The organism is Streptomyces sp. NPDC031210 (genome assembly GCF_055570395.1).
The window spans coordinates 133,829-189,574 of the sequence record NZ_JBVIHH010000004.1; the positions used below are offsets into that span (position 1 = coordinate 133,829).

At 72.5% G+C, this 55,746-nt stretch carries 52 protein-coding genes; 22 read left to right on the forward strand and 30 right to left on the reverse strand.

From position 1 onward, the window contains the following. The first annotated feature begins 231 nt into the window (after positions 1–231). Entirely contained in the window at positions 232–522 is a 291-nt protein-coding gene (locus ACZ45Z_RS10085; protein WP_468359052.1) for a hypothetical protein, read from the forward strand. Positions 523–663: 141 nt separating this feature from the next. Here ACZ45Z_RS10085 and ACZ45Z_RS10090 read toward each other — a convergent pair whose 3' ends face one another. Then, positions 664–1,401 (reverse strand): ferritin-like fold-containing protein, encoded by a 738-nt coding sequence (locus ACZ45Z_RS10090; protein ID WP_468359055.1) that lies wholly within the window; start codon positions 1,399–1,401, stop codon positions 664–666. Positions 1,402–1,907: 506 nt separating this feature from the next. Here ACZ45Z_RS10090 and ACZ45Z_RS10095 point away from each other — a divergent pair. Beyond that, entirely contained in the window at positions 1,908–3,995 is a 2,088-nt protein-coding gene (locus ACZ45Z_RS10095; RefSeq protein WP_468359058.1) for a DEAD/DEAH box helicase, read from the forward strand. Between the two features lie 118 nt (positions 3,996–4,113). After that, positions 4,114–4,998: an alpha/beta fold hydrolase gene (locus ACZ45Z_RS10100; RefSeq protein WP_468359061.1), complete on the forward strand. Its 885-nt coding sequence runs from the start codon at positions 4,114–4,116 to the stop codon at positions 4,996–4,998. Here ACZ45Z_RS10100 and ACZ45Z_RS10105 read toward each other — a convergent pair. Then, on the reverse strand, positions 4,995–5,921 hold the full coding sequence (locus tag ACZ45Z_RS10105; RefSeq protein ID WP_468359064.1) for an NYN domain-containing protein: 927 nt from the start codon (positions 5,919–5,921) through the stop codon (positions 4,995–4,997). The two genes, ACZ45Z_RS10100 and ACZ45Z_RS10105, sit on opposite strands and share 4 nt — an antisense overlap. 228 nt (positions 5,922–6,149) lie before the next feature. Between ACZ45Z_RS10105 and ACZ45Z_RS10110 the strand changes: the two genes are divergently transcribed. Next, entirely contained in the window at positions 6,150–6,302 is a 153-nt protein-coding gene (locus tag ACZ45Z_RS10110) for a hypothetical protein (protein WP_468359067.1), read from the forward strand. A 127-nt stretch (positions 6,303–6,429) separates the two neighbouring features. On the opposite strand, the gene ACZ45Z_RS10115 is transcribed toward ACZ45Z_RS10110, so the two are convergent. The 4 genes from ACZ45Z_RS10115 to ACZ45Z_RS10130 form a co-directional block, all read right to left on the reverse strand. Then, positions 6,430–7,035 (reverse strand): MarC family protein, encoded by a 606-nt coding sequence (locus ACZ45Z_RS10115; RefSeq protein ID WP_468359069.1) that lies wholly within the window; start codon positions 7,033–7,035, stop codon positions 6,430–6,432. Positions 7,036–7,173: 138 nt separating this feature from the next. Beyond that, positions 7,174–8,028, reverse strand: coding sequence for a PHP domain-containing protein (locus tag ACZ45Z_RS10120; RefSeq protein ID WP_468359072.1), 855 nt, complete (start codon positions 8,026–8,028; stop codon positions 7,174–7,176). Positions 8,029–8,219: 191 nt separating this feature from the next. After that, entirely contained in the window at positions 8,220–8,858 is a 639-nt protein-coding gene (locus ACZ45Z_RS10125) for a DUF6758 family protein (RefSeq protein WP_468359075.1), read from the reverse strand. Positions 8,859–8,966: 108 nt separating this feature from the next. Next, positions 8,967–9,551: a suppressor of fused domain protein gene (locus ACZ45Z_RS10130; protein WP_468359078.1), complete on the reverse strand. Its 585-nt coding sequence runs from the start codon at positions 9,549–9,551 to the stop codon at positions 8,967–8,969. 444 nt (positions 9,552–9,995) lie between these two features. Here ACZ45Z_RS10130 and ACZ45Z_RS10135 point away from each other — a divergent pair, with 444 nt between their 5' ends. Then, the gene (locus ACZ45Z_RS10135) at positions 9,996–11,123 is read left to right on the forward strand and encodes a magnesium and cobalt transport protein CorA (RefSeq protein WP_468359081.1); all 1,128 of its coding nucleotides are present in this window, start codon (positions 9,996–9,998) and stop codon (positions 11,121–11,123) included. Positions 11,124–11,177: 54 nt separating this feature from the next. Beyond that, positions 11,178–11,717 carry a hypothetical protein gene (locus ACZ45Z_RS10140; protein ID WP_468359084.1) on the forward strand — a complete coding sequence of 180 codons (540 nt, stop codon included), beginning with the start codon at positions 11,178–11,180 and terminating at the stop codon, positions 11,715–11,717. A 47-nt stretch (positions 11,718–11,764) separates the two neighbouring features. Here ACZ45Z_RS10140 and ACZ45Z_RS10145 read toward each other — a convergent pair whose 3' ends face one another. Continuing rightward, positions 11,765–12,547 carry a hypothetical protein gene (locus ACZ45Z_RS10145; protein ID WP_468359086.1) on the reverse strand — a complete coding sequence of 261 codons (783 nt, stop codon included), beginning with the start codon at positions 12,545–12,547 and terminating at the stop codon, positions 11,765–11,767. A gap of 207 nt (positions 12,548–12,754) precedes the next feature. On the opposite strand from ACZ45Z_RS10145, the gene ACZ45Z_RS10150 reads away from it, so the two are divergent. Genes ACZ45Z_RS10150 through ACZ45Z_RS10160 form a run of 3 tightly spaced genes read left to right on the forward strand, consistent with a single transcriptional unit; the run spans position 12,755 to position 15,839 of the window. Then, positions 12,755–14,062: a magnesium transporter MgtE N-terminal domain-containing protein gene (locus ACZ45Z_RS10150; protein ID WP_468359088.1), complete on the forward strand. Its 1,308-nt coding sequence runs from the start codon at positions 12,755–12,757 to the stop codon at positions 14,060–14,062. Next, positions 14,052–14,636, forward strand: coding sequence for a DUF1003 domain-containing protein (locus tag ACZ45Z_RS10155; RefSeq protein WP_468359091.1), 585 nt, complete (start codon positions 14,052–14,054; stop codon positions 14,634–14,636). Before ACZ45Z_RS10150 ends, ACZ45Z_RS10155 begins: the two co-directional genes overlap by 11 nt. A gap of 42 nt (positions 14,637–14,678) precedes the next feature. Next, positions 14,679–15,839, forward strand: coding sequence for an Mrp/NBP35 family ATP-binding protein (locus ACZ45Z_RS10160; RefSeq protein ID WP_468359094.1), 1,161 nt, complete (start codon positions 14,679–14,681; stop codon positions 15,837–15,839). Positions 15,840–15,918: 79 nt separating this feature from the next. Here the strand turns inward: ACZ45Z_RS10160 and ACZ45Z_RS10165 are convergent, their stop codons facing one another. From ACZ45Z_RS10165 to sigE, 5 genes are all read right to left on the reverse strand, one after another. Beyond that, positions 15,919–16,569, reverse strand: a complete 651-nt coding sequence (locus tag ACZ45Z_RS10165; protein WP_468359097.1) for a hypothetical protein — start codon at positions 16,567–16,569, stop codon at positions 15,919–15,921. A gap of 117 nt (positions 16,570–16,686) precedes the next feature. Then, the gene (locus ACZ45Z_RS10170) at positions 16,687–17,181 is read right to left on the reverse strand and encodes a sec-independent translocase (protein ID WP_468359100.1); all 495 of its coding nucleotides are present in this window, start codon (positions 17,179–17,181) and stop codon (positions 16,687–16,689) included. A 107-nt stretch (positions 17,182–17,288) separates the two neighbouring features. Then, on the reverse strand, positions 17,289–19,271 hold the full coding sequence (locus tag ACZ45Z_RS10175; protein WP_468359777.1) for a S1C family serine protease: 1,983 nt from the start codon (positions 19,269–19,271) through the stop codon (positions 17,289–17,291). 701 nt (positions 19,272–19,972) lie between these two features. After that, the gene (locus ACZ45Z_RS10180) at positions 19,973–20,914 is read right to left on the reverse strand and encodes an anti-sigma factor family protein (protein WP_468359103.1); all 942 of its coding nucleotides are present in this window, start codon (positions 20,912–20,914) and stop codon (positions 19,973–19,975) included. After that, positions 20,911–21,681, reverse strand: coding sequence for an RNA polymerase sigma factor SigE (gene sigE, locus ACZ45Z_RS10185; RefSeq protein ID WP_468359106.1), 771 nt, complete (start codon positions 21,679–21,681; stop codon positions 20,911–20,913). The genes ACZ45Z_RS10180 and sigE overlap by 4 nt, the downstream gene beginning before the upstream one ends. A 165-nt stretch (positions 21,682–21,846) precedes the next feature. Here sigE and ACZ45Z_RS10190 point away from each other — a divergent pair, with 165 nt between their 5' ends. Next, positions 21,847–22,530: an O-methyltransferase gene (locus tag ACZ45Z_RS10190; protein WP_468359109.1), complete on the forward strand. Its 684-nt coding sequence runs from the start codon at positions 21,847–21,849 to the stop codon at positions 22,528–22,530. 198 nt (positions 22,531–22,728) lie between these two features. On the opposite strand, the gene ACZ45Z_RS10195 is transcribed toward ACZ45Z_RS10190, so the two are convergent. Continuing rightward, positions 22,729–22,896 carry a DUF3117 domain-containing protein gene (locus ACZ45Z_RS10195; RefSeq protein ID WP_003985072.1) on the reverse strand — a complete coding sequence of 56 codons (168 nt, stop codon included), beginning with the start codon at positions 22,894–22,896 and terminating at the stop codon, positions 22,729–22,731. Between the two features lie 325 nt (positions 22,897–23,221). Between ACZ45Z_RS10195 and chcB the strand changes: the two genes are divergently transcribed. Further along, complete coding sequence (gene chcB / locus ACZ45Z_RS10200) at positions 23,222–24,022, forward strand: 2-cyclohexenylcarbonyl CoA isomerase (RefSeq protein ID WP_468359112.1); 801 nt, start codon at positions 23,222–23,224, stop codon at positions 24,020–24,022. Between the two features lie 42 nt (positions 24,023–24,064). On the opposite strand, the gene ACZ45Z_RS10205 is transcribed toward chcB, so the two are convergent. After that, the gene (locus tag ACZ45Z_RS10205) at positions 24,065–24,673 is read right to left on the reverse strand and encodes a DNA-3-methyladenine glycosylase I (RefSeq protein WP_468359115.1); all 609 of its coding nucleotides are present in this window, start codon (positions 24,671–24,673) and stop codon (positions 24,065–24,067) included. After that, positions 24,670–25,260: a DivIVA domain-containing protein gene (locus ACZ45Z_RS10210; protein WP_468359117.1), complete on the reverse strand. Its 591-nt coding sequence runs from the start codon at positions 25,258–25,260 to the stop codon at positions 24,670–24,672. Before ACZ45Z_RS10210 ends, ACZ45Z_RS10205 begins: the two co-directional genes overlap by 4 nt. A gap of 92 nt (positions 25,261–25,352) precedes the next feature. Here ACZ45Z_RS10210 and folP point away from each other — a divergent pair, with 92 nt between their 5' ends. Continuing rightward, on the forward strand, positions 25,353–26,252 hold the full coding sequence (folP, locus tag ACZ45Z_RS10215; protein ID WP_468359120.1) for a dihydropteroate synthase: 900 nt from the start codon (positions 25,353–25,355) through the stop codon (positions 26,250–26,252). A 58-nt stretch (positions 26,253–26,310) separates the two neighbouring features. On the opposite strand, the gene ACZ45Z_RS10220 is transcribed toward folP, so the two are convergent. After that, positions 26,311–27,060: an LOG family protein gene (locus tag ACZ45Z_RS10220; RefSeq protein ID WP_468359123.1), complete on the reverse strand. Its 750-nt coding sequence runs from the start codon at positions 27,058–27,060 to the stop codon at positions 26,311–26,313. A gap of 106 nt (positions 27,061–27,166) precedes the next feature. Further along, positions 27,167–28,258: a succinyl-diaminopimelate desuccinylase gene (gene dapE, locus ACZ45Z_RS10225; RefSeq protein WP_468359126.1), complete on the reverse strand. Its 1,092-nt coding sequence runs from the start codon at positions 28,256–28,258 to the stop codon at positions 27,167–27,169. Between the two features lie 41 nt (positions 28,259–28,299). Between dapE and ACZ45Z_RS10230 the strand changes: the two genes are divergently transcribed. Continuing rightward, entirely contained in the window at positions 28,300–29,241 is a 942-nt protein-coding gene (locus ACZ45Z_RS10230) for a VldE C-terminal domain-containing protein (RefSeq protein ID WP_468359128.1), read from the forward strand. A 300-nt stretch (positions 29,242–29,541) separates the two neighbouring features. Further along, positions 29,542–29,994, forward strand: a complete 453-nt coding sequence (locus tag ACZ45Z_RS10235) for an ATP-binding protein (protein ID WP_468359131.1) — start codon at positions 29,542–29,544, stop codon at positions 29,992–29,994. A 95-nt stretch (positions 29,995–30,089) separates the two neighbouring features. On the opposite strand, the gene dapC is transcribed toward ACZ45Z_RS10235, so the two are convergent. Then, positions 30,090–31,166, reverse strand: coding sequence for a succinyldiaminopimelate transaminase (gene dapC, locus ACZ45Z_RS10240; RefSeq protein ID WP_468359782.1), 1,077 nt, complete (start codon positions 31,164–31,166; stop codon positions 30,090–30,092). 250 nt (positions 31,167–31,416) lie between these two features. Beyond that, complete coding sequence (gene fdxA, locus ACZ45Z_RS10245) at positions 31,417–31,737, reverse strand: ferredoxin (RefSeq protein WP_018089397.1); 321 nt, start codon at positions 31,735–31,737, stop codon at positions 31,417–31,419. A 140-nt stretch (positions 31,738–31,877) separates the two neighbouring features. Here fdxA and ACZ45Z_RS10250 point away from each other — a divergent pair, with 140 nt between their 5' ends. Both ACZ45Z_RS10250 and ACZ45Z_RS10255 read left to right on the forward strand, forming a co-directional pair. Beyond that, positions 31,878–32,888, forward strand: a complete 1,011-nt coding sequence (locus tag ACZ45Z_RS10250; RefSeq protein ID WP_468359134.1) for a GNAT family N-acetyltransferase — start codon at positions 31,878–31,880, stop codon at positions 32,886–32,888. Between the two features lie 12 nt (positions 32,889–32,900). Then, positions 32,901–33,803 carry a transglutaminase-like domain-containing protein gene (locus ACZ45Z_RS10255; RefSeq protein WP_468359137.1) on the forward strand — a complete coding sequence of 301 codons (903 nt, stop codon included), beginning with the start codon at positions 32,901–32,903 and terminating at the stop codon, positions 33,801–33,803. Here ACZ45Z_RS10255 and ACZ45Z_RS10260 read toward each other — a convergent pair. From ACZ45Z_RS10260 to ACZ45Z_RS10280, 5 genes are all read right to left on the reverse strand, one after another. After that, entirely contained in the window at positions 33,796–35,022 is a 1,227-nt protein-coding gene (locus ACZ45Z_RS10260; RefSeq protein WP_468359140.1) for a PP2C family protein-serine/threonine phosphatase, read from the reverse strand. The two genes, ACZ45Z_RS10255 and ACZ45Z_RS10260, sit on opposite strands and share 8 nt — an antisense overlap. Before the next feature lie 162 nt (positions 35,023–35,184). After that, a complete protein-coding gene (locus ACZ45Z_RS10265; protein WP_468359143.1) occupies positions 35,185–37,320 on the reverse strand; it encodes a hypothetical protein in 2,136 nt (711 codons plus the stop codon). A gap of 215 nt (positions 37,321–37,535) precedes the next feature. Then, complete coding sequence (locus ACZ45Z_RS10270) at positions 37,536–38,039, reverse strand: DUF6113 family protein (protein WP_468359146.1); 504 nt, start codon at positions 38,037–38,039, stop codon at positions 37,536–37,538. Next, positions 38,036–39,049: an N-acetyl-1-D-myo-inositol-2-amino-2-deoxy-alpha-D-glucopyranoside deacetylase gene (gene mshB / locus ACZ45Z_RS10275; protein ID WP_468359149.1), complete on the reverse strand. Its 1,014-nt coding sequence runs from the start codon at positions 39,047–39,049 to the stop codon at positions 38,036–38,038. Before mshB ends, ACZ45Z_RS10270 begins: the two co-directional genes overlap by 4 nt. A gap of 97 nt (positions 39,050–39,146) precedes the next feature. Further along, positions 39,147–39,341, reverse strand: a complete 195-nt coding sequence (locus tag ACZ45Z_RS10280; RefSeq protein WP_468359152.1) for a hypothetical protein — start codon at positions 39,339–39,341, stop codon at positions 39,147–39,149. Between the two features lie 276 nt (positions 39,342–39,617). Between ACZ45Z_RS10280 and ACZ45Z_RS10285 the strand changes: the two genes are divergently transcribed. Then, on the forward strand, positions 39,618–41,798 hold the full coding sequence (locus ACZ45Z_RS10285) for a S9 family peptidase (protein ID WP_468359154.1): 2,181 nt from the start codon (positions 39,618–39,620) through the stop codon (positions 41,796–41,798). A 79-nt stretch (positions 41,799–41,877) separates the two neighbouring features. Here the strand turns inward: ACZ45Z_RS10285 and ACZ45Z_RS10290 are convergent, their stop codons facing one another. Beyond that, on the reverse strand, positions 41,878–43,074 hold the full coding sequence (locus ACZ45Z_RS10290; RefSeq protein WP_468359157.1) for a hypothetical protein: 1,197 nt from the start codon (positions 43,072–43,074) through the stop codon (positions 41,878–41,880). A gap of 441 nt (positions 43,075–43,515) precedes the next feature. Here ACZ45Z_RS10290 and ACZ45Z_RS10295 point away from each other — a divergent pair, with 441 nt between their 5' ends. The 5 genes from ACZ45Z_RS10295 (at position 43,516) to ACZ45Z_RS10315 (ending at position 49,771) form a co-directional block, all read left to right on the forward strand. Next, positions 43,516–44,550 carry an ABC transporter permease gene (locus ACZ45Z_RS10295; protein WP_468359160.1) on the forward strand — a complete coding sequence of 345 codons (1,035 nt, stop codon included), beginning with the start codon at positions 43,516–43,518 and terminating at the stop codon, positions 44,548–44,550. A 103-nt stretch (positions 44,551–44,653) separates the two neighbouring features. Then, positions 44,654–46,453, forward strand: a complete 1,800-nt coding sequence (locus ACZ45Z_RS10300; protein ID WP_468359163.1) for an ABC transporter substrate-binding protein — start codon at positions 44,654–44,656, stop codon at positions 46,451–46,453. Between the two features lie 115 nt (positions 46,454–46,568). Further along, positions 46,569–47,540 carry an ABC transporter permease gene (locus tag ACZ45Z_RS10305; RefSeq protein ID WP_468359166.1) on the forward strand — a complete coding sequence of 324 codons (972 nt, stop codon included), beginning with the start codon at positions 46,569–46,571 and terminating at the stop codon, positions 47,538–47,540. Positions 47,541–47,551: 11 nt separating this feature from the next. Then, a complete protein-coding gene (locus tag ACZ45Z_RS10310) occupies positions 47,552–48,613 on the forward strand; it encodes an ABC transporter ATP-binding protein (protein WP_468359168.1) in 1,062 nt (353 codons plus the stop codon). A gap of 12 nt (positions 48,614–48,625) precedes the next feature. Continuing rightward, entirely contained in the window at positions 48,626–49,771 is a 1,146-nt protein-coding gene (locus ACZ45Z_RS10315) for an ABC transporter ATP-binding protein (protein WP_468359171.1), read from the forward strand. A 122-nt stretch (positions 49,772–49,893) separates the two neighbouring features. On the opposite strand, the gene ACZ45Z_RS10320 is transcribed toward ACZ45Z_RS10315, so the two are convergent. The 5 genes from ACZ45Z_RS10320 to ACZ45Z_RS10340 all read right to left on the reverse strand — a co-directional run bounded on the left by ACZ45Z_RS10320 (position 49,894) and on the right by ACZ45Z_RS10340 (position 55,694). After that, complete coding sequence (locus tag ACZ45Z_RS10320) at positions 49,894–50,952, reverse strand: ABC transporter ATP-binding protein (RefSeq protein ID WP_468359174.1); 1,059 nt, start codon at positions 50,950–50,952, stop codon at positions 49,894–49,896. After that, the gene (locus ACZ45Z_RS10325; RefSeq protein WP_468359786.1) at positions 50,939–51,979 is read right to left on the reverse strand and encodes an ABC transporter ATP-binding protein; all 1,041 of its coding nucleotides are present in this window, start codon (positions 51,977–51,979) and stop codon (positions 50,939–50,941) included. The genes ACZ45Z_RS10320 and ACZ45Z_RS10325 overlap by 14 nt, the downstream gene beginning before the upstream one ends. A gap of 125 nt (positions 51,980–52,104) precedes the next feature. Then, positions 52,105–53,079 (reverse strand): ABC transporter permease, encoded by a 975-nt coding sequence (locus tag ACZ45Z_RS10330; protein WP_468359176.1) that lies wholly within the window; start codon positions 53,077–53,079, stop codon positions 52,105–52,107. Further along, complete coding sequence (locus ACZ45Z_RS10335; RefSeq protein ID WP_468359179.1) at positions 53,072–53,995, reverse strand: ABC transporter permease; 924 nt, start codon at positions 53,993–53,995, stop codon at positions 53,072–53,074. The genes ACZ45Z_RS10330 and ACZ45Z_RS10335 overlap by 8 nt, the downstream gene beginning before the upstream one ends. 79 nt (positions 53,996–54,074) lie before the next feature. Further along, complete coding sequence (locus tag ACZ45Z_RS10340; RefSeq protein WP_468359182.1) at positions 54,075–55,694, reverse strand: peptide ABC transporter substrate-binding protein; 1,620 nt, start codon at positions 55,692–55,694, stop codon at positions 54,075–54,077. Between the last annotated feature and the right edge of the window lie 52 nt (positions 55,695–55,746).

The window sequence follows — 55,746 nt, forward strand, 5'->3', positions numbered from 1 at the left end:
CCCCCCCCCCCCCCTCCCCCCCCCCCCCCCCCCCCCCCCCCCCCCCCCCCCCCCCCCCACCACTCCCCCCCCCCCCCCCCCCCCCCCCCCCCCCCCCCGCTCGTGTGTCGCCGCCGCCCTACGGGGGCAGGGGATCCCCTACCGGAGGGTTGTGCCCGGTGCCCCTTGGGTACGACCCGCCTACGACCGATTTGTTCGACCGATCGGCCTCGTCACGCGGGAGGGAAGAGCATGATCTGGGAAGCGCTCGGCGCCGTGATCGTCGGATTCGTCATCGCCCTGTCCGCCACCCGCAGGTTCCCCGACCGCTTCCCCGCGCGCACCCTGACGCTGGCCACCGGCCCGGTCGCCGCGGTGCTCGGCGCACTGCTGACCCGCTCGATCCTGGGCCCCGGCCACCCCGCTGAGGTGCTGGGCGCCGCCCTCGGCCTGAGCGTGGCGCTGCTGTCGGTCCTGATCCGCCCGCCGCGCCGGCGGCTGCGGCGCCCGGCGGCGCCGCTGAAGGGCCACCGCACGGCCTGAGAGCCCGCCTGAGAGCCTGAGAGAAGGACCGGGGCGCCCCTCCGGGAGAAACGGCGACACCGGCGAGCGGCGGACACCGTCCCGCCCGCCCGCCGGTGCACCTCCACCGCGTCACCGTGGGGCCGCGGCCCCACGCGGGTGTCAGGCCGCCAGCCCCAGAGCCGCCATCCGCTTGGTGTGCGCCTCGGTGATCCGCGAGAACATCCGGCCGACCTCGGCCAGGTCGAAGCCGGCGGCCACCCCGCCGACCAGCATCGTCGAGAGCGCGTCGCGGTCCGCGACGACCCGCTGCGCCTGCGAGAGCGCCTCGCCCATCAGCCGCCGCGCCCACAGCGCGAGCCGCCCGCCGACCCGGGGCTCGGCCTCGATGGCGGCGCGGACCTTCTCCACGGCGAAGGAGGCGTGCCCGGTGTCGTCCAGCACGGCCAGCACCAGATCGCGGGTGTCGGAGTCGAGCCGGGCCGCGACCTCCCGGTAGAAGTCACTGGCGATCGAGTCGCCGACGTAGGCCTTGACCAGGCCCTCCAGCCAGTCCGACGGCGCGGTCTGGCGGTGGAACTCGTCCAGCGCGGCGGCGAACGGCTCCATGGCCTCGTTCGGCTCCGCCTCGATCTGCGCGAGCCGCTCCCGCAGCCGCTCGAAGTGGTGGAACTCCGCCGAGGCCATCTTGGCCAGCTCGGCCTTGTCGTCCATCGTCGGCGCGAGCTTGGCGTCCTCGGCGAGGCGCTCGAAGGCGGACAGCTCGCCGTACGCGAGCGCGCCGAGCAGATCGATCACGGCCGCGCGGTACTGCGGGTCGGTCGAGGCCCGCGCCCAGTCCTGGGCGGCGAACCCGGTGTGTTCTTGGGCGTCGTCAGCGGCGATGTCAGGCGTCTCCATGACGGGCACAATAGCCCGCCCGGCCGCACCGGGAAGGCCCTGGCCGGTCCCCCGCACGCGCACCGCGGGCGGCGGCGCCGCGCCGTGACTCACGCCTCACTCATACAAGCCTTCGGGTACCGCGCCACATCCGGGGTACAGTGGTATTGCACCCGCCGAGTATCGGTGGGTTGTTCCACGAATGCGGATGCCCGGTCGGTGGCCCGATCGGCTCCAAAACCGACCGCCCTCCCCAGCGGCGCGTACGAGACGTACGCACAGCAGGAGGGACACCGCTCGCGGCACGAGTGCCTGAGCGTTGGCAGTGGTCCCGCGCCATCCGGCTGTATCAAGCCGGCCCGCGTACGAACCCGTACGAAGGTGCGGTACGACCCCCTTCGCCGCCTCACGCCGCGTCTCACAGAAGAGGCAAGATTCTGTCTACGTTCCGAGACCTCGGGATTCTCCCCGAGACCGCCGAAGCCCTTGAGGCCGTCGGCATCGTTTCCCCCTTTCCCATCCAGGAGATGACGCTCCCCGTTGCCCTCTCCGGCAGCGACGTCATCGGCCAGGCCAAGACCGGCACCGGCAAGACCCTGGGCTTCGGCCTGCCGCTCCTGGAGCGCGTCACGGTCCCCGCCGACGTCGAGGCCGGGCGCTGCCGTCCGGAGCAGCTCACCGAGGCGCCGCAGGCCCTCGTCGTCGTCCCCACCCGCGAGCTGTGCCAGCAGGTCACCAACGACCTCCTCACCGCCGGCAAGGTGCGCAACGTCCGGGTGCTGGCCATCTACGGCGGCCGCGCCTACGAACCGCAGGTCGAAGCGCTGAAGAAGGGCGTCGACGTCGTCGTCGGCACCCCGGGCCGGCTGCTGGACCTGGCGGGCCAGAAGAAGCTCAACCTCTCCGAGGTCAAGAGCCTGGTGCTGGACGAGGCCGACGAGATGCTCGACCTGGGCTTCCTGCCCGACGTCGAGCGGATCATCCAGTTGCTGCCCGCCAAGCGCCAGACGATGCTGTTCTCGGCGACCATGCCGGGCGCGGTCATCGGGCTCGCCCGCCGCTACATGTCACAGCCCACGCACATCAGCGCCACCTCGCCGGACGACGCGGGTCAGACCGTCAAGAACACCACCCAGCACGTCTTCCGCGCCCACTCCATGGACAAGCCGGAACTGGTCTCCCGCATCCTCCAGGCCGACGGCCGGGGTCTGGCGATGGTGTTCTGCCGTACGAAGCGGACCGCCGCCGACATCGCCGACCAGCTCGCCCAGCGCGGTTTCGCCTCCGGCGCGGTGCACGGCGACCTCGGCCAGGGCGCCCGCGAGCAGGCGCTGCGCGCCTTCCGCAACGGCAAGGTCGACGTCCTGGTCTGCACCGACGTCGCCGCCCGCGGCATCGACGTCGAGGGTGTGACGCACGTCATCAACTACCAGTCCCCCGAGGACGAGAAGACCTACCTGCACCGCATCGGCCGGACGGGCCGCGCGGGCGCCAAGGGCACCGCCGTCACGCTCGTCGACTGGGACGACATCCCGCGCTGGAAGTTGATCAACAAGGCGCTCGACCTGCCCTTCGACGAGCCGGAGGAGACGTACTCCACCTCCGCGCACCTCTACGAACTGCTGAAGATCCCGCAGGGCACCAAGGGCGTGCTGCCGCGCGCCGAGCGCACCCGCGCCGGGCTCGCCGCCGAAGAGGTCGAGGACCTCGGCGAGACGGGCGGCCGCGGTCGCGGTCCCCGCAAGGCGGCCGCCGCCGTGGTGGAGGAGCGCCCGCAGCGCACGCGGACGCCCCGTCAGCGCCGTCGCACCCGCGGCGGTAGCTCGGCGGACGGCGCGGCCGCCCCCGAGGCGAAGACCACCGACTCCAGGGCCACCGACTCCAAGGCCACCGACTCGGTGGACACCGCCGAGGGCACCGCGCAGCCGGCCGAGACGCGCCAGCCCCGGCGTCGCCGCCGTACCCGCGGCGCGGCGCAGGGCGCAGCGGCCGAGCCGACCTTCCAGACCGCCGACTCGGTCGCCGCGGCCGCCGTGGTGGCCCCGGAGCCGAGTGCGGCGCCGGAGACCGACGCCGCGCCGGCGCCGGCCGCCAAGCCGCGCCGTCGCCGGACCCGTGCCGCGCGTCCCGAGGCCACCGAGGCCGTGGCCGAGACGGCGACCGCGAGCGTCGTGGAGGCGGCCGAGGTCGCCGAGGCCGCGCCCGCCAAGCCGAAGCGGACCCGCAAGAGCGTCGCCGCCAAGGCCGCCGAGGCCGCGCTGGACACCGCCGAGGGCACCGCGCCCGCGGTGGACGCCGAGCAGGCGCCGGCCAAGCCGAAGCGGACGCGTAAGGCCGCCGCGGCCAAGCCCGCCGCGGAGAGCGCCGTCGAGACCGCCGAGGGCACGGACGCCGCACCGGTCAAGCCGAAGCGGACCCGCAAGGCCGCCGTGAAGTCCGTGGCGGCCGAGCCCGCCGCCGAGGACGCGCCGGCCAAGCCCAAGCGCACCCGGAAGGCCGCCGCCAAGCCGGCCGCGGAGGCGGCCGACGCCCCCGTGGCGGACGCCGAGGCCAAGCCGGTCCGCCGCCGCACCCGCGCCAAGGCGCCGGCCACCGAGGCGACGCCCGAGAGCTGATCCGCACGCCCGATGGCCCGGTCCCGCACGACGCGGGGCCGGGCCGTCGGCGTACGCGGGCACGGTCGCGCCGACCGTCGTGCGCGCGCCGCCGGGGCGCCCCGATAGCCTCATCGGTATGAGCAGGCCGCCCACTCTCACGCTGCCCCCGTGCGCCCGCGCGTACCGACTCGACACCGAGCGCGGGGAGTTCGCCGTGCACGAGGCCGGACCTGAGGGCCCGCCGGTCGGGACCGCCCTGCTGGTGCCCGGCTTCACCGGCAGCAAGGAGGACTTCATCGGTCTGCTCGCGCCGCTCGCGGCGGCCGGCTTCCGGGTGGTCGCGGTGGACGGGCGCGGGCAGCACGAATCCCCCGGCCCGCGTGAGCGATCGGCGTACGCGCAGCGGGAGTTGGCGCTCGATGTGCTGGCACAGGCGCGGGCGGCGGGGGCCGGTGACGGCGGGCCGGTGCATCTGCTCGGGCATTCGCTGGGCGGTCTGATCGCCCGTGCCGCGGTGCTCGCTGACCCGGCTCCGTTCCGTTCGCTGACCGTGCTCAGCTCGGGGCCCGCCGCCCTGGACGGGGCCCAGCAGGCCCGGGTACGGATGCTGATCGACGCGCTGGGCGACCTGGACATGGAGGCGGTCTGGCAGGCGATGCGGCAGCTCGATCCGCCGGAGGCCGCGGACGCGGCGACCCCGCCGGAGATCGGCGCGTTCTTGCACCGACGTTGGCTGAACACCGTGCCCGAGCAGTTGATCGCGACCGGTCGGCAGATGCTGGAGGAGCCCGACCGGGTGGCGGAGCTGGCGGCCGTGCCGCTGCCCAAGCACGTCGTCTCGGGCGTGGTCGACTACGCCTGGCCGGTGCCGCTGCTGGACGCCATGGCCGGTCGGCTGTCGGCCCGCCGCACGGTCATCGAGGGCGCCGAGCACTCCCCGAACGCCGAACGCCCCGAGGCCACGAGCGCGGCCCTGGCCGGCTTCTGGAAGAGCCTGGACCAGGCCGGTGGCCCCGCCTAGAACTGCGCGTGGACGTGGTCCCAGAAGCCGTCGCGCAGGACGCGCCGCAGGTCGGCGTGGCCGCGCAGGGAATGCCGCAGCAGCGCCTCCGCGCCGGTGAGGAGTTCCTGGTCGACGGTGCCGGGCAGATAGGGGTGGCCGGGGAGCAGGTCGGCGGCCCAGGCGCGGCCGCGTTCGGCCATCCACTGGGCGGCGATCCGCGCGCCGACGAAGCGCACCTCCTCGCGGGCGGGCACGGGTCCTTCGCTCGCCGCCGGGTCGGTGTACTCCACGCCGCTGCGCCGGGTGACGTACGGCTTGCAGAACTCCAGGTCGAAGGTGCGCTGGCTGTCGACCTCCCACAGCAGCGGCTCGGCCTGGTTGCGGCCGCCGGGCGCCTCGATGCCCCACAGGTGGACCCGCGCGCCGTAGCCCTGGGCCGCCTCGACCGCGGAGACCAGGTCCTCGTCGCCGCCGATGAGCACCGCGTCACTGATCGCGCGGTGGCGGGCCAGCGACTCCAGGTCGCTGCGGATGAGGGAGTCGACGCCCTTTTGCTGGTTGTTGGCGTTGAGGTTGCCGAGCCTGACCTTGACGTCCGGCAGCTCGGCGATCCGCTGCTGTTCCTGGCTGTGGATACGGCGGCGGGCGCCGTCGTACCAGTAGACGCGTAGCAGCCGGCTGTCCGGGAAGATCATCCGCGCCTTTTCGATGAACGCGTCGATGATCCCCTCGGCGTCCAGGTCGAAGGCCCTGCGGTCCTCGGTGCCGGCGACCAGCCGGCCGGCCGCGGCGTAGACGTAGCCCGCGTCCACGAAGGCGGCGTGGGTGGACGGGGTGGTGGCGACCTCGGCGAGCACGCGGGTGAGCAGCTCGTTGGTGCGCTCGACGCCGGCGGCCAGCGCGGCGAGGTCTGTGGGGCCCGTGGGCTGGACATCGTTCATACCGGACCCATTGTCCGGGGCCTCACTCGGCCGGCACAACCGCTCTGACCAGGAGCCCTGCCGCGGTGCCTCACCTGCGGATACTTAGACCGTCGAAAAATTTCCTTAGCGTAGGGAATGATTGCAGGGAGCACGTCGTTATACCTCTCGGAACGCCCGGCAGCGAAGCCGGGCGCTCGCCACACCAAGAAGTTCTCCGCAGGAGGATCAGACGAAGGGAGAAGCCGTATGCGCTTCGAGATCATGCGCCTGGACGACGTCGACGGCACCGCCGTGGACAGCACCGTCGTGGACGCCGCCTCCGTCAACCGGATCGTGCGACAGGCCGCCGCTATCGGCCAGCGCATCTACATCCGCCCGGCCGACACGGCCGTTCGCTAACACCTTTTCCGCCGCCCGATGAGACGGCAGCCATGAGCTGCGGGTCCGGTCGGGCGGCCGGTCACGGACGCGACAGCGCCCCCGTACGAACACGTCGTACGGGGGCGTCTTGCGTTCCGGGCGCGGCTCAGGACCCCTGGATGACCTGGGTGACGCCGTTGATGATCTGCTGCACGGCCAGCGCGGAGAGCATCATGCCCGCCAGCCGCGTCACCAGCACGACCCCGCCGTCCTTGATCACGCGGATGATCACCAGCGAGAACCGCATCACCACGTAGAGCACCACATGGATCGCGACGATCGCCGTCCACACCGAGATCTGCGCGGCGAGGCCGTGCGCGTGCTGCACGGCGAGGATCACCGACACGATGGCGCCCGGCCCGGCCAGCAGCGGCATGCCCAGCGGCACCAGGGCGACATTGACGTCCTTGGTCTGCGTCGGCTCCTCGGACTTGCCCGTCAGCAGGTCCAGCGCCACCAGCAGGAGCAGCAGCCCGCCCGCGATCATCAGCGCGGGCGTGGAGATGTGCAGCCGCCCCAGGATCTGGCGGCCGAAGATCCCGAAGACGGCGATGACGCAGAAGGCGACGGCGGCCGCCTGCCACGCCATCCGGCGCTGCACCTTGGCCGGCCGGCCGGAGGTGAGGGCCAGGAAGATCGGGGTGATCCCCGGCGGGTCCATGATCACGAAAAGGGTGACGAAAAGGGTACTGAAGACGGCGACGTCGAACACGGTGATGGCCTTGCGGGAGGTGGTACGGGGACAAACGGGACACGGGTGCGGCGGGCGCGGGCCCGTAAGGGTGGGGACAGGTCGGTGCGCGGTGCCGGGCCGGCGGGACGGGCGGGCCCGGGAGGAGAGCCGGTGGGGTCAGCCGCCCGCGCCGGGGACGGGGAAGGCGCCGGTGGCGCGGCGCACGATCTCGCCGTAGATCTCGGGGTCGGTGGTGTGGTCACCGAGACGGCAGGTCTTGCGGCTGCCGTGGTAGTCGCTGGAGCCGGTGGTCAGCAGCCCGAGGTCGCCGGCCAGCCCGCGCAGCCGGGCGCGGGTCGGCGCGTCGTGGTCCATGTGGTCGACCTCGATCCCGTCGAGGCCGGCCGAGGCCAGGTCGGCTATCGCGCTCTCCGGTACGCAGCTCCCGCGCTTGACGGCCCGCGGATGCGCGAAGACGGTGACCCCGCCGGCGGCCTTCACCAGCCGGATCGCCTCGAACGGGTCGAGTTCGTGCTTCTCGACGTACGCGCGGCCGTCGTTGGCCAGCCACTGCGGGGTGAAGGCGTCGGAGACGGTCTCGACGACACCCAGCTCGACCAGGGCGCTCGCGATATGCGGCCGTCCGACGGCGCCGTCGCCGGCGATCCGCGCCACCCGCTCCCAGGTGAGCGGCACGCCCAGCTCGCGCAGCTTGGCGACCATGCCCCGCGCGCGCGGCACCCGGTCGTCGCGGACCAGTTCGCGCTCGCGGGCCAGCTCGCTCTCGTCGGGGTCGAAGAGGTAGGCGAGCATGTGCAGGCTCACCCCGTCGAGCCGACAGGAGAGCTCCGCTCCGGTGACGAGCGTCAGGCCCGCGGGCAGCGCGGCACGCGCCTCGGCGTGGCCGGCGACGGTGTCGTGGTCGGTCAGCGCGACGACGTCCAGGCCGCACGCGGCGGCGTTGCGCACCAGCTCGGCGGGGGTGTCCGTGCCGTCGGAGGCGGTGGAGTGGGTGTGCAGGTCGATGCGCACGACGCGGACTCCAGACTCGCTGCGGGACGGGCTGCGGACGCGGACGCGCCCGGGGACAAGGGACGGGGGACCTCAGAAGGATACCGGCCGGGCGGGCCTGGCAGGTCGGCGGCGGGTGGCGCCGGTCCGTCGGGCGGTCCGCGCCCCACCCGGCCGGGCCCGTCCGTGCCGCGCGGCGCCCGAAGATTCGCTCAGCTCAGGATCCGCGGCGAGAGCGCGCCGCACGGCAGCAGGTCCACCTCGGCGCCCGCCTCGCGCAGATCCGTCAGCACCAGCTCGTCGTACATCAGCAGCCCGGACTGCTCGGGCCAGGCGATCGCCCACAGCCACAGCCCGCGCGCCTCGCCCGCGAAGACCGCGCGGTCCGGTGGCGCGTCCTTGACGTTCCACATCGCCGTGGGGCGGCCGGCCGCCAGGACCTTGCTGTGCGCCGGCTGGTCCACGCACATGGAGGGGCCGGGATCGGGGCCGTCGATGCCGGCGTAGCGCGCGCCGAGTCCGACGCCCAGCTCCTCGGCGATCAGCAGCAGCTCACCGGGGCCGCCGAGCGGTCCGGGGCCCGAGCAGGCCACCGCTGTGGCGCGCCCGCCGCTGCGGTCGTCCCCGGCGCAGGCCACGCCCGTGAAGAGCCAGCCCACCGGCAGCGGCCACGGCATCCACACGGGTACCTGGGCGCGGTGGACGACGACGCCAAGCGCCTCGACGCTCGGCGGGACGACGGGCTGGAGTGGCTGCACGGTGCCGTGCACGGCGCACTGCCAGGAGTCGGAGAAGAGCCCGGGCGCCCGCACCCGGCCACCGCATTTCGGGCAACTGGGTTCGCCCCTCATAGGGACCAACGGTCCTCCAGGCCCGGCGCCGCGTCAAGGACGGCTCACCCTTACGGTGACGCCGGGCGGCCCCTTCGGGAGCGCCGGCAAGGCTCCTGCCGGCCCCGCTCACGCCAGCGGCACGCCGGCGCGCAGCGGATCGCGCAGGTCCGTGCCGTGCCGCAGCCAGCGCTCCTCCAGCGCCTCGGCGCCGTGAACGCGCTTCCAGGCGGCCTCGTTGGGTGTCATCGGCAGCAGCGGCAGGAAGCGCACCGGCTCCTTCGGCTCGTCCAGTTCGAGGTCCTCGACCAGCCCGCCGGGCGCGCCGACGAGCACGGAGGTGAACGCCGCCCCGGGCCACAGCGGCTCGCCGACGTCCAGCGACGCCCCCGGCGCCACGACCAGGCCCTCCACCTGCGGGGACGCGGCGAGGACGGCGAGCGGGCGCAGCACCTTGTCCGTGTCGGCGCGCCCGGCCCGTACCGACAGCAGGAGTTCGGCGCGCGGGCCCCTTTCGGGGTCGGCGAGGACCGCGGTGGGGTCGGCCATCGGCTGCGCGGACATCCCGAGGGTGGCGTAGCGCAGCACCTCGCCGTCCACGAAGCGCAGGACCTCGATGCGGTCGGTCCCGAGGAAGGTGACGGCGGCGCGGGCGTCCGGCTCGCCCAGGGTCGTACGCAGCCGGGCTTCCACCAGCTCAAGAACGTCAGACATGCCGCGAGCATAAGACGCGTGAGGAACGGGTAAAGCGGCGCCGTGGAGCTTCGGGTGACTGATAGCCTTGCCGTCTGGTCAGGGAATGACGTCGTCCCCCAACGGGGACCGGCCGGAGGAGGTGGGGCTGCGGTGGATCCGAGTCGACCGTGCAGTACCGATAGTTCTCCCGTCATCCCCCTCGCGCAGCGCGTCTCCTGATCGAGAGCTTCCGTACCCCGCCGTCCGGTGGGGAAACCCGTGAAGTGCCTTCGCGCCGGATGTAGATGACGGAAGAGCGCCTTCGACTCTTTGTTCCGTGTTTTCTGCGAACTGCCGTCAGTATCACCGCACGGAGCGCTGCCCGCTTTGCGGGCGTACGGCCGATGATGCCTCGTACGTCCACGTTCCCGGCAGCGTTACGCCCCGCGCAGTCTGACGGCCGGCCCGTGAAGGAGCCTGCCCATGTCGATGATCCGCGACCTGCGCGCCGCCGTCCGCCCGTCCCGGCGGCGCGACGACTCCCCGTACCGCTACGAAACGTCCGCCCCCGCCTGCCCCAACAGCGCCATCGTGGACTGCGGCGTCTACCGCGAGGGCCGCCGGGTGCGCGAGCACCTCGGTCCCGCCGAGGCGATGGCCAGCGTCCGCGCCGACGGCGGCTTCGCCTGGATCGGCCTGCACGAGCCGACCGAGGCGGAATTCGCCGGTATTGCCCAGGAGTTCGGGCTGCACCCGCTCGCCGTCGAGGACGCCGTGCACGCCCACCAGCGGCCCAAGCTGGAGCGTTACGACGACACGCTCTTCACCGTCTTCAAGACGATCCACTACGTCGAGCACGCCGAGCTGACCGCGACCAGCGAGGTCGTGGAGACCGGCGAGGTGATGTGCTTCACCGGACGGGACTTCATCGTCACGGTCCGGCACGGCGGCCAGGGCTCGCTGCGCGCCCTGCGCCACCGCCTCCAGGATGACCCCGAGCTGCTCGCCAAGGGCCCCTCCGCGGTGCTGCACGCCATCGCCGACCAGGTGGTGGACGGCTACATCGCGGTGGCGGGCGCGGTTCAGGACGACATCGACGAGGTGGAGATCGACGTCTTCAGCTCGGGCACCAACGGCAAGGGCTCCGGCGGCAAGGGCTCGGCCAAGGGCGGCGACGCCGGGCGGATCTACCAACTCAAGCGCGAGGTGCTGGAGTTCAAGCGCGCGGTGTCGCCCCTGCTGCGGCCCATGCAGTTGCTGAGTGAGCGTCCGATGCGGCTGGTGGACGCCGACATCCAGAAGTACTTCCGGGACGTCGCCGACCACCTGGCCCGGGTCAACGAGCAGGTGCTGTCCTTCGACGACCTGCTCAACTCCATCCTCCAGGCCAATCTCGCGCAGGCGACCGTCGCGCAGAACGAGGACATGCGCAAGATCACGTCCTGGGCGGCGATCTTCGCGGTGCCGACGATGATCGCCGGGATCTACGGCATGAACTTCACGTACATGCCGGAGCTGCACTGGAAATTCGGCTATCCGGCCGTCCTGCTGGCGACCGTCGCCATCTGCGTCGGCATCCACCGCGGGTTCAAGCGCAACGGGTGGCTCTGAGCGCCGCCCGGACCGCCCCGGGGCGCGCCGGCGGCTCCCATTAGGCTGAGCCGTATGACGGAGACCGTGTCGCAGGCCGTGCAGGATCGGGCGCTCATCGAAGAGGCCACGAAGAAGTCCGGCCTGATCTGGGTGCGGGGCGCGACGGGCCCGGCGCGGGCCCTGTGGCATGTCTGGCACGACGGCGCCGCCTGCCTGGTCGGCGACGGGGAGGGCGAGCAGCCGCTGGCCGACCTCGGGCTCGCCGACGGCGCCACGGCGGCCGTCACCGTCCGCAGCAAGGACAAGGGCGGCCGGCTGGTCGCCTGGCAGGCGAGGGTCGCCGAGCTGGCGCCCGACGGCGAGGCGTGGCGGGCCGTGGTCGACGAGCTGAAGGGCAAGCGGCTCAACGCGCCGGACGCGGAGACGATGACGGAGCGGTGGGCGCGCGAGTGCCGGGTGCTGCGGCTGGAGCCGGTCGGACCGGCCGCGCAGCGCCCGGGAGCCATGCCGGAGGAGTCCCAGGCCGCGCCTCCGCTGCCGACGCCCGCGATCACCCGGCGGCCGGCGCCGGCCGCGCTGCCGCGGCTGCTGCGCCGGGGCCGCAAGGGCTGAGGAGCCGCCGGGCCCGTCGCGCGGGCCCGGCCCGGCCGCCCGCCCCGTCAGCCGGTGCCGGAGATCCGCTTGCCGTAGTCGACGACCTGGTCCTTGGCCGGGGCCTTGAGATCGACGCGCTCGCCCCAGTCGCCGAGCCGGACGACCCCGGCGCCGCCCGCGCGGCGCAGCCGCAGCGGATACGGCGTGCCCTCCAGGGAGACGTCCAGGGTGCCGCCGGAGCCCGCGGCGGCGGCGAGGCGGATGGTGCGCACGCCGTCGACCTCCCCGCGGGCGCCGGTCGTCAGCTTGCCGTGCAGGCCGAGCAGGCTGCCGAGCAGCACGTCCTTGTCGGTGAAGCCGCTGAAGCGCTTGTAGACCGGGTCGGCGGCGGGCACCTTGACGTATTTGCCGCCGAGTTTGGCCGCGGCTGCGGTGTCGGGCCTACCGGACCGGCCGTTCTTCTCGCCGGCCCAGAAGGCGGCGTCGGCCTTCAGGAAGAGGGCGTCGCCGACCCGGAGAAGCTGGAACGCGGCCGCTTTGGTGGTCAGTTCGCCCTTGGCGCCGTTCTCGGCCAGCCGCATGTCGAGCTTGTAGGTGCGGCCCTGGCTGACGACGCTGCCCGACAGTCGGACGGTGTCGGCGCGCCCGGCCGCCGCCCGCGCCTTGGCCTCGATCTTCGCGGCCGGCAGCTTTCCCACGCCGTTGGTCCCGGCGTCCGGGTCCTCGCCGGCGCATCCCGCCAGCGCCGCGGCCAGGCCGGCGCACACCGCCCCCACGAGCACCGCCCGTCCCGCGCGACGGGGTCCGGCCAGGGATCGGGGGCTCGTCCCCGAGGGGCTTGCAGTCACGTCGGCTCTGCCTCCTGATGCGGGTGACCTCGACAGCAGTACGGCAGCGTACCTGGGCGGCGCGCGGTCTTCGGCGCCTCGCGCGACGGACGCCATACGGCCGTTCTCCCCGGGGCGGCGGCGAGCCGGGCGCGCTAGCCTGAACCCGCATCGATGCGTGCGGAGCGGGATGTAGGGGCGCAAATGGGAGGAAGGGAGGCACTCTGCATGGCGGTGGTGACTCCACGGATCTTCGTCTCCCACCTGTCCGGCGTCGCCGTCTTCGATCCCAACGGCGACATGGTCGGCCGGGTCCGGGACCTGGTCGCGATGCTCCGGGTCGGCAACCGCCCGCCCCGGCTGCTCGGCCTGGTCGTCGAGGTCGTCAGCAGGCGCCGCATCTTCCTGCCCATGACGCGGGTGACGGGGGTGGAGTCCGGCCAGGTCATCACCACCGGCGTGATCAATATGCGGCGCTTCGAGCAGCGCGCGTCCGAGACCCTGGTCCTGGGCGAACTGCTCGACCGGCGGGTGCGGCTGGTCGAGACCGGCGAGGAGGTCACCGTCCTCGACATCGGCATCACCCAGTTGCCGGCCCGCCGCGACTGGGAGATCGACAAGGTCTTCGTCCGCAAGGGCAAGGGCGGGGCGCTGCGCCGCAAGGGCGAGGTGCTGACCCTGGAGTGGTCGGCGGTCACCGGCTTCTCCCTGGAGGAGCACGGGCAGGGCGCGGAGAACCTGCTCGCCACCTTCGAACAGTTGCGGCCCGCCGACCTCGCGGGCGTCCTGCACCACCTCTCCCCCAAGCGGCGCGCCGAGGTCGCGGCGGCCCTCGCCGACGACCGGCTGGCGGACGTGCTGGAGGAGCTGCCGGAGGACGACCAGGTGGAGATCATCGGAAAGCTCCAGGACGAGCGGGCCGCCGACGTCCTGGAGGCGATGGACCCCGACGACGCCGCCGACCTGCTCTCGGAGCTGCCGGAGGAGGAGAAGGAGCGGCTGCTGACGCTGATGCGGCCCGAGGAGGCGGCGGACGTGCGGCGGCTGATGTCGTACGAGGAGCGGACGGCGGGCGGCCTGATGACCACCGAGCCGATCGTGCTGCGCCCGGACGCGACGGTGGCCGACGCGCTGGCCCGGGTGCGCGACCCCGACCTCTCCCCCGCGCTGGCCGCCCAGGTCTACGTGTGCCGGCCGCCGGACGAGACACCCACCGGCAAGTATCTGGGCCTGGTGCACTTCCAGCGGCTGCTGCGCGACCCGCCGTTCACTCTCGTCAGCTCGATCGCCGACACCGATCTGCCGGCCCTGCCGCCGGACACCCCGCTGCCCGAGGTCACCAGCTATCTGGCGACGTACAACATGGTCGCGGCGCCCGTCGTCGACGAGAGCGGTTCGCTGCTGGGCGCGGTCACCGTCGACGACGTGCTGGACCATCTCCTGCCCGACGACTGGCGCGAGACGGAGATGCACGGCCAGGGCGCCGCCGGTGTGGGCGGCACGGCCTACCTCGGGAAGGCCGCGGATGGGCGCTGAGGAGCGCGAGAGCGCCAAGGAGCGGCCGCGTCCGCACGGCGCCTCCGCGGTGCGGCGGGGCGCGGCCCCGGAGCGGCCCCGGGTGCGCCTGGACCAGCCGCGCGCGCCGCGCCGTACGTTCTGGCCGGAGTACGACCCGGAGGCGTTCGGGCGGCTGTCGGAGAAGATCGCCCGCTTCCTGGGGACCGGCCGGTTCATCGTCTGGATGACGGTGATCATCATCTTGTGGATCACCTGGAACATCGCCGCGCCCAGCGGGCTGAAATTCGACGAGTACCCGTTCATCTTCCTGACCCTGATGCTGTCGCTCCAGGCGTCGTACGCGGCGCCGCTGATCCTGCTGGCGCAGAACCGGCAGGACGACCGGGACCGGGTCACCCACGAACAGGACCGCAAGCAGAACGAGCGCTCCATCGCCGACACCGAGTATCTGACCCGGGAGATCGCGGCGCTCCGGCTGGGCCTGGGCGAGGTCGCCACCCGCGACTGGATCCGCTCCGAGCTGGCGGACATCATGCGGGACCTGGAGCTGCGGCAGATGGTCGACGCGGAGAGTGACGAACACGACCGCTGACAGCCTTTCCGGAGGCGCACTCCAGCGCCGTACCATCAGTGCATGGCTATCGACACGCCCAATGGCGCCGCACCGAGCGAGGACGCGATCCGCGACGCGCTCGCGACGGTGAACGACCCCGAGATCCACCGCCCCATCACCGAGCTGGGGATGGTCAAATCGGTGGACATCGCGGCGGACGGCGCGGTGGCTGTCGCGGTCTACCTCACCGTCTCCGGCTGTCCGATGCGCGAGACCATCACCAGCAACGTGCGCACGGCCGTCGAAGGGGTCGCCGGCGTCACCAGCGTCGCCGTCGAGCTCGACGTGATGAGCGACGAGCAGCGCCGGGAGCTGGCGTCGTCGCTGCGCGGCGGCACCGCCGAGCGGGAGGTCCCGTTCGCCCAGCCCGGCTCGCTGACCCGGGTCTACGCCGTCGCCTCCGGCAAGGGCGGCGTCGGCAAGTCGTCGGTGACGGTCAACCTCGCCGCGGCGATGGCGGCCGACGGCCTCAAGGTCGGTGTCGTCGACGCCGACATCTACGGCCACTCCGTGCCCCGGATGCTGGGCGCCGACGGCAAGCCCACCCAGGTCGAGAACATGATCATGCCGCCGTCGGCGCACGGCGTGAAGGTCATCTCGATCGGCATGTTCACCCCCGGCAACGCGCCCGTCGTCTGGCGCGGCCCGATGCTGCACCGCGCGCTCCAGCAGTTCCTCGCCGACGTCTACTGGGGCGACCTCGACGTGCTCCTGCTGGACCTGCCCCCGGGCACCGGCGACATCGCCATCTCCGTGGCGCAGCTCGTGCCGAACGCCGAGATCCTGGTGGTCACCACCCCGCAGCAGGCCGCGGCCGAGGTCGCCGAGCGGGCCGGTTCGATCGCCGTGCAGACCCACCAGAAGATCGTCGGTGTGGTCGAGAACATGTCCGGGCTGCCCTGCCCGCACTGCGACGAGATGGTAGACGTGTTCGGCAGCGGCGGCGGCGAGCGGGTCGCCGAGGGCCTGACGAAGACGACCGGCACGCAGGTGCCGGTGCTCGGCTCCATCCCGATCGACGTCCGGCTGCGCGAGGGCGGCGACGAGGGCAAGCCGGTCGTGCTGTCCGATCCGGACTCCCCCGCGGGCGCCGCGATCCGCTCCATCGCGGACAAGCTGGGCGGCCGCCAGCGCGGCCTGCAGGGCATGTCGCTGGGGATCACCCCGCGCAACAAGTTCTGACGCGGGCGGCCGGCGCTGCCGGCCGCTTTTCGGGGGCGGATCCGTGGCGGGTCCGCCCCCGCGGCATGTCGGGGGCCGGTCAGTCCTCGTAGGCCGACAGGTCCTTGACCACGGAAAACGCCATGCTGTACGCGCTCATCCCGCGCCCGTACGCGCCGAGGTGGACGCCGCCCTCGGGGCCCTGCTCCGGGGAGCCGGCCAGCACCCAGCCGTACTCGGACTCGCGGTAGCGGAACGGGGTCGGCACGCCGTCCACCGGCAGCATCAGCTCGGTCCAGCTCTCGCCGTCGAGGTCGTCCGCCAGCTCCCAGGCGATCATCGTCTGCTGGTCCAGCCAGTCCTGCCGCAGCGTGCGGTCCATCCGGGTCGGCCAGATCTGCGCGAGCAGCCCCGCGCCGGCGAGCCAGGCGGCCGTCGAGACCGAGGTGGCGTCCAGGACGCCGGTGCCGTCGGCGCTGCGCCTGACGGGGCGGCTGGCGACCGTGACCACGACCGCGAACCGGGCGGTGTCCTTGGCCGTCTCGACCTTTATCGTCGGCTCCTGGCCGTGCCCGGTCGCGCCGTGCTCGACGGTGCCGTCCGCCGCCGTGCCGACCTGCAACAGCCAGCGTGGTCCGGTGAACGCCTCATCGAGGCCGTACCACGGGAACGCGGCCAGCAGATAGCCGTCGACCTTCCGGCCGTCGTCGGCGGACACCGTTTGTACCACTGTCCGACTCGTCGTCTCCATCTGCGCGGAGCCTCCTTGTTGCCCTGCGTCGTGGGCGGCCCGCCCCCCTCAGGCGACCTCACCCCGGACACCGGGAGCATAGCCATACGGGTCAACACAGCCGGGCATACCGGAGTATCAGGTGGCGTCGGCGTCGAACGGCGGACGGTCGGCGGACGGGGCCCCTTCGCCCTTTTTGACCATGTCCACGGGGCCGGAGGCGGCGGCCGGGGACTCCTTGGAGAAATTCGGGCCTGCACCATTCGAGGGCGCGGCGGGCGCGGCGGCCGAACCGGCGGCGCCGCCGTGCACGGCGTCGGTGACCTCGGCCATCTCCTTCTTCAGGTCGAAGCCGTCGCGGATCTCCTGAAGGTCCTTCAGGCCGTACTCGTCCTTCTCCAGGACGTGTTTGCGCACGAAGTTCTTCGGCTTGAGGTCCTCGAACTCGAAGTCCTTGAACTCCGGGCCCAGCTCGCTGCGGATGTCCTCCTTGGCGCTGTCGGAGAACGCGCGCACCTTGCGGACGAAGCCCATGACGTCCTGGATCACCTTGGGGAGCTTGTCCGGCCCGAAGATGAGCACCGCAAGGATCACGAGCGCTACCAGCTCGAGGGGTCCTATGTCGAAGAACACCTTGCAGCTCCTTGGGGTATTCACGGCCTCAGGGGCCAGGCCGTCTCTCACGGTACCTGGCCCCGCGCGTCGGGCGGGAGTCACCCGCGCCAACGCCGTACAAACGATCAGCCGCCGCTGGAGGAGCCCAGCGTCAGCCGCAGGGTCCGCTCCTTGCCGTCCCGCTGGAGGGTCAGCACGAGGCTGTCGCCGGGCCGGTGGCTGCGGATCTTGACGATCAGCTCCTCGCCGCTGTGCACCGGCGCTCCGTCGACCTTGGTGATCACATCCCCCGCCTTGATCCCCGCCTTCGCGCCCGGTCCGCCGGCGGTCACCGGCGCCCGGCCGTCCTTGCCGCGCGCACTGACCCGGGCACCGTCGCCCGCGTACTCCATCTCCAGGGTGACGCCGATCACCGGATGGGTCGCCCGGCCCGTGTTGATCAGCTCCTCGGCGACCCGCTTGGCCTGGTTGATCGGTATGGCGAAGCCCAGCCCTATGCTGCCGCCCTGGCCGGCGCCGTCCGGTCCGCCGCCGCTGTCGGCTGCCCGGATCGCGCTGTTGATGCCGATCACCCGGGCCTTGCCGTCCACCAGCGGGCCGCCGGAGTTGCCGGGGTTGATGGGGGCGTCCGTCTGGAGCGCGTCGACGTACGACACGTCGCTGCCGTCGCCCTTCTCGCCGCCCGCGGTGATCGGGCGCTGCTTGGCGCTGATGATGCCGGCGGTGACGGTGTTGGCGAGGTCGTAGGGCGCTCCGATCGCCACGACCGGGTCGCCGACCCGCACGGAGTCGGAGTTGCCGAGCGTGAGCGGCCGCAGGCCGGTGACGCCCTCCACCTGGACGACGGCGAGGTCGTAGCCGCCGTCCCGGCCGATGACCTTGGCCTTGGCGGTCTGGCCGCCGCTGAACGTGACGGAGATCTCGCCGCCGGAGCCGGCCGGTTCGACGACGTGGTTGTTGGTCAGGATGCGGCCCTGGCGGTCGAGGACGAAGCCGGTGCCGGTGCCCTGTTCGGCGCTGCCGCGCACGTGCAGGGTGACGACGCCGGGCAGCGCCCGCTGCGCGATTCCGGCGACGCTGTCGGGGTTACGGCCCGACTGCTCGCCGGCGGCCTGCGGCAGTTCGATGTCGCTCAGGCCGCCGTTGCGCTCTATGTACGCGCCGATCCCGCCGCCGACGCCGCCCGCGAGCAGTGCGAGGACCACCGCGCCGATCACCAGCGGGGCGCGCCGGCCGCGCCGGGCACCGGGGGGCGGGGGCCCGGCGGGGCCGCCGTGCCGGGGCGCGCTCCAGGGGTCGTACTGCTGCCAGGCGCCGCTCGGGGGGAAGGGCGCGGGGGACGGGCCGGTGTGGCCGGCCGTCTCACCGGGGGCGGGGGAGCCGTGGGGGCCGTGTCCTTGGGCGGGCGGCTGCTCCTGGCCGGGACCGGGTCCGGGGCCGGCGGGCATGCCGGGGTGCGGCTGCGGCTGCGGGTGCGCGTGGCCGTGCTGCGGCTGCTGCTGCGCCGGGAAGGCGGTGGTGGCGGCGGACTGGTGGTGCGCGGGCGCGGAGCTGTGGGCGTACGGCTGCTCGGGCGGCAGGGGGTGGTCGCCGGCGGCCGGGTCGCGCTCCGCGGTGCGCGCGCCGGCGGCTCGGGGGCCGCCGTCACCGGGCCGGGGCACGAACCCGCCCTCTCCACCGGCGGGGGCCGCCTCGGCCGCGCCGCTCTGGCCGGCGTCGGGCGCGGCGGGCGCCTGCGCGGCGGCGTCCTGCGGGGCCGCGTGGGGCTGGTTCGGGTACGGCGCGGGGGGCACGGGGGCCTGCGGGGGCAGGGCGCCGGACGCGGCCGGGGCGGGCATGCCGTAGGCGGGCTGCGGGCCCGGGGGCGGCATCCTGGTGCCGTGCGCGGGGGTCGCCACCGGACGCTGGACGGGCGGCGCCGGAGCCCAGGGACCGGGGCCGCCGTACGGAGGCGTGCCGTAGGGGTCCTCCGGGTGCAGCGGCCGCTGCCGCTGCCCGACGTCACCGGCCTCGCCCGCGGACCCACCGGCCACAGGCTCACCGGGCGCCGACCGGGCGCTCGCCTCGTCGGCGGTCGGCCCGGCGTTCGCGGCGGACCCGCTCGCCATCGGCTCGCCACCGGACACCCCGGCCCGGGGATCGGCCTTCGCCTCCTCCCGTGCGCGCGCGGGCACCTGACCGAGCATCACGGTGGACGCGGCACGCCGCGCGCCACCGGGCGCCGTGGTCCCGGAGCCGGCCTCGGCGGACACCTCGCCGGTCGAGGCGGGGGTCGGCCGCCCGGAGCCCGCCGACGCGTACGGGACCTCCGCCGTGGTGTCGTGAGGCGCCCCGGCGGCGGCCTCGGCCACCGGGGCGGCGGGCGCCGCTTCGGTTGCGTCGGTCGCCTCGGGGACGCCGGAGGAACCGGCCGCCCCGGCCGTCCCCTGCGCCGCGTTCGCGCCCCGCTCCGGCGGAAGCACCGTCCAGTCCTCCGGCTCCCGGGCGTCCGGCTTCTGGAAGACCGGCTCCTGATCGTCCGGTCCCCGCCCGGCGGGCATGCCGGATGTCGGGCCGGCCGCCGGGGCCGGTGCGGGAGGCAGTGGTGTGTGCGGGCCCACCTCGGCGGACGGATCGCCGCCCGGGGTACGTCCCGGGCGGCTCCACCACTTCAGCTTCGGCCCGGCGGCCTTACCGTCGTCCATGCTCTCCCCACCATTTCGCCCGCGTCCTGCGCGAGCCACCGCCACCTCGCGGTTCGCGCCCCGGACAGGGGTGCGCCGCCCGACAGCGATTCAACCAGTTCCGCGCGGGCCCGCGCAGGGCCCGGTCAGCGCGGGCCGGGGGCGGTGCCGTGCGGGGCGGTGCCGGCGGAGCTCAGGACGCCGGCCGGCGGGCGCTTGGGCTCCAGGGGCGGCGACGCGGGCAGCGGCCCGCGCGGGGGTGCCTTGCCGGGCTCGGCGGCCACCGGCAGGAAGTGGTAGGCCGAAGCCGGACCGGTCGCGGCTATCAGCGGCGGCAGGCCGAACCGGCCCGTCATCGCCTCCGTGCCCGGACGGGACACCGGCGCCGTACCGGGCCCGAACAGTCCCATCGAGCTGGGAGCGGGGGCAGCCGTCGGCGCGCCGGCCCGCCGCCCGGCACCCGGCCAGGAGTCGCGGTCCGCGCGGAAGGGGCCGCCGCCTGCCATCGAGGCGCCGGCCGCCGGGGTGGCGCTGAGCGGGGTGACGGTCGCGCCGCTGCCCTCGGTCCGCCCGCCCGGTGTGTCGACGGCCGCTTCCAGAGGCAGCGCGCCGCCGAGCGCGAAGGCCGCGAGCGAGACCGCGCCGGCCGCCGCGAAGGCGAATCTTCGCCGCTGCGGGGCGGGCCGCTCGGTGTCGTGGACCCGGAATCCGCGCGGCCGTGGCTCCGGGGCCAGGGCGGACAGGGCATGGCGGTCGGAGGGGAGGAAGCCGAACGAGCCGCCGCCCGGGACGGCGTCGCCGCGCCCGAAGCCACCGCCGCCCAGCCTGCTGCCGGGGCCGTCCTGATCGCCGCCGGGCAGCCCCTGGAGGCGCGCCAGCAGCCCCGCGGAGGGCCCGGGGGGTGTCGTCTCGGCGAAGACGCTCTTCAGCCTGCGCTGGGCGTCGGCCTCGGCCTTGCACTTGTGGCACGTCGCCAGGTGCGCCAGCACCCGCTCGCGCGCGTCATGGCCCAACTCACCGTCGACCAGAGCCGCGAGGCGGTCGCCGAGATGCTGCTCGGCGGGGGACGCACCGCCTGTAGCGCTCACGCGATTCCGACCTCCCCGCCGGCCACCACGGCGAGCGCGCGCTGCTGCTCGCGCTCTTCGGCGCGCGCCGCCGGGGAGCGGTGCTTGAGCGCCTTGCGCAGGTGGGAGCGGCCCCGGTGGATCCGGCTGCGGACCGTGCCGAGCTTGACGCCGAGGGTCGCGGCGATCTCTTCGTAGGACAGGCCCTCGATGTCGCACAGCACGACGGCGGCCCGGAACTCCGGCGCGAGGGTGTCCAGCGCCTGCTGGACGTCGGCGTCGAAGTGGGTGTCGTTGAAGTGCTGCTGCGGGGAGGGCTCGCGGCTGGGCAGCCGCTCGGCGGCGTCGTCCCCGAGCGCGTCGAAGCGGATGCGCTGGCGGCGGCGGACCATGTCCAGGAAGAGGTTGGTCGTGATGCGGTGCAGCCAGCCCTCGAAGGTGCCCGGGGTGTACGTCGACAGCGAGCGGAAGACGCGGACGAAGACCTCCTGGGTGAGGTCCTCGGCGTCGTGCTGATTGCCGGTGAGGCGGTAGGCGAGGCGGTAGACCCGTGCACTGTGGGTGCTGACGATCTCCTCCCAGCTGGGCGGCGTCCACGCCTGCGCGTCCGCGTCTGCGGCGAAGGTCGCGGTAGGTGCGGAGTAGGTGGAGCGGAGACGGTCAGCGGTGTTTGTCACGGATTTCGGCTCGGCGAACGACCTGCGCAAGCGCCTCAGCACTCCTCGGTCACCCGCCGCAGCCGCACCTCCCCTGGTGGCTCTGGTGGTGTCCAGTCGAGCCCCTACCATATCCACCTCGCCCGTTAGCTCCGGATAAGCAGTTTTGACCTGCATTTGGTCCTGCTTCTCGTCTTGGTTCGGCTCTCGCGCGGTCTTCACCGGTGCATCCCCCCTGGCTTTTGTTAACGCCCGGTCCCATCTGCGGGTTCCCGCACGCAGCGGATACAGTCACGGTTGCGTCAACTACGGGGACAGGAGAGGGCCATTACCGGCAACCGGCAGACGAGCTTGGCTTTCGCCGAGGCGTACGGCGCCGGGACCATCGACGGCACCACCGAAGCCGCCCTGCGCTGGTCCCGTGACCGCGCACGGGAAGCGGGCATCCGCACGGTGACGACCGGCACCGGCGCGGCCCTGCGCATGCTCGCCGCCACCGCCGACGCCAAAGCGGTCGCCGAGATCGGCACCGGCACCGGCGTGTCGGGCATCTACCTCCTGCACGGCATGCGGCCCGACGGGGTGCTCACCACCGTCGATCTCGAACCGGAGCGGCAGACCTTCGCCAAGCAGGCGTTCCGCGAGGCGGGCTTCGCCGGCAACCGCGCCCGTTTCATCCCCGGCCGCGCCCTGGACGTGCTCCCCCGGCTCGCGGACGGCGGATACGACCTCGTCTTCTGCGACGGGGACCTGCTGGAGTACCTGGAATACCTCGCTGAATCGTTGCGGCTGCTGCGCCCCGGCGGCCTGGTGTGCTTCGAGGGCGTCTTCGCCGACGGCCGTACGGTCGACTCGGCGGTGCAGCCGGCGGAGGTCCTGCGGCTGCGCGAACTGCTGCGCGCCGTGCGGGAGAGCACCTCTTTGGTGCCGTCCCTGCTGCCGGTCGGCGACGGGCTGCTCTGCGCCGTCAAGCGCGGCTGACCCCACCACCCGTGCGGGTGTCCCCGCGTCCCACCACGCCCACCTCCCCGCATCGCGACCCGGCCTCGCCCGGCCCGGGGCAACGAAACGGCCCCGGCACACGGCGCGCATCTCTGCACGCCGCCTGCCGGGGCCGGGGTAATCGGCTGGGGGTATCCGGGGTCAGCCCCGGGAAACCGCAGCGATTGGGTCGCCCTCTCAGACGGTGACCTTCTCCAGGGCCTCACCCAGGGCCTTGGCTTCGTCAGGTGTCAGCTCGACGACGAGTCGCCCGCCGCCTTCGAGCGGAACGCGCATGACGATGCCCCGCCCCTCCTTGGTCACCTCGAGCGGGCCGTCGCCCGTCCGCGGCTTCATCGCCGCCATGCTCGTTCCCCTTCCTGAAACCAGCTCATCGTCAGCCGACGGCCCGAATAGGCGCGTGTCACCGGCATCGAACACATTGCTTCCAGGCCATTATCCCGCATCGAACGACCCGATGACCAACATCGGGCAGCATCCCTTCTGCAACCCGCTCGGCCAAAACCACTCAATTCGGCGATCCGGCTGCGATACTTCGCCACTCGCACATGCCTGACCCGCCCCCGGTCTTTGATGTTCGTCACATGCCGCAGGCCGCTGATCTCCGGCATCCTGAGCGCTGACTGCCACTGACGCGCAGTCCGATCCGCGACGGAGGGGACCCCCACAAATGGCCGACACCGTGCTCTACGAAGTTTCCGACGGACTCGCCACCATCACCCTCAACCGCCCCGACGCGATGAACGCGATGAACATCGAGGCGAAGGTCGCCCTGCGCGACAGCGTCCGGCAGGCGGCCGCCGACCCGGCCGTACGCGCCGTCCTGCTGACCGCCACCGGGCGCGCCTTCTGCGTCGGGCAGGACCTCAAGGAGCACATCGGGCTGCTGGCCGAGGACAAGGCCACCGGCTCGCGCGTCACGATGAACACCGTGCGCGAGCACTACAACCCCATCGTCACGGCGCTGGCGGAGATGCCCAAGCCCGTCGTCGCGGGCGTCAACGGTGTCGCCGCGGGCGCCGGCGCGGGCTTCGCCCTGGCCGCCGACTACCGGGTCGTCGCCGAGTCGGCGTCCTTCAACACCTCCTTCGCGGGGGTCGCGCTGACCGCCGACTCCGGGATGTCGTGGACGCTGCCCCGGCTGATCGGCCACGGCCGGGCCGCCGATCTGCTGCTCTTCCCGCGCAACGTCTCCGCCGCGGAGGCGTACGACCTGGGCATCGCGAACAGGGTCGTCCCGGCCCACGAGCTGGCCGCCGAGGCCGCGGCCGTCGCCCGCCGGCTGGCCCAGGGCCCGACCGCCGCCTATGCCGCGCTGAAGGAGTCGCTCGCTTACGGGGCGGGCCACTCGCTGGCCGAGACCCTCGGCAAGGAGGACGAGCTCCAGGTGCGGGCGGGGGCGTCCGAGGACCACCAGATCGCGGTCGAGGCGTTCGTGAAGAAGGAGAAGCCCCGCTTCCTGGGACGCTGAGGAACCGCCGGGCCCCTGGCGCGGCGGCGGCCGGGCGGGCACTCAGCCCGCCGCCGCGGCCTCCGTCGCCGCGCGCACGTGACAGTCCGCCAAGTGGTCGTTGACCAGGCCGCACGCCTGCATCATGGCGTACGCGGTGGTGGGGCCCACGAAGCGGAAGCCGCGCTTTTTGAGGTCCTTGGCGAGCGCCGTGGATTCCGCCGTGACCGGCTGGACGTCGACGAGGGTGTGCGGCGCCGGGCGGGCGGCCCGGTCGGGGGCGTAGGACCAGATGAGCTGATCCAGCTCGCCCGGGGCCAGCGCGGCGGCCACCTTGGCGTTGTTGAGCGTCGCGGCGATCTTGGCGCGGTTGCGGATGATGCCGGGGTCGGTGAGCAGCCGTTCGGCGTCCGCCTCCGTGAACGCGGCCACCTCGGCGATGCGGAAGCCGGCGAACGCGGCGCGGAAGCCGGGGCGGCGGCGCAGGATCGTGATCCAGGACAGGCCGGACTGGAACGCCTCCAGGCTCATCCGTTCGAAGAGGGCGTCGTCGCCGTGGACCGGCCGGCCCCACTCGGTGTCGTGGTAGAGCCGGTAGTCGGCCGTCTGCTCCGAGACCATCCCCCAAGGGCAGCGCGGAACGCCGTCGGGAGCCGTCACCACACCGCTCATGACCGGGCCTCGCCTTCGGTGCCGCCGGGGTTGGGGTTTCCGTGGGCCTGCGGGCCGCCACCCGGTCCGCCCGGGCCCTCCGGTCCGCCGGGGCCGCCCCGCCCGTCCGGCCCGTCAGTTCCGTCCGTTTCGTTCGGGTCTTTGTGACCGGCGGGATCCGACGGCGGCCGCGGCGGTCCGGATACCGGCTCGGTGGGCGCCACAGGGCCCTGTGCGGGCCGTGCGCCGGCCGTCGGCCCCGGGCCCTGTCCGGTGCCCCGCAGAAGGCTCCCGGCGCCGCCCATGGCCGCGGCGTGCGCGCCGGCCAGTGCCGCTTCCAGCTCGGCGATCCGGGAGTCGCGCTCCGCCAGCTCGGCGCCCAGGCGGTCCAGGACGTCGTCGACGTCGTTCATGCGGTACCCGCGGACGGTCACCGGAAGGCGGACGGCCTCCACATCGGCGCGGGCCACCGGGCGGTCGCCGGGCAGCGGGTCGTGCAGTTGGTCCGGTTCGGCGTCGCGCAGGCCGCCGCCGTCACCGCCTCCGACGACGACGAGCGTGACCACGGCCACGACCACGACCATCGCGATCAGCAAGAACCAGAACACGACCAACTCCCCGCACTATGCGCCTGCTCTGATCGTGCCATGCGGCGGTGACAGTTAGGGTCGCTGGCGGACCACGGAGAAGGAGTCAGGGAATGCTGCGGCTGGGGAATCGCGAGTTCGGTGCGCACGAGCCGGTGATCATGGCGATCGTGAACCGGACTCCGGACTCGTTCTACGACCGGGGCGCCACGTTCCGCGACGAGCCCGCGCTGGCCCGCGTCGAGCAGGCGGTGGCCGAGGGCGCCGCGATCATCGACATCGGCGGAGTCAAGGCCGGTCCCGGCGAGGAGGTGAGCGCGGCCGAGGAGGCGCGCCGCACGGTCGGGTTCGTCGCCGAGGTCCGCAAGCGCCACCCCGATGTGGTGATCAGCGTCGACACCTGGCGGCACGACGTGGGCGAGGCGGTCTGCGAGGCCGGCGCCGATGTGCTCAACGACGCCTGGGGCGGGGCCGATCCGCGGCTCGCCGAGGTCGCCGCGCGCCACGGCGTGGGGCTGGTGTGCACACACGCCGGCGGCGCCGAGCCGCGGACCCGTCCGCACCGGGTGACGTACGAGGACGTGATGGCCGACATCCTGCGGGTGACGCTCGGACTGGCGGAGCGGGCCGTGGAGTTGGGTGTCCGGCGCGACGGGATCATGATCGATCCGGGGCACGACTTCGGGAAGAACACCCGGCACAGCCTGGAGGCGACCCGGCGGCTGGAGGAGATGACGCGGGCCGTTCCCCGCGCTCTCGGCTTCGCTCGGGCAGGGGACACCCCGTTGCCGGTGCTGGTGTCGCTGTCCAACAAGGACTTCGTCGGCGAGACGCTGGACAAGCCGGTCAAGGAGCGGGTGCTGGGCACCCTGGCGACGACCGCGGTCTCGGCCTGGCTGGGCGCGCGGGTCTACCGCGTCCACGAGGTCGCCGAGACCCGGCAGGTGCTGGACATGGTGGCCTCGATCGCCGGCCACCGGCCCCCGGCGGTCGCCCGCCGGGGACTGGCCTGAGGCACGCGGCGAAAGAGGTCGTGCGCGCCGCCTGTGGCGGCGTGCCCCGGGCGCCCGGCTAGTACCCGGCCTCCTTGGTGACCAGCGCGACCGCCTCGTCCACGTCGTCGCTGAGGTGGAAGAGGTCCAGGTCGGACATCGACGCCTTGCCCTCGGCGATGAGGGTGTCGCGCAGCCAGTCGACCAGCCCGCTCCAGTAGGCGGTGCCGAAGAGCACGATCGGGAAGCGGGTGACCTTGCGGGTCTGCACGAGGGTGAGCGCCTCGAAGAGTTCGTCCAGGGTGCCCATCCCGCCGGGCAGGACGACGAAACCGCGGGCGTACTTCACAAAGCACGTTTTTCGGACGAAGAAGTAGCGGAAGTCGACGCCGAGGTTCACGTACTCGTTCAGGCCCTGCTCGAAGGGCAGCTCGATGCCGAGGCCGACGGAGATCCCGCCGGCCTCGTGGGCGCCCTTGTTGGCGGCCTCCATGGCGCCCGGTCCGCCGCCGGTGATCACGGCGAACCCGGCCTCGACCAGGCCGCGTCCGATGTTCACCCCGGCCTCGTACTCCGGCGATCCGGGCTTGGTGCGAGCCGATCCGAAGACGCTGACGGCCGCGCCGAGTTCGGCCAGGGCGCCGAAGCCCTCCACGAATTCCGCCTGGATGCGCATCACGCGCCAGGGGTCGGTGTGAACCCATTCGGAGGGACCCACGGTGTCCAGCAGGCGCTGGTCCGTGGTGCCGGCCTGCACCTGGGCGCGACGACGCAGTACGGGACCCAGCCGCTGCTCCTCCGGGGCCGGTTCACCCTCGAGGTTGGCCATGACGTGCTCCCTCCGCTGACAGATCGTTTGCCGCTTCAGCGTAGGTCCACGGAACACGGGCGCAGGGTAATTCCGCTGGTATGCGGGCGGTCGGCGGTCGCCGGGCTCAGGCCGTCAGCCAGGCGCGCAGTCGTTCCTCGCAGTGCGCGATGCGGGCGATCTCGACCCGTTCGTCCTTCTTGTGCGCCAGAAGGGAGTAGCCGGGGCCGTAGTTGACGGCGGGGACGCCCAGGGAACTGAAGCGGGAGACGTCGGTCCAGCCGAACTTGGGCATCGCGGTGCCGCCGACGGCCTCCATGAACGCCTTGGCCGCCGGGTGGGACAGGCCGGGCAGCGCGCCCGGGGAGTGGTCGTCGACGACGAACTCGTCGAGGGGGCAGTCCGCGAAGACCTCGCGCACGTGCGCCACCGCCTCCTCGGGGGTGCGGTCGGGCGCGTAGCGGAAGTTGACGGTGACCGTGCAGGCGTCCGGGATGACGTTGTTGGCGACGCCGGCCTCGACGCGGACGGCGTTGAGGCCCTCGCGGTATTCCAGGCCGTCGATCACCGGGCGGCGCGGTTCGTACGCGGCGAGCCGGGCCAGGATCGGGGCGGCGGCGTGGATGGCGTTGGCGCCCATCCAGGAGCGCGCGGAGTGGGCCCGCTCGCCGGTGGTGCGCAGCAGGACCCGCAGGGTGCCCTGGCAGCCGCCCTCGACCTGGCCGTCGGAGGGCTCCAGGAGGACGGCGAAGTCACCGGCGAGCCAGTCGGGGTGCGCCTCGGCGACGTGGCCGAGGCCGTTGAGGTGGGCGGCGACCTCTTCGTTGTCGTAGAAGACGAAGGTCAGGTCGCGGTTGGGCGCGGGGACGGTGGCGGCCATCCGCAGTTGGACGGCGACGCCGGACTTCATGTCGCAGGTGCCGCAGCCCCACAGGACGCCGTTCTCGTCCAGCCGGGAGGGGACGTTGCCGGCGATCGGCACGGTGTCGAGGTGTCCGGCGAGGATCACCCGCTCGTCGCGGCCCAGGTGGGTGCGGGCGACGACGTTGTTGCCGTACCGGTCGACGGTCAGGTGCCCCAGTCCGCGCAGGGCGTGCTCGACCGCGTCGGCGAGGTCCTTCTCGTTTCCGCTCTCGGAGGGGAAGTCGACCAGCCGCGCGGTGAGCGCGGCGGCGTCGAGCGTGAGGTCGAGGGCGGGGTGGTGTGCGGAGCGCTCCATGGGGCCGACCCTATCCGGCGGCCCTCCAGTACGGTGGGCTCGTGTCCGCCCAGCCCGCAGCCCCCGCCCGCCGCAAGCGCCTCTGGCGTATCGCCGCGGCCTTCGCCGTGCTCCTCGGACTCGCCGGCTACCTCCTCGTCCAGTACGTCACCGGTGGTCCGGGCGCGCCGCGCTGCACGGTGCGGGCGGAGGGCGACGCGGAGGCGTACGAGCTGTCGCCCGAGCAGGCGTCGAACGCCGCGACGATCTCGGCGGTGGCGTCCTCGCGCGGGCTGCCGGAGCGGGCGGTGACGATCGCGCTGGCGACCGCCATGCAGGAGTCGGGGCTGCGCAACATCGACTTCGGTGACCGGGATTCGGTCGGGCTGTTCCAGCAGCGGCCGTCCCAGGACTGGGGCACGGTCCCGCAGATCATGGATCCGGTGTATTCGGCCGGGGAGTTCTACCGGCATCTGGCGCGAGTGCCCGGCTATTCCCGGCTGCCGCTGACCGTGGCCGCGCAGAAGGTGCAGCGCAGCGGCTATCCGCAGGCGTACGCCAAACACGAGGCGAACGCGGCGCGGTTGACCGGGGCGCTCACCGGCCGCGACCCGGCGGCGATGTCGTGCACCCAGAGCCGTCCGGTGGACGGCCGGGCGGGCGGCGTGGTGACGGTGCGCGAGGAGCTGGTCCGCGAGTTCGGGCCCGGGGTGCTGCCGCGGGCGGACGGCGCCGGGAAGCGCGGGGCGGCCGGCGGGCGCGCGGTGACCGTGCCGGTGCCGCGGGTGGCCGCGGAAGGCGGCGCGGGCGGGGCGCGGCGCGGCTGGGAGCTGGCGACGTGGGCGGTGGCCCACTCCGGCGAGCTGCGTATCGAACAGATCTCTTATGCCGGCCGGACGTGGACGGCCGCCGACGCGGGGAAGGGTTGGCAGCAGACGCCGGCCGGCTCCGGGGCTTCCGCCGGGCGATCCGCGGACGGCGTCCGCATCGTTACCGCGCAATAGTCCGCCCGGTCCCCCGAAAGGGGTATCGGCGGCAATTCCGCGCCGCCCGCGAGTTCCCCTTGCGGCGGCCGCTTTTCACCCCCAATTCCCTTGCCATTAAAGGGCCGTGACGTTTCCGCGCACCCGCCCCGCGTGCACATATTGCCCGCCTTTAGCCAGGCCCGATTATGTGACGCTTTACTAATTCTTTACCCTAGTTCACCGCAACCTTCGGGGGTCTGACGCGGTAGTCAGTGCGTCCGCCCGGCGGACATGGCACATCTGTCATAAGTACGAGTCCCTCTCCGTAAAAGGAGCACCATGTCCCTCCCCGTTACGCGTCGGATCGCCCGAGCCGCACTGCTCGTCGCAGCAAGCGCCGCTCCTGTGGTCGCAGCGGCCGGTTCCGCGGGCGCCGCGGAACTGCCCACCAAGGCACCCGGCCTGGGCGGACTGACCACTCTGGACTCCGCGAGCACCGGTGAGACCCTCAACAAGACCGCCAAGGTCGGCGCCGCCGTCACCAACGCGGCCGGCCAGCAGGGCGCCCAGACCCTCACCCCCACTCTGGTGACGGCCACCGACCCCGTGGTCAAGCAGGGCTCTCCGGCCACGCAGAAGGCCGTGCGCACCGCCGAGGACCAGGTCGCCAAGGCCACCAAGAAGGCCGCCAAGAAGGCCGCGCCGACGACCGCGAAGCCCTCCGACTCGGTCAAGGGCCTGCTCGGCGGCCTGCCCACCAAGGGCGTGCAGGTCGGCGGTCTCGGCGGCTGATCCTCCGTTCGCCGCAGAACGCGTGAGGGCCCGGGGAGTGCGACTCCCCGGGCCCTCACGCGTCACGGGCGCTCAGCGGCGCGCGCCTGGGCCGCTCACCGCGTCAGGCGGCGGACCGCGGCGTCCACCCGCTCGTCGGTGGCGGTGAAGGCGATCCGTACGAACCGCTCCCCCGCGGCGCCGTAGAACTCGCCCGGCGCGACGAGGATGCCGCGTCCGGCGAGGTCGGCGACGGTCTCCCAGCAGGGCTCGTCGCGGGTCGCCCAGAGGTAGAGCGACGCCTCGCTGTGCTCGATGCGGAAGCCGGCGGCCTCGAAGGCGGTGCGCAGGGCGGTGCGGCGGCGGGCGTAGCGCGCGCGCTGCTCGGCGACGTGGGCGGTGTCGCCCAGGGCCGCGACCGTGGCGGCCTGGACAGGGGCGGCGACCATCATTCCGCCGTGCTTGCGGAGCTGGAGCAGATCGCCGAGGACCGCGGCGTCACCGGCCAGGAAGGCGGCGCGGTAGCCGGCGAGGTTGGAGCGCTTGGAGAGCGAGTGGACGGCGACGACGCCGTCCGTGGAGCCGCCGCAGACGTCCGGGTGCAGCACGGAGACGGGGTCGGCCTCCCAGCCCAGTTCGAGGTAGCACTCGTCGCTGAAGACCAGCACTCCGTGCGCGCGCGCCCACGCGACGGTGCGGCGCAGCTCGTCGACGCCCAGCACCCGGCCGGTGGGGTTGGACGGGGAGTTCAGCCACAGCAGCTTCAGACCGGCCGGGTCCAGCGCGGTGGGGTCGTCGTAGACGACCGGTTCGGCGCCGGCCAGGCGGGCACCGACCTCGTACGTCGGGTAGGCCAGGCGCGGATAGGCCACCTTGTCCCCGGGGCCGAGGCCGAGCTGGGTCGGCAGCCAGGCCACCAGTTCCTTGGAGCCGACGATCGGCAGGACGTTGGTGTGGTCCAGGCCGCGGGCGCCCAGGCGGTCGGTGGCCCAGTTGGTGAGGGCGTCGCGCAGCGCGGGGGTCCCCCACACCGTGGGATAGCCGGGGCTGTCGGCCGCGTCGGTCAGGGCGCGCCGGATCACCTCGGGGACGGGGTCGACGGGGGTGCCGACGGAGAGGTCGACGATGCCGTCCGCGTGTGCCGCGGCCGTGGCCTTGTACGGCTCCAGGCGGTCCCACGGGAAGACCGGCAGGCGGTCGCGTGGTGACTTCCGGGGGCTGCGCGGGGCGCCGGACGGGACGGAAGGGGCTGCGCCCACGATGCTCACTTTCTCGGACGGGTGACACGGCCGCCCGCGCTGTCACCTCGGTCCCGTACGGCCACGGGCTCCCGCGCCGGGGCGCGGTGGTGCGGGGCCGTACGGGACCGGGCGGCGCCGTGCGACCGCTGCCGGCCTCGGAGGCAAGAGGGAGCGGGCCGGCTCCCTCCTGGTCCCCGGGTCGTTACTGGTTCTGCGGCGGCAGGGCCGCGATGAAGGGGTGGTCGCGCTCGATCAGGCCGAGCTTGCTGGCACCGCCGGGCGAGCCCAGCTCGTCGAAGAACTCCACATTGGCCTTGTAGTAGTCCTTCCACTCCTCCGGGGTGTCGTCCTCGTAGAAGATCGCCTCAACGGGGCAGACCGGCTCACAGGCACCACAGTCGACGCATTCGTCCGGGTGGATGTACAAGGACCGGGAGCCCTCGTAGATGCAGTCGACGGGGCACTCCTCGATGCATGCCTTGTCCTTGACGTCGACACAAGGCTGCGCGATGACGTAGGTCACGCTGTCGTTCCTCCTCGGTAGGGCCGGCGGACCGATTGGCAGTACCGCCGCAGGGCGCGCGGGAGCGCGGCGTCGTCGATGCCCGCCACCTAGTATCTCCGTTCCCGGGCGCGAGACGAACAAGAGGGGCGGGTAGAGCGATGGAATTCAGGGCCGGTGGCCGTGCCGAAGTCCGCATCACCATGGCTGACGTGGGCAAAAGGGTATCCGTCCGGCGCCTGACGGGGGCGGCAGCGGGGGACGCGGCGTTCACGGACGCGGTTGGCGTTCTCACATCGTGGAATCAGGGTGTGCTGAGCATCACACGGCGCGGCGGCGAGGTGGTGCGGATCGCGGAGTCTTCGCTGGTCGCGGGCAAGGTGGTGCCGGCCGAGCCGGTGCGCAGGAGGGGGCCGGCGGCCGGCACCCGGGAGCTCCAGGAGGTCGCGGCCCGCGGTTGGCCGGCCCTTGAGACAGAACGTCTCGGGGACTGGACGCTACGGGCGTCGGGAGGCTTCACCCGCCGCGCCAACTCGGTCCTGCCGCTCGGCGACCCCGGGACGGCGCCCGACGCGGCGCTGGAGCGCGTCCAGGAGTGGTATGGCGAGCGAGGGCTGCCCGCCCTGATCAGCGTCGCCACCGGGCGGGCGGACACCGACGAGAAGCTGGTGGCCGCGCTGGCCGAGCGCGGCTGGACGGCCGAGGCGCACACCACGGTCCGGATCGCCTCGCTCGCGCCGCTGGCCGCCGCCGGGGCGGACACCTCCCGGGTCGCCCTCTCCCGCGAGCCGGACGCCGGCTGGCTCGGCGTCTACAACCGCACCGGTGAGCCCACCGAGGCCGCGCTGCGGGTGCTGACCGGCGGGCCGTCGGTGTGGTTCGCGACGGTGCGCGACGCGGACGGCGCGACGGCGGCGATCGGCCGGGTGGTGATCGACAACCGCTGGGCGGGGTTCTCGGCGGTCGAGGTGGACGCGGAGCGGCGGCGCGGCGGGCTGGCCACACTGGTGATGGCGGCGCTCGCCGAGCGGGCCCTGGCGGAGGGCGCCTCTGCGGCGTACCTCCAGGTCGAGACGGACAACGAGGCGGCCCGCGCGCTCTACGACCGGCTCGGGTTCACCGTTCACCACGAATACCACTACCGGCGGGCCCTGTCGGGCGACGCGCGCTGAACGGACATGCCCATGCCCCACGAACCCCGGCCCGAGCCGGACGGCGCCCGTGCGGAGCGGCGCCGCCGGTTCGCCGAGGCCGCGCGCGAGGAGCGGCCCGATCTCGCGCTGCTGTGCCTGCTGATCGCCGCCGAGGCCGATCCGGCGCTGGACGAGGCGGCCGAGGACGCCGCGCAGATCGAACTGGACCGGCTGGCCGGGATGCTGCCGTACGTGCCGGCCCGCCGATCGGGCGGTGGGCCGGGAGCCGGCGGCGACCCGGGCGTCTGGGCCCGCAATCTCGCCGCGCTGCTCGGCACCCGCTGCGGCTTCCGCGGCTCGCCCGCCGACTACCGGCGGCTCGAATCGTCCCTGCTGCACCAGGTGCTGCGGCGCCGCCGCGGCCTGCCGATCCTGTTGTCGGTGGTGTGGATGGAGGTCGCGCGGCGGGCCGGGGCGCCGGTGTTCGGGGTGGCGCTGCCGGGCCACTTCGTCGTCGGCTTCGGCGACCCCGCCGCCGCGTCTCCCGATGAGCGGGTGCTGGCCGATCCGTTCGAGGGCGGCCGGCCGCTGGCGGAGGAGGACGCGGCGCTGCTGGTGGCGGGGGTGACCGGGGAGCGGCTGACGTCGCGGATGCTGGCGCCGGCCGATCCGCTGGAGATCGTCCTGCGCATCCTGAACAACATCCGCGCCTGGGCGCAGGCGCGGCCGGAGCACAGCGCGGTGCAGCTCTGGGCGCTGGAGCTGTCGCTGCTGCTGCCCAGCCACCCGGCCCGGCTGCGTTACGAGCGGGCCCAGGTGCTCGTCCAGCGCGGTGAGTTCCTGGCGGGGGCGGCGGAGCTGGAGGAGTACGCGACGGTGGTGGAGGCGGTGGAGCCGGCCACCGCGAGTACGGTGCGGCGGCAGGCGGCCGCGGCCCGCGCGCTGCTCAACTGACGGTCGGCGGGGACGGCGGCGTGCGGGGCGGGCGGGCCTCGCGGACGGTCCGCACGCCGGCGGGCGCCCCGGCGGGCCGGGTGCGACCGGCCCTTGTGCCGGCTTCCGCGACGGTCTCGCCCGTGCCGTCCCCGGGGGTGGCGATGCGGCGGACGATCAGCGCGGTCGCGTCGTCCTTGAGGTCGCCGCCGGTGAACCGCTCCAGGTCGGCCCGCAGGGTGCGGGCCAGTTCCGCGGGCTCCAGGTGCGTCCAGCCCGCCAGCCGCTCGCCCAGCGGGTAGAACTCGCCGTCCGGGCCGCGCGCCTCGGTCACCCCGTCCGTGCACAGCACCACCCAGTCGCCGGCCTCGGGGCGCACCCGTGCGGCCCGGCGCGGCTCACCGCTGAGCGTCCCCAGGCCGAGCGGCAGCCCGCCCTCGCCGTCGCTGCGCTCGTGGACCTCGCCGTCGCGGACGAGGTAGTACGGGATGTGGCCGCAGGAGAGCACCCGGGCCTCGTCCGTCGAGCGCACCTCCATCAGCAGGGCGGTCACGAAGCGTTCGTCCGTGCCCTGCTCCGCCGAGCGGGTGTTGTAGCGGGTCAGGGCCAGCTCCATGCGCTCGGCGACCGACTCCAGCGACTCCTGGTAGTGCGCGGCCTCCCGGAAGGACGCCAGCACCTCCAGGCCCGCGCCGATCGCCGGCATGCCCTTGCCCTGTACGTCGCCGATCAACAGGCGCAGCCCGTGCGGGGTGTCGACCGCCTCGTAGATGTCGCCGCCGACCCGGGCGCCCTCCTGGGCGGAGACGAAGAATCCGAACGCCTCCACCGGCCCGGCGGTGAGCGGCAGCTCGCGCAGCATGGCCCGCTGCACGGTGTCGGCGACCAGGCTGGTGCGCTCGTGCAGCGCCTCGCGCTGGAGCCGGGTGCGGCACAGCACCAGCGCGAAGACCGCCACCAGGTACGCGCCGAAGATGCCGACGACCCGGCTGGCCGCGGCCCAGTCGGGCACCGTGTAGAGGTCGACGTAGGTCAGGCAGAGCACGAAGACGACCGCCACCAGGAGCGCCCGGCGGTAGGAGCAGCGCAGCGCGGCCACCAGCGGGGCGATCCCCATGAAGGCCGAGATGTGCAGTTCGGGGCCGGTCGTCACGTCCACGGCCGTGACGACCGCGATGGCGAGGATCAGCAGCACCATCGCCCGGCGGCCGCCGCTCTGCGGGGGTCGGTTGGCAGGCATAACACTTCCAGCCTGCGGGACGCGGACCGGCGCCGCACAGGGGCGAAGGTCCCCTGGGGGCCCGGGGCGACCCGGGACCCCTGGGGCCCTCTCCGTGTGTTCGGCCTTCCTGTGCCCGGCCTTTCCTGTGGTCAGCCTTTCCTGTGGTCAGCCGTTCCTGTGTCAGCCGCCGTCCGCGCCGACGGTCTGGATCCGCTCGGCGGGGGTCCGGCCCAGCAGCGCCTTGCCCAGCGCGCTGGCCACCTCCCGGACGGTGACCGGCTTCTTGGAGCCGTCTCCCTTGGTGAGCAGGACGCCGTTGAACGTGTCGCCGTACAGCCCCCGGAGGGCCGGCAGGTCGTAGGACGGCACGAGAGAGCCACCGACGATCTTGAACGACAGGAACTTCGGGATCGACTTCTGCGGGCTGAAGGACACCGCGTGCGCCGCGTCGGTGCGGACCGTCACCAGCCCGGACATCGCGGGCTCGGCGAACTGCTTCATCGCCTTGTCCACGGCGGCCTTGCTGACCTTGGGCTGCTGGGTGGACGCGGCCAGCACCACCGGGTCGCCTGCGCCGGTGGTGACGCGCCGGCGGTACGCCTCGGCGACCTTCGTCTTGGACGCCTCGACGTCTATCGCCTTGTGCGGCGCGCCGTAGTGCGGCACCGCCTTGCCGTTCTCGAAGGTGATCCCGCCGTCCTGGGCGGCGCTGCCGGAACCGGCGAGGGTCTCCAGCGCGATCTCCAGCTTCTCGTCGTCGACGATCATGGCGGGCTTGGCGGTGCGGGTGCCGCCGAACAGGGAGCCGATGACGGAGACGGGGTTGTAGTCCCGGCCGGCCGCGTCGCGGACCGTCGCCTGGGCGTCGACGTCCAGGCCGGCCCTCGCGGGCTGGAGGGTCACCGGCTTGCCGTCGATGCTGAGCTTCAGCGGCTCGTTGCGCCGGTCCTTCAGCGCCGACTCCAGCTTCTTGACGGCCTCTTCGCTGGTCGTGCCGCCGATGTCGACGCCGAGCGCGGTGGTGCCGTTGGGCACGTCGGCGTGGTCGAGGAGCAGGCCCGCGCCGTAGGCGACGCCGGCCAGGACGACCAGGCCGGCACCCGCGAGGACGATCTTGTTGCGCCCCTTCTTGGGCGGGTTGATCGGCTCGGGGATCTTGGGGCGCGGCGGCGGGGCGGCGCTCTCACCTGTGCCGGGCGGGAACGGCGAGGAGGCGCCGGGTCCGCCCGGGCCGGGAGTGGCGGGGATGCCGCTGACGAGGGTGTCGCCGGAGACCCGTCCGCCGGGGCCGCCGGGGCCCTTCTTGGATCCGGCCTGTCCGCTCTTGGGTCCGGCCTGTCCGCCGCCGGGCAGGCCGCCGGAGATGCCGCCGGTGACGCCGAGGCCGCTGCCCGGGCCGGTCAGCGGGGGCGCCGGCGGCTGCGGGGTGAACTGCGCGGTGTCGTCGCCCCGGCGGGAGCCGTCGCCGGTGGCCGGCCCGGGGTCGCTGAAGCCGGGCGGGAGGTTGAGCGCGGAGCTGCCGTGCGCCGGTCCCGTCGTCGGGCCGCTCGGGCCGGCGGGCCGGGGGGCGTCGAAGGGGCTGTGGTCGCGCGAGGGCCCGGCGGAACCGTCGAACGGCGAGCCGCCGCCCTGTGCGGGGGAGCCGCCCGGCGGGGGGCCGCCCTGGCCGCCGCGCGGCGAACCGCCGTCGAACGGGGAGCCGCCGCCCTGCGGGGCCCCGCCGTCGAACGGCGAGCCGCCCTGCGCCGCCGGATTGTCCGAGAAGTACGGCAGGTCCGGGCGCTGCGGGGGCTTCGGGCCGGACGGGTCGCGCGGCGGTGTCGCCCCGGACGCGCCGAGCGGCGTGGGGGCCGCTCCGCCGGGCACGGGCGGCGCGGCGTGCGATCCGGTGCTGCTGGAGGACTGCCCCGACCGGCGCGGCGCGAACCAGTCGCTGGTCTTGTCGGCCGGGCCGCCCGGGGTGGTCTCGTCCGCCGGGGCGTCGGGCCGCGGGGTGTTCGCGGTCCGCTCCGCCGTGCGTTCGGCGCCCCGCGCGGGGCGCGGCGTCCCGCCGGACGCGGGCGATCCGCTCATGCCGGACTCCTCACCGACGGGCTTGCGCACGACGACCGGCGGGATGGGGCGCGAGCCCGGAATGTTGATCTTGATCCGCGTCGTCAGCGTGGTCTCGGTCTTCGGCGCCGGACGTGCCGCGGCACCGCCCGCCGTCTCGTCGGCGTCTCCCCTGGGCGAGCCGTAAGGCGGCGTCCCCGAGGGGTACGCGGCTCCGCCACGGCCCTGCGGGCCCGAGGACGAACTGTCAGATTCACGACTCAAAGCAGGTTCTCCCGGTTGGCTCCGCCGCTCGTCAGAGATGTTTCCCGGCCTCAGGCCGAGAGGTGCCCCCAGGGCGGCGCGGCGGCGCGCACCACCATACTGTCCGCCGCCGGTGGACACCCGGAGAGAGTACGAACACCCCCGGCACGGGCGAACCCCCGGCACCCGGATCGCTCATCCGGGGCCGCGCGGCATCCGTCCTGGTATGGACCAGGTCATCCGCCAACTCCGCCGCGCGGCCCGCCCGTAGCCCGCATCTGGGCCGCGGTGGCGCAGATCACAGCGGCCAGGATCCCGCCCAGCAGGAAGATGTACGAGCCGAGTCCCGCGCCGAAGAGGAAGTCACCCTCCGGGCGCGTGTCGGTCAGCAGCAGGAAAACGGTCACCAGCCAGGCCGCGCCCGGCACGAGCACGCCGGCGTTGGTGCCGGTCGCGCGGGCGCCGCCGTAGAAGAGGCCGCCGGTGCCGGCCAGCGCCAGCACCAAGCCGCCCGGGAACCACGCCGCTTGGAGGAGCGCCCCGGCGAGCGCGGTCAGCACCCCGGCGACCAGCAGCAGGACGTACAGGGCCACCCGGCCCGGCGTGATCGGCGCCGTCAGGGCCGCGCTCGCGGTCGGCGTCAGGGGACCGCCCGGCCGCGCGCCGGCGCCGCCGCCCGTTCCCGCCCGCGACCGCTGGGGGCCCTTGCCCGCGCCGCCACCGCCCTTCGACCCGCTCATTCCGCAGCCTCCTCGATCCGGATGTTCCCGCCGCCGTCCGCCCCTTCGGCCTCCGCCCCGGTGCCGCCGTCCCCGGTCAGGCCCGCGAAGAGATCGTCCTCGCGGGCGCCGTCCGGGGCGCCGGAGACGCCGTGCACGAGCTGATAGTGCTCGGTGCGCAGCAGCGGCTGCCCCAAGTCATTGGAGAGCGCGAAGAAGGGACCGTCGACCGCGATCTGGGTGTAATGCGCGCGCATCGCCTCGGCCTTCGCGGCCACGTACACCGGTTCGGCGCCGATCGACGCCGTGATGTCGGCGTCCGGCACCACGCCCGGCACGTCGTCCACCGACGCGATGCCGGGGAAGGAGTGCCCGGCCTCGCGCAGCCGCTCGAAGCCCTCCTCGACCACCGAACGGGGGTTGCGGTTCCAGTAGATCTTCCCGATCGCGTACGCGGGGCCGAGCTCCGGGCGGAAGTCCGCCCGCCCGGCGAGCTCGGCACCGCGCATGGCGACCCGGTGCGCCTGGATGTGGTCGGGGTGGCCGTATCCGCCGTTCGGGTCATACGTGAGCAGAACCTGCGGCCTGATCTCCCGGATGACGGCCACCAGATGGGCGGCCGCCTCGTCGAGGTCGGCCCGCCAGAAGGCGTCGGGCCGGTCGTTCTGGGGTGCGCCCATCATTCCGGAGTCGCGGTAGCGGCCGGCCCCGCCGAGGAAGCGGTGGTCGGTGACGCCGAGGACCGCCATCGCGGCGGCCAGCTCGCCGGCGCGGTACGGGCCGAGGGCGTCGTCGCGGTCGGGTGCGAGGTGGGCGAGCTCGGGCGGGATGACCTCGCCCTCCTCGCCGCGCGTGCAGGTCACGAGCGTCACCAGCGCGCCCTCGGCCGCGTACTTGGCCATGGTGACGCCGTTGTTGATCGACTCGTCGTCCGGATGCGCGTGCACCAGCAGCAGACGGCGGGACGCTGCGGAGCGCGGGGCGCTTTCCCGGTCGGACGACGCCGGGAGGGGGGCGGGCTGGTCGGTCATGCACAGCAGCCTACGAGCCACCCGGCCCGCGCTCGGCACCCGATCCCGCTCCGCGCGCGTACGCCCGTCCGGGGGAACGGGCGCACAGCGGGCGGTTTCAGAACTTGATGTTGCCGAGCATCCCGGCGACGTTCGTCGTCAACTGCTTGATCGTCGGAGCGATGGACGAGCTGGCCAGATAGAAGCCCAGCAACATGCAGACGAATGCATGCCCGCCCTTCAGCCCGGCCTTCTTGACCAGCAAGAAGACGATGATCGCCAGCAGCACCACCGCCGAAATCGAGAGTGCCACGGCGGCTCACCTCCAAGTACGCATGGACCGGACAGGTTTGATGGTGCGGGGACGCCTGCGCGTACCCCGCACCGGGGTATGCCAAGGGCTCTTTACCCCGTACCCACTACGCGCAAGGGATCATAACTTTCCGTCCGTGCGCATAAGTCGGAGCACGGGAGCAGAACGGGGGCGCACGCGATCTTCGCGAGCGCGACCGGATGTGCCCCGCGGGCCGTCCGGCGGGCCCCGGTCGGACGCCCCGCGAGGGCCGTCCGGACCCGTAGGCTCGGCCGTATGACCGGACAGCTTCCCTTCCCCCGGCAACACGCCCGTACACAGCGCTTCACGCTGGGCGCTCCGCGCGGCTTCGCCCTTTCCCCCGACGGCGCCCGCGTCGTCTTCCTGCGCTCCTCCTCGGGCACCGACCGGGCCCAGCGGTTGTGGGTCCTGGACCTGGGGGAGGAACGGGAGTTCACCGCCGCCGATCCCGCCGCCCTGCTCGGCGGCGCGCGGGAGGAACTCTCCGCCGAGGAACGGGCGCGCCGCGAGCGCACCCGTGAGGGCTCGGCGGGCATCGTCGGCTACGCCGTGGACTCCGCGGTCGAGTTGGCGGCCTTCACCCTCTCCGGACGGTTGTTCGTCAGCGAGCTGCGGGCCGGCACCACCCGCGAAATCCCCGTCCCGGGGCCCGTGGTGGACCCGCGCCCGTCGCCGGACGGCCGGCATGTGGCGTTCGTGGAGAACGGTCGCCTGCGGGTGGTCGCGGCCGATGGCGGCGCGGCGGACGACGGACCGGGCGAGGGCGGCTCCCGCGACGCCGGCCGGACGCTGGCGAGCCCCGACGGACCCGAAGTGACCTGGGGGCTGGCGGAGTTCATCGCGGCCGAGGAGATGGGCCGCTACCGGGGCTTTTGGTGGTCTCCCGAGAGCGACCGGGTGCTGGCCGCGCGGGTCGACGAGGCGCCGGTGCGCCGCTGGTGGATCTCCGACCCCGCCCACCCCGACCGTGAGCCCGTCCAGGTGCCCTATCCGGCGGCCGGCACCCCCAACGCCAAGGTGACGCTGGCCCTGCTCGGCCTGGACGGCTCCCGGACGGACGTCACCTGGGACACCGACCGCTACCCCTACCTGGCCCGCGTCCACTGGTCCCCGGCCGGTCCGCCGCTGCTGCTGGTGCAGTCCCGCGACCAGCGCGACCAGCGGTATCTGGCCGTCGACACCACCACCGGCACGACGCGCACGGTGCACGAGGACGAGGACGAGGTGTGGGTCGAGCCGTTCCCCGGGGCGCCGGCCTGGACGCCGGACGGCCGGCTGGTGCGGATCGCCGACGAGGGCGGCGCCCGCAAGCTGTTCGTCGGCGACCGCCCGCTGACCGCGGCGCCGCTGCACGTCCGGGCCGTCCTGGACATCGGCGAGGACGACGTGCTGTTCTCCGCGAGCGGCACCGAGATGCACGACATCGGCGTCTACCGCGCCTGGTTCCGCGGCAGCGGTGACCAGGGCGGCTGGGAACGGGTCGGCGGGCGTCCGTACCCGACGGTGTCCTCGGCGGTGCGCGGCGGGCCGCTGGTGGTGCTGTCCCAGACCTCGCTGGAGTGGCCCGGCGCCCGGGTGGAGGTGGTGCGGCTGGACGCGGACGGCGGGGAGAAGACCCTCGCGACGATCGGTTCCCACGCCGAGGAGCCGAGCCTGGTCGCGCGCCCCCGGCTGGTCCTGGCCGGCGAGCGGGAGATCCCGTGCGCGGTGCTGCTGCCGGACGGCTACGCGGAGGGCGACGGCCCGCTGCCGGTGCTGCTCGATCCGTACGGCGGTCCGCACGGCCAGCGGGTGGTCGCCGCGCACAACGCCCATCTGACCTCGCAGTGGTTCGCCGACCAGGGGTTCGCGGTGATCGTCGCGGACGGCCGGGGGACCCCGGGCCGCTCCCCCGCCTGGGAGAAGGCGGTGTCCAGGAACCTCGCGGAGGTCACCTTGGAGGACCAGGTCGCCGCCCTCCAGGCGCTGGCCGAATCCTTCCCCCTCGACCTGGAGCGGGTCGCCATCCGCGGCTGGTCCTTCGGCGGATACCTCGCCGGGCTCGCGGCGCTGCGCCGGCCCGATGTGTTCCACGCGGCGGTGGTGGGCGCGCCCGTCACCGATCTGCGGCTGTACGACACCCACTACCAGGAGCGGTATCTCGGCCACCCCGACGAGGAGCCGGAGGTCTACGCCGCCAATTCGCTCCTCACCGACGAGGGGCTGTCGGGGGCGGCGGAGCAGCACCGCCCGATGCTGATCGTGCACGGTCTGGCCGATGACAACGTGGTGGTGGCGCATTCACTGCGGCTGTCCTCGGCCCTGCTGGCGGCGGGCCGCCCGCACGAGGTGCTTCCGCTGTCCGGGGTGACGCACATGACGCCCCAGGAGCAGGTGGCCGAAAACCTGCTGCTGCTCCAGGTCGACTTCCTCAAGAGGTCGTTGGGCATGGCCTGACCCGGGCCGCCGGTGACCCGCCGGGCGCCCGACCTCGGCCGTATGGGTCGCATTCGTCGCATGCGTCGCCGCCCGGCGGTCACCAACCGGGCGGCAGCGTCGAGGGCGGCGGGGCGTGCGGGGGCCGCCGGGCGTCCACGGCGGGCCCGTACGCCGCCGTCTCGTCCGCCACCGGGCGCGGCCGCGGCGCGCCCGGCCGGGCCGCCACGACCACCGCGGCGAGCCCGGCGAGGGCCAGGAAGGCCGCGGTGCCCAGTTCCAGTTGGGCGCGGGCGGGCAGGACGGGGAAGCGGGCCGCCTGCCCGGTGCCGGCGGTGAAGACGAGCGCGGCGGCGCCATGGGCGGACAGCAGGGCGCCGACGGCGATCGTCACGGGCCCGGACCACGAGGCCCGGCGCAGCGCGGCGGCCGCGGCCCCCAGGGCCAGCAGGGCGAGGGTGGCCGCCTGCCAGTGGACCGGGGGCTGGAGCAGCGCGCGGAAGACGGAGGCGTCACCGAGCAGGCCCTTGCGGTAGGTGTCCCAGCCGAGCTCCAGCAGCCAGTGCACCTGCCAGGCGGCGATCAGCGCGCCGCAGGCGCCCAGCAGGAGGGCCGCCGCGCGGGCCGCTGCCCGGCGGGGCCGGCCGGGCGTCTCGGGCGCCGGGCCCTGGGGTGCGGCGCGGACCATTCCGTACGCCGTGAGCGCCGCCGCAGCGGGCCGCGCGCGGGCACCGGGCAGTCCGCGGGCAGCGACCAGTCCACGGGCAGCGGACAGCCCGCGCGTGTCGCGGGCGCCGGCCGGGCGCCGCCCCGCCGCGAGCACCGCGAACAGGACGGCCGCCAGCGCGAGCTGGGCCAAGGCGGTGGCCCGGGCCCGTCCGGTGAGCGCGCCGTCCAGCCCCTGGAGCCAGCCGGCGCCCAGCACCCACAGCAGCGGCAGGCGGCAGAGCGCCGTGACGGCGGCGACGGCGGCCAGCGCGCCGGCGGCCACCGCGGAGGTGACGGCGGCGCGCAGCGCGGCGACGGCGGCGGTGAGCGCGCCGAGCACCAGCAGCGGTTCGAGCGCGGAGGTGGCCCAGGCGGTGAATTCGCGCGGGCGGCGCGGCTCGCCCAGCCACGTCCACCACAGGTCGGCGCCCTGCTGGGCGGCGGCCAGGTCCCGGAGGATCCAGGCCGCGTTCAGCAGGGCGAGCAGCAGGCAGGTCAGGGCGCCGATGCCGCGCGCGCCGCGGGTGAGCGGGTGTGGCGGCGTGGTGGACACGGCCCGCCCCCCGTCCGTGTCGATGTGCCTGGTCATCCCCGGCGCCGGCCGTATACCGGGGCGCCTACCGCAGGTCTACTCCCCTCCCGCCATTTGGACAACCGCCCGGGCGTCAAACACGGGCAAAACGGCGGCCGGCCGGGGCGTCTTGCGGCGCTCCGACCGGCCTACGGCACCCGCACGGCCGTACGTTGTTCAGCATGGCGCGTCCGTATATCGGTGTTGCGACAGCCAAGTTGCCTTCATGTAAAAGCAGTTAGCACGGATATGTCCCTCATGCCGTACATGACGGCCCGTTGTCAAGCACGCCCGTGCGTCGATCTGCGTAATGTTCGCTCAAGATGCGGACGACCTGTGCACCAGCACACCTCATGCCCTTGACTCCGCCATAAATCACTTGCGAAAGTCCGCTCATCCAGCGGTGCGAATCGGCGCCGCTTCACGTTCCAAGAGAACTCGGCGCGGGGGCACTTCGCGATGACTAGTCCATCCCAGACCGCGGCTGCACAGTCCGACACCCCAGGACTTGGCCCCGAAGGTCTGAAGAAGGAGAAGGACCGTAAGGGCGGTGAGCTCGTCGGTCGTTCCCCCGGCCAATTGATGTGGATGCGTTTCAAGCGCGACCGCACCGGAGTGGTCTGCGCGATCGTGGTGGCCTTCTTCTTCCTCGTCGCGGCGTTGGCGCCCGTTATCGGGGCCCTGTACGGCAAGGACCCGTACACCCTCTACGGCAACGAGGACGCCACGCTCTTCGATGAGTTCGGCTATCCGGCCGGCCCCAACGGCGGCATGTCTCCCGAGCACTGGTTCGGCATCGAACCCACGCTCGGCCGCGACGTGTTCATGCAGTTGATCTACGGGATGCGGATGTCGCTGGGCATCTCGGTGGCGGTGACCATCCTGACGGTCATCACCGGCATCCTCATCGGCGTCACGGCCGGCTATCTGGGCGGCAAGACCGACTACCTCCTGAGCCGGGTGATCGACTTCCTGCTCGCCTTCCCCAGCCAGCTCACGTTCGTGGCGTTCATGCCCGTAGTGGTGGCTCTCTTCGTCCCGCCGGGCGATGAGACGCCCACGTATGTGCGGGTGTGCGCGCTGGTCATCGTCCAGTGGTTCCTCGGCTGGATGGGTCTGGCACGTCTGCTGCGCGGTCAGGTGCTGTCGCTGCGCGAACGCGAGTTCGTCGAGGCCGCGAAGATCACCGGCGCGTCACCCTGGCGGATCATCCGCAAGGAGCTCCTGCCCAACGTCGTCACGCCGGTGCTGGTGCAGAGCACCTACATGCTCCCGCTGTTCGTGACCGCCGAGGCCGGTCTTTCCTTCCTGGGCGTCGGCATCATGGAGCCGACGCCCGACTGGGGCCGCCTCTTCCAGGCCGGAGCTCGCTACTACGAGAACGACCCGACCTTCCTTCTGATCCCGGCCGCCGCGATGCTGACCTTCGTGCTCTGTTTCAACCTGCTCGGAGACTCGGTCCGGGACGCGTTCGACCCCAAATCCGGGCGCTGATCGCTCACTCAAGGGGGTTGCTGTCGCCCCCGCACCGGGCTCGTACCGGATGCGTCAGACAGCACATCCGGACAACAACTGACAGGCAGGTGCTTGGAACCTCATGAACGCTCTTTCTACGCGCAGAGCACGCGCCGTGATCGTGGCCCTCGCGGCCGGTTCACTCGCACTGACGGGCTGCAGCGGCGGCAGCAGCTCCGGCAAGAACAACTCGCAGACGGACAAGGACGCGGCGGGCCAGTCGAAGGCGGTGCCGCTCGGCAAGGCCGAGGACTCCGTGGGCCCGGCGGCCGCGGTCAAGGGCGCCAAGCCCGGCGGCACCATCCGCGTCTTCCAGCGTGACAGCTACAACCACCTGGACCCGGCGCAGATGTACGTCAGCGACATGAAGGTCCTCTCGCAGTTGATCTTCCGCGGTCTGACCACCGTCAAGCAGGACGACAAGGGCAGCGCGAAGATCGTGGGCGACCTCGCCACCGACTCGGGCCAGATGTCGGACGGCGGCAAGACCTGGAAGTACACGCTCAAGGACGGCGTGAAGTTCGCCGACGGCAAGCCGATCACCTCGAAGGACATCCGCCACACCTTCGAGCGCCAGTACGCGAAGTTCGTCACCGACGGCCCGACCTACATCCAGCAGTGGCTGTCCGGCTCGGGCACCAGCTACCGCAAGGCGCTGCCGGACGGTCCGTACAAGGGCGACCACCTGCCCAAGAGCGTTCTGGACACCCCGGACGACAAGACCATCGTCTTCCACTTCAAGCAGCCGCAGTCGCAGCTTCCGTACGCGCTGACCATGCCGGGCTACAGCGCGGTGCCCGAAGGCGCGAAGGACACGAAGGACAAGTACGACGTCGCGCCGGTGTGCGCGGGCCCGTACAAGATCGAGTCGTTCAAGTCGGGCAAGTCCATGAAGCTGGTGAAGAACGCCAACTGGGACCCGAAGACGGACCCGATGCGCCACCAGTACCCCGACGGCTTCGACATCACCTTCAACCACCAGGCGTCGGACTCCACCAAGCGCCTGATGGCCGACCAGGGCGAGGCGAAGAACGCGGTCAGCTTCACCAACGCGGTCGAGCCGACGCTCACCAAGAACGTGCTCGACAACGACAGCGCCAGCAAGCGCCTGGTGCAGGGCTACCAGCCCTACGTCTGGCAGATGAACTTCAACATGGACCGCATCAAGGACAAGAAGATCCGCGACGCGATCACCTACGCCCTGCCCAACGGCCAGATCGTGCGGGTCAACGGCGGCAGCTACGGCGGTGAGATCGCGGGCGGTCTGCTCGCCCCGACCGTCGGAGGCTACGAGAAGGGCTACGACCCCTACGGCAAGATCAGCCACCCCAACGGCGAGCCGGAGAAGGCCAAGAAGCTGCTCAAGGAGGCCGGCAAGACGGGCATGAAGCTCGTCTACGCCTACTCGAACACCGAGGCGCGCCAGAAGGAAGCCGTCGTCATCGAGGACGCGCTGACCAAGGCCGGCTTCGACGTGCAGAAGAAGGAGATCGACGCGGCCTCCTGGTACGAGCAGATGGGCAAGGTCGACAACGGCTTCGACATCTACATGACCGGCTGGGGCCAGGACTGGGCGGACGCCTCCACCGTCATCCCGCCGTCGTACGACGGCACCGCGATCCAGGACGGCGCCTCGAACTACTCGCACGTGAACGACAAGCACGTGAACGCCGAGATCGCCCGCATCTCCAAGATCGCGGACGCTGCGAAGGCGACCGAGGAGTGGGAGACGCTGCACAAGTACATCGTGGAGAAGGTCAACCCGGCCGCTCCGGTCTTCTACACGAAGCTCCTGCAGCTCCACGGTTCGAACGTCGGCGGTGCCCGCTACAACGTGGACGCCAGCTACCTCGACCCGACCACGCTGTTCCTCAAGAAGTAAGCACCTTCGAAGGCACCCCGGAGAGCGCGCGCACGGCGGAGCGCGCGCCCTCCGGGGCCTTCCCCGCCACCCCTCACACCCACTGCCGCCGCCGTCCTGAGAGCAGCGAACTGCCATGCTTCAATTCCTATTTCGCCGGACGTTCGGCGCCCTTGTCATCCTTGTCCTGCTCAGCGCCTTCACCTTCTTCGTGTTCTTCGCCGCCGGCGACCCGGCCACGATGTCCTGCGGAAAGAACTGCACCGCCGACAACATCGCGCTGATTCACCAGAACCTCGGCCTGGACAAGCCGCTGCCCACGCAGTACTGGGATTTCCTCTCCGGGATCTTCACCGGGCGGGAATACAGCGTCGGCCCCTGCCCCGCCCCCTGCTTCGGCTACTCCTTCGCCACCAAGCAGCAGGTGTGGGCCACCATGATCGACCGGCTGCCGACCACGGCCTCGCTGGCCATCGGCGGCGCCGTCGCGTTCCTGACGGTGGGACTCGGCACCGGCATGCTCGCCGCGTGGAAGCGCGGCACCGCGGTGGACAAGATCGTCACGTCCATCTCGATGGTGCTCAGTTCGGCGCAGATCTACATCCTGGGACCGATCGCCCTCGGCATCTTCGTCTACAGCGGCCTCATGGAGTCGCCGAAGTACGTGGAATTCACCTCGGACCCCGCCGGCTGGTTCATGGGACTGCTCATTCCCTGGCTCGTCATGTCGACGATCTTCACCGCGCAGTACACCCGTATGTCCCGCTCGACAATGATCGAGCAGTTGCAGGAAGAACACGTCCGCACGGCGAAGGCCAAGGGCATGTCCCGCTCCTATGTGTTCCTGCGGTACGCGTGGCGCGGTTCGCTCATTCCCATCGTGACCATTCTGGGCATGGACCTGAGTTCGCTGTTCGGCGGCGCGATGATCACCGAATTCACCTTCCAGCTCACGGGCATCGGCCGTCTCGCGATCAACTCCGTCACCACCCTCGATCTGCCCATGGTCCTCGGCGTGCTGATCTTCAGTGCCGCGCTGATCCTGGTGTTCAACATCATCGTGGATGCGACGTACGCCTTCATCGACCCGCGCGTGCGCCTGTCCTAGGAGAGCCTGAAGTGACCACACTGACCAAGACTGAGGGCGCTCCGGTCCCGACCGGATCGGACCCCTTCCTCTCCGTCCGCGACCTGCACGTGCGGTTCTCCACCGAGGACGGCATCGTCAAGGCGGTCGACGGCCTCTCCTTCGATCTGGAGCGCGGCCAGACGCTCGGCATCGTCGGCGAGTCGGGTTCCGGCAAGTCCGTGACCAACCTCGCCGTGCTGGGGCTGCACAACCCCAAGTCGACCGAGATCACCGGGGAAATCACCCTGGACGGCCAGGAGCTGACCGGGGCCAGGGAGAAGACCCTGGAGCGGCTGCGCGGCAACAAGATGGCCATGATCTTCCAGGACGCGCTGACCGCCCTGTCGCCGTACTACACGGTCGGCCGGCAGATCGCCGAGCCGTTCATGAAGCACACCGGCGCGAGCAAGCGCGAGGGCCGGCAGCGCGCGATCGAGATGCTGACGAAGGTCGGCATCCCGCAGCCCACCCTGCGGGTGGACGACTACCCGCACCAGTTCTCCGGCGGTATGCGCCAGCGCGCGATGATCGCCATGTCTCTGGTGTGCAACCCCGAGCTGCTGATCGCGGACGAGCCGACCACCGCCCTGGACGTCACCGTCCAGGCGCAGATCCTGGACCTGCTCAAGGACCTCCAGCAGGAGTTCGGCTCGGCGATCATCCTGATCACCCACGACCTCGGCGTGGTCGCGAACACGGCCGACAGCCTCCTGGTGATGTACGCCGGCCGGGCCGTGGAGCGGGGCTCGGTCAAGGAGGTCCTCACCCAGCCCCAACACCCCTACACCTGGGGCCTGCTGAGTTCGATGCCGCGGCTGTCCTCGGACGTGACCGAGACGCTGCACCCGATCCCCGGCACCCCGCCCAGCCTGCTCAACCCGCCCTCGGGCTGCGCGTTCAACCCCCGCTGCACCTTCACTCACGAGGTCGGCGGCGACCTGTGCACCCAGGAGCGCCCGCCGCTGGCGCTGGGCCGCGCCGCCGCCTGCCACCTGAGCGACGAGCAGAAACACTCTTTCTTCACCGAGCAGATCAAGCCCCGGCTGGGCTAGGGAGCGACCACCATGACAGAGAACGCCACCCTCCCCACGCCCCGCGACGCGACCCCCGCCCAGGGCGAACCGCTGCTGACGGCCGAGGGGCTGACCAAGCACTTCCCGATCCACGGCGGCTTCCCGTTCAAGCGGAAGGTCGGCGCCGTGCAGGCGGTCGACGGCGTCGACCTGACCGTGCACGCGGGCGAGAGCTTCGGCCTGGTCGGTGAGTCCGGCTGCGGCAAGTCCACCACCGGGCGGCTGCTGACCCGGCTGATGGAGCCGACGTCCGGCAAGATCACGTACGCGGGCCAGGACATCACGCACGCCGGACGCAAGGCGCTGGCCCCGGTCCGGTCGCAGATCCAGATGATCTTCCAGGACCCGTACGCCTCGCTCAACCCGCGGCAGACGGTCGGCACCATCATCGGTGGCCCGATGGAGATCAACGGGATCAACCCGGTCGGCGGCCGGGAGAAGCGGATCCGTGAGCTGCTGGAGACCGTCGGCCTCAACCCGGAGCACTACAACCGCTTCCCGCACGAGTTCTCCGGCGGCCAGCGCCAGCGCATCGGCGTGGCCCGCGCGCTCGCCCTGGAGCCGAAACTGATCATCGCCGACGAGCCGGTCTCGGCCCTGGACGTCTCCATCCAGGCGCAGGTCGTCAACCTGCTCCAGGACCTCCAGCGGGAGCTGGGCATCGCGTTCCTGTTCATCGCCCACGACCTGGCGATCGTGCGGCACTTCAGCGAGCGGGTCGCGGTGATGTACCTCGGCAAGATCGTCGAGGTGGGCAGCCGCGACGAGATCTACAACCGCCCGCGCCACCCGTACACCCACGCCCTGCTCTCGGCCGTGCCGGAGGCGAAGCTGGTGGAGTCCGAGGAGGAGGACCGCGAGCGCATCCGCCTCGCCGGTGACGTGCCCTCCCCCGTCAACCCGCCCTCCGGCTGCCGCTTCCGTACGCGCTGCTGGAAGGCGCAGGACAAGTGCGCGACGCAGGAGCCGCCGCTCGTCCAGATCGGCGGGAACCAGGCCGGGCACCTGACGGCCTGCCACTTCCCGGAGGAGCCGACGACCGCGGCCCGCGACGAGGACATCATCCTCGACCCGGCCCTGGCGGCGATGGAGGAGGCCGCGCAGTCCGGCGACAGCGGCCCCGGCAAGACCCTCTGACGCGCGTCGGAGCCCTTCGCGCGTGACGGCCGGAGCCCGCCTCCCCCACTGGACGGGGAGGCGGGCTCCGGCCGTTCTTCGCGCCGCGCCGGCCGCTGGCCCCTGTCGCTCGGCCGCCGGCCCTAGTCGCTCCCCACCACCTGCCGTTCCTCGGCGAAATGGCAGGCCGAGTCGTGGGCGGCCGGGCCGCCGGTGGCGCGGAGGGGTTCGGGGATCTCCAGTGGGGGGACCACCCGGGCGCACACCTCCTGGGCCTTCCAGCAGCGGGTGCGGAAGGGGCAGCCGGAGGGCGGGTTGGCCGGGGAGGGCACGTCGCCGGACAGCAGGATGCGGGTGCGGTGTTCGCGGGCTTCGGGGTCGGGCACGGGGACTGCGGAGAGCAGGGCCTGGGTGTAGGGGTGGGTGGGGTGCTCGTAGATCTCCTCGTCGGTGCCGGTCTCGGCGAGCTTGCCGAGGTACATCACCGCGACCCGGTCGGAGAGGTGCCGTACGACGGACAGGTCGTGCGCGATGAAGACGTAGGACAGGTCGAACTCGTCCTGGAGTTTCTCCAGGAGGTTGACGACCTGGGCCTGTACGGAGACGTCGAGCGCGGAGACCGGCTCGTCGGCGACGATGATCTCCGGGCGCAGCGCGAGGCCGCGGGCGATGCCGATGCGCTGGCGCTGGCCGCCGGAGAACTGGTGCGGGTAGCGGTTGATGTACTCGGGGTTGAGGCCGACGACATCCAGCAGGTCCTGGACCTTCTTGCGCCGGTCGCCCCTGGGGGCCACCTCGGGGTGGATCTCGTAGGGCTCGCCGACGATGTCGCCGACCGTCATCCGGGGGTTCAGGGACGTGTAGGGGTCCTGGAAGACCATCTGGATGTTGCGGCGGACGGCCTTCAGCGCGCGGCCGGACAGCTTGGCGATGTCCTCGCCGCGGTAGTGGATGTGACCGGCCGTCGGCTTTTCCAGGCCGACCAGCATCTTGGCGACCGTCGACTTCCCGCAGCCCGATTCGCCGACGATGCCGAGCGTCTCGCCCTTGCGCAGGTCGAAGGAGACGCCGTCCACGGCCTTGACGGCGCCGACCTGTTTCCTGATCAGGATGCCGCGGGTGAGCGGGTAGTGCTTGACCAGGTCCCGGACCTCCAGGATCGGTTCGCCGGCCGCCGCCGGGCCGCCGTCACCGTGCCGCATCGAGGGTCTCCTTCCAGAAGTGGCAGGCGCTGGCGCGGCCGGGTCCGACGTCGTAGAGCGGCGGCCGGTCGGTGCGGCAGATGTCCTGGGCCAGCGGGCAGCGGGGGTGGAAGGGGCAGCCCGGGGGGATGGCGGTCAGGTTGGGCGGCAGTCCCTTGATGGCGAACAGCTCCTGGCCCTTGCGGTCGAGCCGGGGGATGGATTCGAGCAGGCCGCGGGTGTACGGGTGCGCGGGGGCCTTGTAGAGCTGGTGGACGGGGGCGGTCTCGACGATCCGGCCCGCGTACATCACGGCGATGGTGTCGGCGACGTCCGCGACCACTCCCAGGTCGTGGGTGATCAGGATCAGCCCCATGGTGAACTCCCGCTGGAGCTCGGCCAGCAGGTCCATGACCTGGGCCTGCACGGTGACGTCGAGGGCCGTGGTGGGCTCGTCCGCGATGATCAGGTCGGGGCCCAGGGCCAGCGCCATCGCGATCATGATGCGCTGGCGCATCCCGCCGGAGAACTGGTGCGGGTAGTCCCCCACCCGGTCCCTGGCGGCGGGGATGCCGACCCGCTCCATCAGCTCCACGGCCCTGCCGCGGGACTGCTTGCGGGACATGCCCTCGTGGACCTGGTACATCTCCCCGAGCTGGGCGCCGACGCTGAGTACGGGATTGAGGGACGACAGCGCGTCCTGGAAGATCATCGCCATCTTCGCGCCGCGGATGCGGCGGCGCTCGTCGCTGCCCAGCTTGAGCAGATCGCGGCCCTGGAAGAAGACCTCGCCGCCGGTCACATAGCCCGGCGGCGAGTCGAGGATGCCCATGACGGCCTGGGCGGTGACGGACTTGCCGGAGCCGGACTCGCCGAGCACGGCCAGCGTCCGGCCCGCCGTCACCCGGTACGACACGCCGTTGACGGCCTTGGCGACGCCGTCGCGGGTACGGAACTCCACCCGCAGGTCGCGCACGTCGAGCAGGGCCGGCTCGTCCGCCGCCGGCTCCTCGCCGGCCGGTTTCTTGGCCGCCGGCGCCTGTGTCACCGGTACCGCGCCCGCGCGGTCGCCCGCCGGCCCCGGCGGGCCGCCGGCCGCCCGCCGGTGGCTGTCGATCCGCTCCGGGCCCTCGCCCGCCGGCCGGCCCTCGTCGCTCGTCATCTGCCGGCTCCTCAGCGCAGTTTGGGGTCGAGGGCGTCGCGTACGGCGTCGCCGAGCATGATGAACGCCAGCACCGTGACGCTCAGTGCCCCGGCCGGCCACAGCAGCATGTGCGGGGCGTTGCGGATGTAGCCGGAGGCCGAGGAGATGTCGATGCCCCACGAGACGGTGGGCGGTTTCAGGCCCGCGCCGAGGTAGGACAAGGTGGCCTCCAGCGCGATGTAGGTGCCCAGGGCGATGGTGGCGACGACGATCACCGGGGCGACGGCGTTCGGCGCGATGTGCCGCAGCAGCATCCGCGTGTTGCCGGCGCCCAGTGCCCGCGCGGCGTGGACGTAGTCGTTCTGCTTGGCGGTGACCACCGCGCCGCGGGCGATGCGCCCGATCTGCGGCCAGCCCAGCAGCACGATGAAGCCGACCACGGGCCAGACGGTGGTGCTGACGACGACGGAGAGGAAGACCAGGCCGCCGAGGACCACCGGGATGCCGAAGAAGATGTCGGCGAGGCGGGAGAGGAGGGTGTCCCACCAGCCTCCGAAGAAGCCGGCCAGCCCGCCCAGCAGGCTGCCCAGGAGGGCGGCGCCGGCCGTGGCGCAGACGCCGACGGTGATGGAGGCGCGGGCGCCGTAGACGACCCGGGTGTAGACGTCCCGGCCCTGCGTGTCGAAGCCGAAGGGGTGGCCGGGGGCGGAGCCGTGCTGGGCCTTGGACAGGTCGGCGCGGTAGGGGTTGCCGTCGGCGATCAGTTGCGGCCACAGGGCGATGATCACGAGGAAGACGATGATCAGCGCGGAGACCACGAAGACCGGGTTGCGGCGCAGGTCGTGCCAGGCGTCGCTCCACAGGCTGCGCGCCCTGCCGGTCCCGCCGCCGGGCGGGCCGCCCCCCGGCGCGCGCTCCAGCGATTCCGCCTCCCCCATGGCCAGGGCGGCGCTTCCGCCGTCGCCGTGGGTGACGGCTTCCTTCGGGACGTAACGCTCAGGCATAGCGGATCCTCGGGTCGAGGACGGCGTAGAGGAGGTCGACGAGGAGATTCGCGAGGAGGAACACCAGCACCAGGATCGTCACGAAGCCCACGACGGTCGGCGAGTTCTGCCGCAGGATTCCCTGGTAGAGCTGGAATCCGACGCCGTGGATGTTGAAGATGCGCTCGGTGACGATGGCGCCGCCCATCAGCGCGCCGATATCGGTGCCGATGAAGGTGACGACGGGGATCAGCGAATTGCGCAACAGGTGCCGGGTGATGACGCGGTGGCGGGGCAGCCCTTTGGCGACGGCCGTACGGACGTAGTCGGCGCGGGCGTTCTCCGCGATGGAGGTCCGGGTCAGCCGGGTGACGTACGCGAGGGAGACCAGCGCCAGCACCACGCCGGGCAGCAGGAGTTCGTCGAGCGGGGCGTCGGTGGAGACGGCGGGTTTCACCCAGCCCCATTTCACGCCGAAGAGGAATTGCAGTACATAGCCGCTGACGAAGGTCGGGATGGAGACCACGACCAGGGTGAGGACCAGCACCGAGGTGTCGATGGTCCGCCCGCGCCGGAGGCCGCTGAACACCCCGAGGACCAGTCCCACGACCATTTCGATGACGATGGCGACGAGGGTGAGCCGCAGGGTGACGGGAAAGGCGTCCGCCATCAGTTCGGTGACCTTCTGGCCGTTGAACGCGGTGCCGAAATCGCCCTGGAAGATCTGGCCCATGTAGTGCAGGTACTGCTTCCACAGCGGCTGGTCGAGGTAGAGGTCGGCGCGGATCTGCGCGGCGGTGGCGGGGTCGGGTGCGCGGTCGCCGAACAGCGCGGCGACGGGGTCGCCCAGCGCGTACACCATGAAGAAGATCAGGAACGTACTGCCGATGAACACCGGGATCATCTGGAGCAGCCGCCGGATCACATAGCGTCCCATGAGGGCTCCAGGTTCTGGGGGACGGGCGGACGCGAGCGGGGAGGGGAGCGGGCGCGCGCGGGGACGGCGCCCGCCGCCCTCAGGTCACCTTGATCTCGTTGTAGACGGGCACGCTGAAGGGATTCAGCGACACATTGCCGATCCGGTCGGAATAGCCGCCGCTGCCGTTCTGGTACCACAGCGGAATGGACGGCATCTGCTCGGCGAGGATCTTCTCCGCGTCCTGGAATTTCGCCACCGCGTCGCCGGTGTCGGTGGCGGCGTTCGCCTCGTCGACGAATTTGTCGAAGTCCGGGTCGCTGAACTTGCCGTCGTTGGAGGAGGCGTCGGTGTAGTACAGCGGCTGGAGGAAGTTCTGGATGAGCGGGTAGTCCATCTGCCAGCCGGCCCGGTAAGGCCCGGTCAGCTTGTGTGCGGTGATTTTGCTGCGGAAGTCCGCGAAGGTGCCGACCGGGGCGCCGACGCACGCGTTGTCGTCGTCGAGCGTGTTGTTGATGCTGTTGCAGATCGCGTCGACCCAGTCCTTGTGGGAGCCGGTGTCGGCGTTGTAGGTGATGGTCATCTTGCCGCCGGGCAGGCCGCCGCCGTCCTTGATGAGCTGCTTGGCCTTGTCCGCGTCGAATGCGCAGGCGTCGCCGCACAGCCCGTCCTTGTAGCCGCCCTCCGCCTTCAGCACCGGCGAGGTCCAGTCCGTCGCGGGCGTGCGCGTCTTTTGGAAGATCTCCTTGGTGATCTGCTCGCGGTCGATCGCCATGGAGATCCCGCGCCGCACCTTGTCCTTGCCGGCCCCGCTCCATTTCTTGTCGTACATGGGGAAGGTGAGCGTCTGGATGATGCCGGCCGGCTGGTTGATGTACCGGTCGCCCAGGTCCGTTTTGACGTTCTTGAGCTGCGCGGCCGGCACGTCGTCGACCAGGTCGAGGTTGCCGGCCTGGAGGTCGGTGTAGGCGGTGTTGTTGTCGGTGTAGACGCGCAGGTCGATGCCGCCGTTGCGGGCCGGGTCCTTGCCCGGGTAGTCGTCCCACTTGCGCATCTTCATCGCGGAACCCTTGGTGTAGGACTCCACGACGTACGGCCCGTTGCCGATGGGCTTCTTCACCCATTCGTCGTGCTTTTGGTAGAAGGTCTGCGGCAGCGGCATGAAGACCGTGTAGCCGAGCGTGTCGGGCCAACTGGAGAATTTCTGGTTGAGCTTGACGGTGAAGGTCTTGTCGTCCTTCACCACAAGGCCGGACATCGTCTTCGCCTTCGGCGTGCCGCTCGCCGGGTGCACCTGTTCGTAGCCGTCGATGTACCGGAAGAAGGGGGCGTTCTTCTGCTTGTTGTCCAGCAGCGCGCCGTAGTTCCAGGCGTCCACGAAGGATTTGGCGGTGACCTTCTCGCCGTTGCTGAAGGTCCAGCCGCCCTTCAGCGTCACGGTGTAGTTCTGCGAGTCCTTGGTTTCGATCTTTTCGGCGAGGACGTTCTCGGCGGCACCGGTCTTGGGGTTGTAGCGCTTGAGTCCCCGGAACAGCATCTCCAGGACCTTGCCGCCCTGGACCTCGTTGGTGTTCGCCGGCTCCAGCGGGTTCTGCGGATCCCCCCAGGAGGCACTGACCACCGCGGAGCTGTCCGCACCGCCGCCGCCTCCGCAGGCCGTGGCCGCGAGGGCGACGGCCACCGCGCCGACGGCCCACTTCGCGCGCGTGACTCCGCGCATGGGTGCCTCCTCAGTCCTCGGTCGCACTTAGGCCACATAAGAACGTAAAAGA

Excerpts from the sequence above, each read along its gene's own strand:
- ACZ45Z_RS10295 (WP_468359160.1), top strand. The coding sequence starts at position 43,516 with ATGACTAGTCCATCCCAGACCGCGGCTGCACAGTCCGACACCCCAGGA.
- ACZ45Z_RS10305 (WP_468359166.1), top strand. The coding sequence starts at position 46,569 with ATGCTTCAATTCCTATTTCGCCGGACGTTCGGCGCCCTTGTCATCCTT.
- ACZ45Z_RS10205 (WP_468359115.1), bottom strand. The coding sequence starts at position 24,673 with ATGAGCGGTGTGGTGACGGCTCCCGACGGCGTTCCGCGCTGCCCTTGG.
- ACZ45Z_RS10090 (WP_468359055.1), bottom strand. The coding sequence starts at position 1,401 with ATGGAGACGCCTGACATCGCCGCTGACGACGCCCAAGAACACACCGGG.
- ACZ45Z_RS10140 (WP_468359084.1), top strand. The coding sequence starts at position 11,178 with ATGACGGAGACCGTGTCGCAGGCCGTGCAGGATCGGGCGCTCATCGAA.
- ACZ45Z_RS10220 (WP_468359123.1), bottom strand. The coding sequence starts at position 27,060 with ATGGCCAACCTCGAGGGTGAACCGGCCCCGGAGGAGCAGCGGCTGGGT.
- folP (WP_468359120.1), top strand. The coding sequence starts at position 25,353 with ATGCTGCGGCTGGGGAATCGCGAGTTCGGTGCGCACGAGCCGGTGATC.
- ACZ45Z_RS10175 (WP_468359777.1), bottom strand. The coding sequence starts at position 19,271 with ATGGCGAGCGGGTCCGCCGCGAACGCCGGGCCGACCGCCGACGAGGCG.
- ACZ45Z_RS10335 (WP_468359179.1), bottom strand. The coding sequence starts at position 53,995 with ATGGGACGCTATGTGATCCGGCGGCTGCTCCAGATGATCCCGGTGTTC.
- ACZ45Z_RS10285 (WP_468359154.1), top strand. The coding sequence starts at position 39,618 with ATGACCGGACAGCTTCCCTTCCCCCGGCAACACGCCCGTACACAGCGC.
- ACZ45Z_RS10085 (WP_468359052.1), top strand. The coding sequence starts at position 232 with ATGATCTGGGAAGCGCTCGGCGCCGTGATCGTCGGATTCGTCATCGCC.
- ACZ45Z_RS10125 (WP_468359075.1), bottom strand. The coding sequence starts at position 8,858 with ATGAGGGGCGAACCCAGTTGCCCGAAATGCGGTGGCCGGGTGCGGGCG.
- chcB (WP_468359112.1), top strand. The coding sequence starts at position 23,222 with ATGGCCGACACCGTGCTCTACGAAGTTTCCGACGGACTCGCCACCATC.
- ACZ45Z_RS10150 (WP_468359088.1), top strand. The coding sequence starts at position 12,755 with ATGGCGGTGGTGACTCCACGGATCTTCGTCTCCCACCTGTCCGGCGTC.
- ACZ45Z_RS10270 (WP_468359146.1), bottom strand. The coding sequence starts at position 38,039 with ATGAGCGGGTCGAAGGGCGGTGGCGGCGCGGGCAAGGGCCCCCAGCGG.
- ACZ45Z_RS10155 (WP_468359091.1), top strand. The coding sequence starts at position 14,052 with ATGGGCGCTGAGGAGCGCGAGAGCGCCAAGGAGCGGCCGCGTCCGCAC.
- ACZ45Z_RS10260 (WP_468359140.1), bottom strand. The coding sequence starts at position 35,022 with ATGCCTGCCAACCGACCCCCGCAGAGCGGCGGCCGCCGGGCGATGGTG.
- ACZ45Z_RS10330 (WP_468359176.1), bottom strand. The coding sequence starts at position 53,079 with ATGCCTGAGCGTTACGTCCCGAAGGAAGCCGTCACCCACGGCGACGGC.
- ACZ45Z_RS10135 (WP_468359081.1), top strand. The coding sequence starts at position 9,996 with ATGTCGATGATCCGCGACCTGCGCGCCGCCGTCCGCCCGTCCCGGCGG.
- ACZ45Z_RS10320 (WP_468359174.1), bottom strand. The coding sequence starts at position 50,952 with ATGCGGCACGGTGACGGCGGCCCGGCGGCGGCCGGCGAACCGATCCTG.
- ACZ45Z_RS10195 (WP_003985072.1), bottom strand. The coding sequence starts at position 22,896 with ATGGCGGCGATGAAGCCGCGGACGGGCGACGGCCCGCTCGAGGTGACC.
- ACZ45Z_RS10300 (WP_468359163.1), top strand. The coding sequence starts at position 44,654 with ATGAACGCTCTTTCTACGCGCAGAGCACGCGCCGTGATCGTGGCCCTC.
- ACZ45Z_RS10160 (WP_468359094.1), top strand. The coding sequence starts at position 14,679 with ATGGCTATCGACACGCCCAATGGCGCCGCACCGAGCGAGGACGCGATC.
- ACZ45Z_RS10250 (WP_468359134.1), top strand. The coding sequence starts at position 31,878 with ATGGAATTCAGGGCCGGTGGCCGTGCCGAAGTCCGCATCACCATGGCT.
- ACZ45Z_RS10130 (WP_468359078.1), bottom strand. The coding sequence starts at position 9,551 with ATGTCTGACGTTCTTGAGCTGGTGGAAGCCCGGCTGCGTACGACCCTG.
- ACZ45Z_RS10110 (WP_468359067.1), top strand. The coding sequence starts at position 6,150 with ATGCGCTTCGAGATCATGCGCCTGGACGACGTCGACGGCACCGCCGTG.
- ACZ45Z_RS10100 (WP_468359061.1), top strand. The coding sequence starts at position 4,114 with ATGAGCAGGCCGCCCACTCTCACGCTGCCCCCGTGCGCCCGCGCGTAC.
- ACZ45Z_RS10165 (WP_468359097.1), bottom strand. The coding sequence starts at position 16,569 with ATGGAGACGACGAGTCGGACAGTGGTACAAACGGTGTCCGCCGACGAC.
- ACZ45Z_RS10290 (WP_468359157.1), bottom strand. The coding sequence starts at position 43,074 with ATGACCAGGCACATCGACACGGACGGGGGGCGGGCCGTGTCCACCACG.
- dapE (WP_468359126.1), bottom strand. The coding sequence starts at position 28,258 with ATGGAGCGCTCCGCACACCACCCCGCCCTCGACCTCACGCTCGACGCC.
- ACZ45Z_RS10255 (WP_468359137.1), top strand. The coding sequence starts at position 32,901 with ATGCCCCACGAACCCCGGCCCGAGCCGGACGGCGCCCGTGCGGAGCGG.
- ACZ45Z_RS10095 (WP_468359058.1), top strand. The coding sequence starts at position 1,908 with ATGACGCTCCCCGTTGCCCTCTCCGGCAGCGACGTCATCGGCCAGGCC.
- sigE (WP_468359106.1), bottom strand. The coding sequence starts at position 21,681 with ATGGTAGGGGCTCGACTGGACACCACCAGAGCCACCAGGGGAGGTGCG.
- ACZ45Z_RS10105 (WP_468359064.1), bottom strand. The coding sequence starts at position 5,921 with ATGAACGATGTCCAGCCCACGGGCCCCACAGACCTCGCCGCGCTGGCC.
- ACZ45Z_RS10340 (WP_468359182.1), bottom strand. The coding sequence starts at position 55,694 with ATGCGCGGAGTCACGCGCGCGAAGTGGGCCGTCGGCGCGGTGGCCGTC.
- ACZ45Z_RS10235 (WP_468359131.1), top strand. The coding sequence starts at position 29,542 with ATGTCCCTCCCCGTTACGCGTCGGATCGCCCGAGCCGCACTGCTCGTC.
- mshB (WP_468359149.1), bottom strand. The coding sequence starts at position 39,049 with ATGACCGACCAGCCCGCCCCCCTCCCGGCGTCGTCCGACCGGGAAAGC.
- ACZ45Z_RS10315 (WP_468359171.1), top strand. The coding sequence starts at position 48,626 with ATGACAGAGAACGCCACCCTCCCCACGCCCCGCGACGCGACCCCCGCC.